Here is a 56,464-nt window from a genome sequence, read left to right as displayed (position 1 = left end):
CCCAGACCACCTGGCGCCGCGACAGGCCCTTGACCCGCGCTGTGATGATGTATTCCTGGGAGAGCTGCTCGAGCATGAAGCTGCGCGTCATGCGGCTGATATAGGCCACCGAGTTCAGCCCGAGGATAAGCCCCGGCAAGATGATGTGGCGCAGCGCACTGCTGAAGGCTTCCCAGTCACGCGCCAAGGCAGTGTCGATCAGCAGCAGGCCGGTCACGTCGGGGACCATGCCGTCATACGCAAGGTCGATGCGCCCTGCCCCGCCGGCCCAGCCAAGCCAGGCGTAGAACACCAGCAGGCCCATCATGCCCACCCAGAAAATCGGCGTGGAGTAGCCGAACAAGGTGATGACCCGCGCCACATGGTCGCCCAGCCGGCCCTGGTTGCTGGCGGCGACCACGCCCAGTGGCAGGCCGATGAGGATGCCGAACAGGATCGCCAGCGTGGCCAGCTCGATGGTCGCCGGGAACACCCGCTTGATGTCGTCCAGCACCGGGTGGCCGGTGAGCAGCGCATTGCCGAAATCGCCGTGCAGCAAATCGTTGAGGTACAGCCCGAACTGGGTCCAGATCGGTTTGTCCAGGCCCATGGCCTGGTAGACCTGCTCATAGGTGGAGCTGTCAGCATCCGGACCGACTACGGCCAGCACCGGGTCCAGCGGCATCACCCGACCAATGAAGAACGTCAGCGCCAACAGGCCAAGCAAGGTCACCAGCACCGTGCTGGCCCGTCGGGCAGTGGCAGACACGCGGGTGCCCAGCACAGAGGCAGTCGAAAGCAACATAACAGGCTCCTGAAAAAGCGTTCAGCAAACACCGAGGCGTCAGGGGCGCGCACGCCCCCGTCCCGCTCATCGCGACTTGTAGACGTCTTTGTAACGGGTGGTGGCCGCGCTGTGGGCCTGATAGTTCTGCACGTCGTGGTACAGCACCACGGTGTCGGTCATCTGTGAAACCGGCAGGATCGCGCCAACCTGGGTGTCGAGCGTGTTCTGGATCTGCTGGTACTGGGCCAGCTGCCGGGCCTTGTCGGGTTCGACTTCGGCCTGCTCGATCAGGCTGTTCAGCTCGGGGCTGTAGAACGAGGTGCGCCAGCCCTGGAAGTTGCTCAGCTTGGCTTCGTCACGGTTGTCCGGGTTGTACACCAGGGTGCGCAAGCTCGAATGCGGGTGGCGCTCGGCACCGCCACCACCACGGCCGACCAGGATGTCGAAGCTGCGTTCGCGCATGGCGCCGTAGATCTGGTTGCCGGTACCGGTGACGATGGTGGCCTGTATACCCGCCTGGGCCAGGGTGGCCTGCAGGCTGGAGGCAATGTTGATGAAGGGCGGCTCGGTGAGTACGCGGATGGTGGTCTTGAAGCCGTTGGGGTAACCGGCTTCGGCCAGCAGTTGTTTCGCCTCGGCCACGTTCAGGCGGTAGCCTGGGTCGTCCAGGCGTGCCGGCAGGCCCAGCGGCAGTGGCCGTTGATTGAGCTGGCCGTAATGCGGCATGACGGTCTGGTTGATGCCCTGGTAGTCAATCAGCGAGCGTACCGCCTTGCGCACGCGGGCGTCGTCGTAGGGCTTTTGCTTCACGCTCAGCGCCACGTAGTAGAGGGTGCCGCGCTGCACGGTCTCGGTGCGCACCTTGTCGGACTTCTCCAGCGCTTCGATGTCTGGGGCGGACATGCCTTTGGCCAGGTCCAGGTCACCGCGCTCCACCATCAGCCGCAGCGACTGCGATTCGGTCATGTTGCGCATGACGATGCGCTTGAGCTTGGCCGGGCCGCCCCAGTAACCGTCGAAACGGCTCATCAGGATCACATCGTTGGCGCGCCAGTCATTGAGGATGAACGGCCCGCTGCCGGCAGCATGCGTGGTCAGCCAGGCGGCGCCGAGGTCATCGCCCTTCTGGTGCTGTTGGACCACCTTGCGGTCGAGAATGAAGGCACTAGGCGATGTCGCCAGGGTGTTGAGCACCAGCAGCGGGTCGGTCGGCCGCGGCAGCTCGAGGACAAAGGTGTGCGCATCACTGGCACGCATGTACTGGGCGACATTGCCTGCCGTGAAACCGTAAGCCTTCCAGGTCGAGGCCAAGGCCAGGTTGAGCTTGAGGATGCGTTGCAGCGACCAGACGACGTCCTCGGCACTGAAGGCATTGCCGGACTGGAACGTGACGCCCTCGCGCAGCTTGAACGTGAGGGTCTTGCGGTCATCGCTGACCTGCCAGCTTTGCGCCAGCGCCGGCACCAGTTGGTCCGGTTGCTGCGCATCCTGCACCAGCAGCATGTCGTACAGGTTGGCGTTGACCTCGGAGACGTCCAGCCCGGTGGCACCGGCTGGGTCCAGGGACAACAGGTTGATCATGCTCATGCCGACGATCAACTGGTCGGCGGGTGTCTTGGCCAAAGCAGTGGGTGCCGAGGTCATTGCCAGCGATGCGGCAAGGACCCCTGCCCAGAATGTGGGAAGTACGCTCATGTGAGATTGCCTTTTTATAGTTATTGGACTCTCGGGCGGCGCGCACTGTCGCGCACCGCCATGCACGGGTCAGAAGCGCTGCAATGTATGGGTCTCGACGTAGTCGAAGTCGATCTCTTCACCCAGGCCAGGCAGGTCCGACAGGTGGACGAAACCGTCCTTGTCCATTGGGTCGACCAGGCGTTTGAGGTAGGCCGGCACCTCGTCATAGTCGAGGAACGGGTGCAACAGGCCGCGCTCGTACCAGGTGCAGTTCTTGATGGCCCCGACCACGGCCAGGTTGGCTGCGCCGTTGCCGTGGATTTCGCAATCCATGCCGAACGCTTCGGCCATGTGCGCCACTTTCAGGCACGGTGCAATACCGCCGACCCCGGCAACCCCGGCGCGCAGGATGTCACAAACATCATGCTTGACCCAGCTGGCCCGGCTCAGGTGCTTGCCGCCCAGGCTTTCCGGGCCCAGCACCGGGATGTCCAGCTGGCCGGCAAGCCAGGCATAGGATTCGGCAGAGTCTTCCATCATCGGTTCTTCGAACCAGGCGAAGTTGAGCTTTTCCAGGGCGCGGCCGATGGTCAGGGCGTCGGTACGGCTGTACCAGTGGTAGCCGTCGATCATCAGCGCGATGTCGGGGCCGACCGCTTCGCGCACGGCGGCGCAGGCCTTGATGTCCATGCTCACGCTGGGCGCGAAGGATACCGGCGGCATCCAGGTGTGCAGCTTGATGGCCTTGTAGCCACGCTTGACCAGCGTTTCGGCAAAACGCCCGTATTCCTCAGGGGTGGACAAACCGCCTTCGAGCTCGTCGCCACACATGGTCGAGCCATACGCAGGCACCTTGTCGCGGTAACCGCCAATCAGCTTGTGCACCGGCACGTTCAGCTTGCGCCCGGCCCAATCCCACAAGGCCTGCTCGACCAGTGCCAGGGCGCGATCGGTCAACTGGCTGGCGCTGCCGCGTTGCCAGTGCGCAAGGTCGTGCCAGATCTTCTCGCGATCAAAGGCATTGGCGCCTACCAGCACTTTGCGCACGAAGCCATCGAGCACGTACGGGCGGATCAGTTCAGGGGCACCCAGTGCATAGCCTTCGTTGCCGCATTCGGTGGTGATGCGCAGCAACGCCATCTTGGCCTGGGTCACGTCACCGGGGTGGGCATGGCCGGCACTGTCGACAGCGCGGCGCGTGGGGTAGGAAAAAACCTGGACGTTTACAGCAGTGATGATCATGGACGTCTGAGCCTTCTTATTGGATTTGTGGCGGGTGAGTCACGCTCTGGAGGCAATCCTACGTCATCATACAACTTTTGAAAAGCACCCCTTTAAAACTTTCAAATCCGGCCTGCACGAGCACCTATTTGTGTCTTTTGGGACGTGTATCGCATTTTAATGTTCGTATAAAACCCTCTAGAAAGCGTATCTCAGGCGCTTAAAAAGAAGTCATCCGACAACCAACCAAGAAATCGTAGACAACCCAAATGTTGTACGATAACTTTGCCGAATCTGATCGCGGCACCCTGCCCCCCACCGCATCCGATGGTGACCACCCGCTTCAAAACGACCTCAACAAAAACAAGAAAAGAAGATCGAATGAACACCACACTCCGCAATCTCATTGCTGTCAGCACACTCGGCCTGTCTTTCTATGCCTGCGCAGACTCGGCCAGCCTCAACTACCGCCACGGCTACACCGAAGACGACAGCATCCATTCCGACCGCATCAAGCTGAATTACCGGATGGAAACCGGCCTGGGGTTCGCCGCCGAGATCAAGTACAAGACCGCCGGCGACCGTGAGGACGTGGCCTACGACAACATGGTCAACAACGGCCATGAGTTCACCGTGGACTACAACTACAAGCTGAGCCCCAAGTCGACCCTTACCCCGGCGTTCCAGATGGACAGCTCCAAGGACGCCACCGCCTACAAGTTCGGCTTGAAGTACAGCTACAAGATCAGCGACACCTGGTACGTCGCCACCCGTGTGCGGCATGACGCGCGCAACCTCGACCGCGACCAGATCGATCATTCCAAGGCGGACCGAGCCAAGGACAACCAGAACACCACGCGCCTCGAAGGTTGGCTGGGCTACACCCCGAAAGGCCCGTGGGCCTTCGAGTACCAGTACATCCACTTCGATACCGACTACATCCGCTACGACAACAAGAAGAGCGACTACGAGCAGAACCTGATCATCAAGTACAAGCTCAACAAGCAGTGGGCGCCGTTCATGGAGGTGGGTGACATCAAAGTCAACGCCTATACCGATGACCGCCAGGCCCGCTGGCGTCTGGGCGTCCAGTACAACTTCATGTAATGCCGCGCTGCCGGGTGCCTGCCAGGTAGCCCGGCGTTATCGCTACCCCCAACGACCTTTAAAGCCAAGGTGCTGACCATGACCACACTCGCCTCGCCCACTTCGGGCAAACCCTTCAACCGCTTGCTGCTGACCGGCGCTGCCGGCGGGCTCGGGCAGATCCTGCGCGAAGCCTTGCAGGCCCACGCCACCGTCGTGCGCGCTTCCGATATCAGTGCGATGGCGCCAGCGGCTGGCGACCATGAAGAGGTGATCAGTTGCAACCTGGCGGACAAGGACGGGGTACTGGCGCTTGCCCAAGGCGTGGACGCCATCGTTCACCTGGGGGGCATTTCCACGGAGCGTGCGTTCGAAGACATTCTCGACGCCAATATTCGCGGCACCTTTCATGTCTATGAGGCCGCACGCAAGCACGGCATCAAGCGGGTTGTGTTCGCCAGCTCCAACCATGTGACTGGCTTCTACCCGCAGGACGAGACGGTGGATGCGCAGTCTGTGCGCCGCCCGGACTGCTACTACGGCTTGTCCAAGTCGTATGGCGAAGACCTGGCCACCTTCTACTTTCACCGCTACGGCATCGAAACCGTGAGCCTGCGCATCGGCTCGTCATTCCCCGAGCCACGCAACCTGCGCATGCTCTCGACGTGGCTGAGTTATGCGGACCTTGCGCACCTGGTAGAACGTGCGTTGCTCGCCGAAAACGTTGGCCACACCGTGGTGTATGGGGTTTCGGCAAACCGTGAGCTGTGGTGGGACAACCGCTTCGCCGCGCACCTGGGCTTCAACCCGCAGGACAGCTCGGAGCGCTTTCGCGAGAAGCTTGCGCAACAGCCCAAGCCTGCTGCTGACGATGCCAGTGCGCACCTGCAAGGTGGCGCGTTCACCGCCGCCGGCCCTTTCGGTGACTGAAGGCGCCAACGCCAGCGGGCTCAGGCCATCAGGATGCTCACCAGCATCTGCGTTGGTGTGCTCAGCTCCACGTCCTTGCGCGTAACCACTTCGTACGGCTCACTGCGTGACTTCAACTGCAACGGCAGGCGCACCAGCATGCCGTGGTCCACCGCGACCTTGGCGACATCCCACGGCATCACGGCCAGCAACCCAGGGTCTTGCAGCAGCATCGACAAGGTGGTGAAGGTAGAAGAGGTTTCAATCGGGTACTGCGGAAAGCTCAGGCCCGCTTCGCGAAATTCGCGCTCCAGGGTCAGGCGCATGGGCATGTTGACCGGGAACACCAGCCAGCGTGAGCCGGCCAACTGGCCCAGGCTCAACGACTCACTGCCGGCCAGGGCGTGCCCAGGGTTGGCCACCAGCACCAACTGTTCCTGGTGCTTGGGCCGGCTGTCGTACGCGGCTGGGCGCGGGCTGACGCTGGTCCGGCAGATCACCACGTCCAGGCGGCCTTGGTCGAGCAAGTTGAGCAGGCGGTCGCTGGTGTCCTCGACCACCGAGACCGACAGGTCTGGCTGACTGTCGCGCAGGCGCGCCAAGCCTTCCACCAGTATCGGTACCGCGCCCATGATGGTGCCAACCGACAAGCGCCCCCCATGGCCTTGCAGAATCCCCAGCATTTCTTCCCGCAGGTGAGCCAGGTCATTACTGATCAGTCGCGCATAGCGCAGCACGCACCGCCCCAGGTCATTGGCTTCGAGGCCCTTGCTGGTGCGCTCGAACAGCACCGCGCCAAGCGTTGATTCAATCTCGTTGAGGGCCTTGGTTGCACCGGGCTGGGTGATGGACATTGCCTCGGCCGCTTTATGGATGGAGCCCAGCTCGTCGAGGCTGATCAATAGCCGCAACTGGCGCAAGCGAAGGCGAGAGGCCATGGAACTCAAGGATGGCAGCATAGGGGATCACTTAAAGTTATCACGGGGTCAGCAGCTCTCATTAGGCAGCAACGCCGGGGAAAATTAAAGTGTCGGCATCCCCACAAGAACAACACAGGAGCCAGCATGCGCCTGATCCAATTTGAAACCACCCCAGGCCAACGTTACGTAGGCGTAGTTGAAGGCGACCTGATCCAGGTCGTGCGTGATACCCACTCCATGCGCGAACTGGCCTTGGCCGCGATCGGCAAGCAGCACAGCCTGGCCGCCGAAGTACACGAGCGTGGCCTGTACAGCACCGAACAACGCTACAGCCAGGCCTTGAGCGAATGCCGGGTATTGCCCCCGCTGGACCACGAAGACCCGGCCCATTGCCTGATCAGCGGCACCGGGCTGACCCACCTGGGCAGTGCCTCGACCCGCGACAAGATGCACCAGCAGAAAACCGACGATGCCGCCACGCTGACCGACACTGCGCGGATCTTCCAGTGGGGGATCGAGGGCGGGCGCCCTGCGCCAGGCACCGCGGGCGTGCAGCCGGAGTGGTTCTACAAGGGCGACGGCTCCATCGTCGTTCGGCCCGGCCAGGCGTTGCAGAGCCCGGCATTTGCCGAGGATGCCGGCGAAGAGCCTGAACTGGCCGGCCTGTATGTGATCGGCGATGACGGCCAGCCCTACCGCCTGGGCTTTGCCATCGGCAACGAGTTCTCCGACCATGTGATGGAACGGCGCAACTACCTTTACCTGGCTCACTCCAAGCTGCGTAGCTGCTCGTTCGGCCCCGAACTGCGGGTGGGTGAACTGCCCCGCCACCTGGACGGCATCAGCCGGATTCGTCGCGACGGCCAGGTGATCTGGGAAAAGGCCTTCCTCAGCGGTGAGGACAACATGTGCCACTCTCTGGACAACCTGGAGTATCACCACTTCAAGTACGCCCAGTTCCTGCGCCCGGGCGATGTGCACATTCATTTCTTCGGCACGGCGACCTTGTCGTTCGCCGACCAGATCAAGCCCGTCGAGGGCGATGTGTTCGAGATCAGCCTGCCCGATTTCGGCGCCCCGCTGTGCAATGGCATTGCCGTGACACCTTCGGCCATCTCACCTGGCGAGGTGAAGACGCTCTGAACCGATGGCGGCGCAGGGCCGCGCCGCCGCGGCATTTCATAACAATCACAAAAGTGAGATGAGCATGAAGAACACCCCTTACACCGCGGCCTCGGCCGCCGCCACGGCCAGCTCAGACACCGCCAGACCGACTACTGTGCGCTGGCGGATCTTCCTGATCCTGCTGTTGCTGGCAGCGATCAACTACATCGACCGGGCTTCGCTGTCGGTGGCCCTGCCGTTGATTTCTGCCGAGTTCGAACTTACGCCCGCGCTTGAAGGGTTGATCCTCAGCGCGTTCTTCTGGTCTTACGCGCTGATGCAGATCCCGGCCGGTGTGCTGCTCGACCGCTTCCAGGTGCGCAATATCATCGGTGTCGCCACCATCGGCTGGGGCGCGTTCCAGGCACTGGGCGGCTTTGCCCATAACTGGATCACTCTGCTGGTCACCCGCATCGGCCTCGGTGTGGCCGAATCGCCGATCATGCCGGCGGGTGCCAAGCTCAACGGGGCCTGGCTGACCCCCAACGAACGTGGCCGAGGGGCGACCCTGGTCGACGGCGGCGCGCCGCTGGGCACCGCGTTTGGCGCCATCATCATCGCGGGGCTGATCACCTGGTTCGACTCCTGGCGCATCGCCTTCATCATCGCCGGCGTCGGCACCGTGGCGGCAGGTATCTGGGCCTGGTGGTACATCCGCAACCACCCCAGCGAACACCCGCAGGTGAACGCTGCCGAGCTTGCCTACATCACCCAGGCCAACGATGCCGCGACCCAAGCCAACGGCAACCGCAAAGCGGTGCTCAAGGAACTGCTCAAGAGCCGCTCAGTGCTGTGCATGTTCGCCGGCTACGCCTGCTACAACAGCGTGTTCTACGGCTTGTTGACCTGGATGCCGAGCTACCTGCACCAAGCCCACAACCTCGATATCAAGGCCATGGGTGGCGCCACCTTCCTGATCTTCATGTGTGGTTTTATCGGTGAGCTGATCGGCGGCTGGATCTCGGACAAGTGGAAAGCCAACGGCGGCCAACCGAACACGGTGATGCGCAGCATGTTCGCAGGCTCGGCCGCCGTTGCCGCGCTGTGCATCCTGCTGGTGGCGTATACCCCGGATGCCGCGCGGGTCATCGCGCTGCTGTGCGTGGCGCTGTTTTTCATCCGCTGGTGCGGGATGTACTGGTGCCTGCCGGCCATTCTCGGGGGCAAGTCCAAAGCTGGCGTGCTGGGTGGCAGCATGAACTTCTGCGGCAACATGGTCGGCGTGCTGGTGCCGATCCTGATCGGCTTGATCGTGCAGTTCACCGGTTCCTACTTCCTGGCCCTGATCTTCTTCGTGGTCATGGCCTTCGGCCTGATGCTGTTCTCTGGCCTGATCGACTATCGCGAGCGCGGGCTGGCCTGAGCCCCGCACCCTATTTGAGGTGATTGTCATGCAACTCATTACAACAACAGGCAGCGAACACACTGCCAACGCCGTGATCCGACTCAACCCGCTCGATGACGTGCTGATTGCCCGCCAGGCACTGCCCGAAGGGCTGCTGCTGGACGAAGGCATCACCGTTTGCCAGGCCATCCCCGCCGGGCACAAGGTCGCTGCGCGCGACCTGGCTGTCGGCCAGCCTTTGCGCCGCTATGGCCAGATCATCGGCTTCGCCAGCCAGGCCATCGCAGCGGGCCAGCATGTGCACGTGCACAACCTCGCCATGGGCGACTTTGCCCGCGACTACGCCTTTGGCGTCGATGCCCGGGGTGTACAGGCGCCCAACGATGACACCTTCATGGGCATCGTGCGGGCCGATGGCCGGGTCGCCACGCGCAACTATGTGGGTATCCTTACCTCGGTGAACTGCTCGGCCACCGTGGCCCGGGCGATCGCCGACCACTTTCGCCGGGACATCCACCCCGAGGCGCTGGCGCCGTATCCGCAGGTCGATGGTGTGGTGGCGCTGACCCACGGGGTTGGCTGCGCCGTCGATCCCTCCGGCGAAGCCTTGGCCATGCTGCGCCGTACCTTGGGTGGCTATGCCGTGCACGCCAACTTTGCCTCGGTGCTGCTGATCGGCCTGGGCTGCGAAACCAACCAGATCCCCGACCTGCTCGCCGCGCAGGGGCTGGAAAGCAGCCACACCCTGCGCACCTTCACCATCCAGGGCAGCGGCGGTACCAGCAAGACCATCGCCAGCGGTATTGCCCAGGTCAAGGCGTTGCTCGCCGAAGCCAACCAGGTCGAGCGCCAGCCGGTCAGCGTGCGCCACCTCACGGTCGGCCTGCAATGCGGGGGCTCGGACGGCTATTCGGGGATTACCGCCAACCCCGCCCTGGGCAATGCCGTGGACCGGCTGGTGGCCGCAGGCGGCACCGCGATACTGTCGGAGACCCCGGAAATCTACGGCGCCGAGCATTTGTTGACACGTCGCGCGGTAAGCCAGCAGGTCGGTGAAAAACTGATCGCGCGCATCCAATGGTGGGAAGCCTATTGCCAACGCATGGGCGCCGAACTGAACAACAACCCCTCTGCCGGTAACAAGGCCGGCGGCCTGACCACCATCCTGGAGAAGTCACTGGGGGCGGTGGCCAAGGCTGGCTCCAGTGACCTGGTGGATGTCTACGAATACGCAGAACCGGTGCGCGCCCATGGCCTGGTGTTCATGGACACGCCCGGCTACGACCCGATCTCCGCCACCGGCCAGGTCGCTGGCGGGGCCAACCTGATCGCCTTCACCACCGGCCGCGGTTCGGCCTACGGCTGCGCGCCCTCCCCGTCGATCAAGCTGGCGACCAACACGCGCCTGTGGGAAACCCAGGAAGATGACATGGACGTCAATTGCGGCGGCATCGCCGACGGCAGCATGACCATCGAAGAACGCGGCCAGCACATCTACCAGATGATGCTGCGCATCGCCTCGGGTGAACGCAGCAAGAGTGAACAACACGGCTACGGGCAGAACGAGTTCGTGCCTTGGCAGATCGGCGCCATCACCTGACGGTTCGCTTCACGTACCCGTTTTAACGTTTATTGGAGCTTTCATGACCCAGATTCTTGGTCACAACTACATCGGCGGCCAGCGCTCGGCGCAAGGCAGCACCCGGCTTGTCAGCCTCGACGCCAGCACAGGGGAAGCATTACCGGGCGTTTTCTGCCAAGCCACCGAAGCGGAGGTGGATGCGGCTGCAACCGCTGCAGCCGCCGCCTTCCCGGCGTATCGCAACCTGCCTGCCGAACGACGCGCAGTGTTTCTGGATGCCATTGCCGACGAACTCGATGCGCTGGGTGACGATTTCATCGCCACGGTCTGCCGCGAAACCGCCCTGCCCGCTGGCCGTATCCAGGGCGAGCGGGCCCGCACCAGTGGCCAGATGCGCCTGTTCGCCAAGGTGCTGCGCCGGGGCGATTTCCATGGTGCACGTATCGATCGGGCCCTGCCGCAGCGCCAGCCACTGCCGCGCCCGGATCTGCGCCAGTACCGTATCGGGGTCGGCCCGGTGGCCGTGTTCGGGGCCAGCAACTTCCCCCTGGCATTCTCCACTGCTGGTGGCGATACCGCCTCGGCGCTGGCCGCAGGCTGCCCGGTGGTGTTCAAGGCGCACAGCGGCCACATGGCCAGCGCCGAAGCGGTTGCCGATGCCATCTTGCGGGCGGCGGTACGCAGCGCGATGCCTGCGGGCGTGTTCAACATGATCTACGGCGGCGGTGTCGGCGAGTGGCTGGTCAAGCACCCGGCCATCCAGGCCGTCGGTTTCACCGGCTCGCTCAAGGGCGGTAACGCGCTGGTGCGCATGGCCGCCGAACGGGCGCAGCCGATTCCGGTGTTCGCCGAGATGTCCAGCATCAACCCGGTAATCCTGCTGCCTGAAGCGCTGGCACAGCGAGGCGCCACACTGGCCCGCGAACTGGCGGCATCGGTGACCCTTGGCTGCGGCCAGTTCTGCACCAACCCCGGCCTGATCCTGGGGCTGCGCTCAGCCGCATTCAGCCAATTTGTCGCGCACCTGCAAGCGCACATGGCCGACCAGCCGGCGCAAACCATGCTCAACGCCGGCACCCTGGCCAGCTATCGCCAGGGTTTGCAGCACCTGCACGCTCACCCCGGCATCAGCCACCTGGCAGGCGCCGAGCAAGGCGAGCGCCAAGCGCAGCCGCAGCTGTTCCAGGCGGATGTCGGCATGCTGCTGAACGGCGACCCGCTGTTGCAGGAAGAAGTGTTCGGGCCTGCGACCCTGATCATCGAAGTCGAAGACCAGGCGCAACTCAAAGCGGCCGTGCAGGCCCTGCGCGGGCAACTGACCGCCACGCTGATGGGCGAAGCAACGGAGCTGCCGGGCTTCGGCTGGCTGAGCGAGCTGCTGCAGGAAAAGGTCGGCCGCGTGTTGCTCAATGGCTACCCGACAGGCGTCGAGGTGTGCGATGCGATGGTGCATGGTGGCCCGTACCCTGCCACCTCGGATGCGCGCGGCACGTCGGTGGGCTCGCTGGCCATCGACCGCTTCCTGCGGCCGGTGTGTTTTCAGAATTACCCGGATGAGCTGCTGCCGCCGGCGTTACAGAACGCCAACCCGCTGGGGATCTGGCGCTTGGTCGATGGCGAGGCTAGCAGTTCAGCCTGCTGAGGGCCGCCGTGCAGCCGCCCCGACGAACACCGGGGTGCCCTGAGGGGGCGGCTGCCTATACGGAAATTTTGAACTCCCTTCGCACCGCCCTCTCCCACCTGAAGAGCCCCCGCGATTCTTCAGGACCCCGCCATGGCCAAGCCTCTGCAGGAGTACCAGCGCAAACGCGACTTCAACGCCACGCCCGAGCCCAGCGGTAACCGTGGCCAAGGCAAGCAGCCCCATGCCCTGCAGTTCTGCATCCAGAAGCACGACGCCAGCCACCTGCACTACGATTTTCGTCTGGAGCTCGACGGCACCCTGAAAAGCTGGGCGATCCCCAAGGGCCCTTCGCTGGACCCGAAGGTGCGCCGGCTGGCCGTACACGTCGAAGATCACCCGCTGGACTACGCCGACTTCGAGGGCAATATCCCGGAAGGCCACTACGGCGCAGGCGACGTGATTGTCTGGGACCGGGGCATCTGGGAGCCCGAGGGTGACGCGCAGCAGGCCTATACCAAGGGCAAGCTGCGTTTTCGCTTGCAGGGCGAGAAACTCAATGGCGTATGGAACCTGTTTCGCACCCACCTTGGGGGCAAGAAAGAACAATGGATGCTGGTCAAGTCGCACGATGGCGAAGCCCGCAGCGAGGCCGAGTACAGCATCGTCGAGGCTCAGCCCGACAGCGTGCTCAGCGAGCGGACCCTGGTCCCCAGGGTGCGAAAAACGGCCGGCAAGGCGGCGCCCCGTACGCCACGCAAACGCAAGGCCAGCGCCCAGCTGGCCGCGCTACCCGATACGCTGCAACCGCAACTGGCCACGCTGGTCGACTCGCCACCGGCCGGCGATTGGTTGTACGAGGTGAAGTTCGACGGCTACCGGATTCTCGCGCGCATCGACGGTGATGACATACGCCTGTACACCCGCAACGGCCATGACTGGACTGCCAAGCTGCCGCATCAGCACGCCGCGCTGCGCAGCCTTGGCCTCGATTCGGCCTGGCTGGACGGCGAAATGGTGGTCAACGACGCCCATGGCGTGGCGGACTTCCAGGCCCTGCAGAACGCCTTCGATAGCGAAGACGATCAGCACATTCTCTATTACCTGTTCGACCTGCCCTTTCTGGGCGGCCAGGACCTGCGCCAATTACCGCTGCAAGAGCGGCGCAACACCCTGCAGCAGTTGCTGGACCAGGACGATTCGCAATGGCTGCGGTTTTCCGAAGGCTTCGATCAGCCAGTCGACTCACTGCTCGACAGCGCCTGCCGCATGAAGCTCGAAGGCCTGATTGGCAAACGCGCCGACAGCCCTTACATCGGCCGGCGCAGCGCCGACTGGATCAAACTCAAGTGCCAGCAACGCCAGGAATTCGTGATAGTCGGCTACACCGACCCCAAGGGCAGCCGCAGCGCCTTTGGCGCGTTGCTACTGGCCGTGCACGACGAGGGCGGCGCGTTGCGCTATGCCGGCAAGGTGGGCACCGGCTTCAGCGCGGCCACCCTGGGCAGCATTCATGCGCGGCTCAAGCCTTTGCAAACGGCCAAACCACCCTTGAGCCAACCACCGACCGGTGCAGAAGCGCGGGGTGTGCATTGGCTCAAGCCGACCCTGCTGGCCGAAGTGGCCTACGCCCAGATGACCCGCGACGGTGTGGTGCGCCACGCGGTGTTCCATGGGCTGCGGGATGACAAACCTGCCACCGCCATCGATCTGGAGCACGCCATGCCTGGCAAGTCCGTCGCCAAGCCCAAGGCTCAGCGCAAACCCGAGGCGCTGGGCGAACTGCGCCTGACCCACCCTGAGCGCATCATCGACGCCACCCGCGCAACCACCAAGCGCCAGGTGGCCGAGTACTACGCGCAGGTCAGCGAGTGGATTCTGCCGCAACTGAAAAACCGCCCCGTGGCGCTGGTACGTGCCCCCGATGGCCTGGCGGGTGAGCTGTTCTTTCAGAAAAACGCCGACCAGTTGCACATCCCCAATGTGGTCAGCTACGACAAGAAAGCGGCCGGCCAGGCCGCCATGGTCATCAACCGCGCCGACACCCTGCTGGGCGCGGTGCAAATGAACATGCTCGAACTGCATACCTGGAACGCCACCGACAAGGATTTCGACAAGCCGGACCGCTTCATCCTCGACCTGGACCCGGACCCTGCGCTGCCGTGGAAGGCGATGCTGGAGGCCACGCAACTGACTCTGACCCTGCTCGACGAGCTTGGCCTGAAGGTGTTCCTTAAGACCAGCGGCGGCAAGGGTATCCACCTCGTCGTGCCACTGACCCGCAAAGCGGGCTGGGACGAGGTGAAGGATTTCAGCCATGCCATCGTCGATTACCTGGCCAATCTGTTCCCCGATCGGCTCAGCGCCGTGTCGGGGCCGAAGAACAGGGTCGGGCGTATCTTCATTGACTATCTGCGCAATGGCCAAGGCGCTACCACCGCCTGCGCCTACTCGTTGCGGGCGCGAGAAGGCCTGCCGGTGTCCGTGCCCATCTGGCGCGAAGAGTTGGCGCAACTCAAGGGCGCCAACCAATGGCACATCGGCAACCTGCACGAACGCCTGGCCGAAGTGGACGACCCATGGGCCGACATGGGCAAGACCCGTCAATCGATCACCGCGCGCATGCGCAAACAGCTAGGGCTGGGCTGATGAGCATCATTCAGGACTTTGATCTGAACAACCTTGACCGCCTGTTGCGCGCCTTTACCGAACGGCCGCAGGCGCTCAACCTCGATACCCAGCTGCCAGCGCTGATCCAGGCGTTGCAGGCTGACCACCTTGACCTGCTGCCCTTGCCGGGCCAAGGCAACACCTTGCGGCGGTGGCAGAGCCTGGCACGCATCGCTGGCTGTGACATGGCCCTGGCCAAACTCTACGAGGGCCATACCGATGCCTTGGCGATCCTTGCCGAATGCGGCGCCGCGCACCATGCCCAGGAGGGTATCTGGGGCGTGTGGGCTGCCGAACCGCCGAATGCCCGCGCACGTATCGTCGAACGCCAGGGCGAGCAGGTGCGCCTGGCTGGCCGCAAGGCTTGGTGTTCAGGTGCCTTGCAGATCGACCGCGCGCTCATCACTGCCTGGGGTGATGACGAACAACCGCAGCTGGTAGCGATAGAGCTGTCGCACCCCAGCCAAGGCTTGAACATCGAGCACTGGCAAGCTGTGGGCATGGCCACCACGGCAAGCGTCGAGGTCGAGTTCAGCCATACACCCGGCATCGCCATCGGCAAGCCGGGGCAGTATCTGTCGCGCCCGGGCTTCTGGCACGGCGGGGCTGGCATTGCGGCCTGCTGGTACGGCGCCGCCGAGGCACTGGCCGATTACCTGCGCGCACACTGTCGCAACCCACGCCCGGACCCGCATGCCGACGCCCACCTGGGCGCGGTCGACGCGGCCTTGCTTGGCGCCAGGGCAGCGCTGCGCGAGTGTGCAGCCTGGATCGACCGCGAGCCAAGCGCGGATGCCAGCTTCGAGGTGCGGCGCACCCGCGCGCAGGTCGAACAGGCCGTTGAGCAGGTGATCCATCACGTGGGGCGGGCACTGGGTGCCTCGCCGTTCTGCCGCAGCAGCCACTTTGCCCGGTTGAGCGCCGATTTGCCGGTCTTTATGCGCCAGAGCCACGCCGAGCGTGACCTGGCGGCCCTCGGACAGCAGCTGGCGAACGTGCCAGCAGGAGCTTGGCAGTTATGAATTTGATCGCGTCCAGCAACGGCACCCCCTGGGCTGACTGGCAGCATGCCGCGCACCTGGCCAGGGCCACCTGGATCGACCCCGGGCAACTGTGCCCGCCGGGGCGTCGCCTGGTACTGATCGCCCCCCACCCGGATGATGAAATTCTCATGGCGGGCGGCTTGCTGGCGGGCTTTCACGGGCGCGAAGAAGACTTGGTGCTGATTTCGGCCACCGATGGCGAGGGCAGCCACCCAGGCTCCAGGCACTGGACCGAGCACCGCTTGCGCAGGCAACGGCCGCTGGAGAGCCGCCACGCCCTGCAACAGCTCGACCTGGACCTTAACCGCCTGGACTGGCGCAGGCTGCACCTGAAGGATGGTGCGCTGCCGCGCGACGAGGCCTATCTGGTCAACCACCTGAGCCAGCTGCTCAAGCCCGACGACCTGCTCATGGCCACCTGGCGCAACGATGGCCATTGTGATCACGAAGCGGTTGGCAGGGCCGCCGCGCAATCGGCACTGGCGCGCAAGGTGCAACTGGTGGAGGTGCCGGTATGGGCCTGGCACTGGGCGCAACCGGACGACCCTCGCCTGCCCTGGCCGCGGGCTCATCGCGTGCAGCTCGATGAAGCCCGCCTGGCCCGCAAGCGCAAGGCACTGGCTGCGCACGCCAGCCAGCTGGAGCCGGATGACGGCCAACCGCCCGTGCTGCCCGCCGCTTTGCAGGACTGCCTGCTACAGCCATTCGAACTGGTGTTCTTGTAAGGGAATCGACATGAGCCTCGACGCGCAATACTTCGCCGACCTCTACGCCAGCAGTGAAGACCCCTGGGCCTTCCGCACCCGCTGGTACGAAAAGCGCAAACGTGAGCTGGTCATGGCCAGCCTGCCTCGCCAATGCTACCAGCGTGTATTTGAACCGGCCTGTGCCAACGGCGAACTCAGCGCCTTGCTGGCCGAGCGTTGTGCCGACCTGCTGTGCCAGGACCTGGACCCGACCGCGGTGGGCCTGGCCCGTGAACGCCTCGCGAACGTGAGCCACGCCGCGGTTGAATTAGGCAAGTTACCAGGTGACTGGCCCGGGGGGCGCTTCGATCTCATTGTGTTGAGTGAACTGGGTTACTACCTCGACCCGACAGACTGGCTGCAGGTTATCGAGCAGTCGGTCGCCAGCCTGAGCTACGACGGCGGCTTGCTGGCCTGTCACTGGAAACACCCGATCGCGGGCTGCCCGCAGGATGGCCGCGAGGTGCACCGGATGCTGGGCAAGCATCTACCGCTGTATCCGGTGTATCGCCACGAGGAAGCGGACTTTCTACTCGAATACTGGTCATGCCAGCCCAGCGTGGTGGACGTTGACGAGACCTGCCCATGATCGCCGTAGTGATCCCCGCGCACAACGAGGCGCGACGCCTGGGGCGGTGCCTCAAGGCGGTCAAGGTCGCTGCCGCGCAGGCCGAGCAAGCGGGCTACCAGGTCAGCATCCTGGTGGTGTTGGACCGCTGCAGTGACGGTAGCGCGGCGGTGGCCAGGCGTCATGGCGTGCAGACGCTGGACGTTCACGCCGGCAACGTTGGCATGGCACGCAGGGCTGGGGCCGCCAAGGTGATCGAACAAGGCGCCAGCTGGCTGGCCTGTACCGATGCCGACAGCCAGGTGCCGCCGCACTGGCTGCTGTCGCAACTGGCGTTTGGGGCAGATCTGGTCTGTGGAACGGTGCATGTGGAATGCTGGCAGCCTTGGCAGAAGGCTGCCTTGCGTCGGCTGTACCTGAGCCGCTACGAGGCGCGTGAAGGGCATCGGCATATTCACGGTGCCAACCTTGGGGTCAGCGCGCAGGCTTATCTGCAGATTGGGGGCTTCCAGCCGTTGCCAGCGCATGAGGATGTACAGTTGGTGCGCGACCTGGAAGCGCAAGGGGCGCAGATTTCGTGGACGGCACGGCATAGTGTGGCCACCAGCAGCCGGCGGGACAGCCGGGCGCGGGAGGGGTTTGGGGATTATTTGGCGAGCCTTGAGGTGACGGTGTCGTGATTGGGGTCCTGGGGCTGCTTTGCAGCCCTTTCGCGACGCAAGGCCGCTCCTACACCGATCGCGTTCTTTTGGACTGCCCCCAAAATCTCAGCCATGATTCAAGAAGCCTTGCGCGTACGCTTGGCAGGTTTCTTCTCGGGCTCGGGCTTTTTCTTCCCCGCCGCCGCCCCCTTGCCGCCCAAGCTGCGTTTGAGCAGTTCGGTAAGGTCGATAATATCGGCACCTTTCTCTGCAGGACCGCCCTCGCCCTTCTCCACCACGCTGATCTTGCCCTTGCTGGCTTTCTCTTCCACCAGGTCCATGATGGTCTGGCGAAACGCATCCTGATACTCATCCGGCTGCCATGAGCCGCTCATGTCCTCGACCAGCCGCTTGGCCATGTCCAGTTCACGTTTGTCCACTTTGGTATCGGTCACGCTCTTGTCCAGCTCCAGCGTCTCCAACCCGCGCACTTCCTCGGGCCAGCGCAGGGTGATCATCACCAGGGCATCATCCAGCGGGCGCAGCAGCGTCAAGTGCTGACGGGTATGCAACACCACCGTGGCCAACGCCACCTTGCCGGTGCTGGCCAGTGTTTCGCGCAGCAACGCATAGACCTTGCCGCCGCGGCGGTCGGGGCTCAGGTAATACGGGGTATCGAAATGCTGCAGGGGAATTTCGCCGGCATCGACGAACGAGAAGATATCGATGGTCTGAGTCACTTCAGGCCGGGCCGTGCGGATCTCTTCCTCGCTGATCACCACATAACGGCCTTTCTCGTACTCCACACCTTTGACGATGTTGTCCTTGTCGATCTCTTTGCCGGTGACCTTGTTGATCCGCTTGTAACCGACCGGCTCCATGCTGCGTTTGTCCAGCCAGTCGAAATCGACCCGCTCGGTGCGCACCGCAGTATTCAGCGAGACGGGGATGTGCACCAGCCCGAAACTGATCGCGCCCTTCCAGATTGCCCTTGCCATGGTTAAGTCACCTCCCTCCAGCCCTGCGTCTATCGGAGCCTCTACTTGAAGTGACTGCGGCGCGCTGGGAAGGTTTAGTCAGGCTGCCCTGCGGCGGGCAGCGACTCGGTGCTTAGCTGAACAGCACGCGCTTGAAGGCCTCGGCGGCCAGGTGCACTTGCACCGACCAATCGTCTGCGGCTTCGCTGCCGGCATCGTCGGAAATGTACTTGAGGCAGACGAATGGAATGCCTTCGCTGCGGGCGATCAGTGCCAGTACGTAAGCCTCCATGTCGACCACATCGTAAGGTGCCTTGCCGTGGCTGGTCTCGAAATTGTCACCTGTGCCGCAGGTTTCAAGGGCAAGCCCTGGGATTGGCTCGCCGTGTTCGAGCAGAACGGGGATGTCCGACAGTGGCGTCTCGTAGCGGGCGAAGCCCAGCGGCGTGACATCCATGTCGCGCTGGACGAAACGGGTGCAGCACACCACTTCACCCTTGCCATGGCCCTGGCTGCCGGCCGAACCCAGGTTGACGATCAGCTTGGGCTTGCGCTGGGCGATGGCCTTGGTCAGCGCGATGGCAGCATTGACCTTGCCGATGCCAGTGAACACAGTGTTCACCTCGGCAAACACAGTGCCAGCCTCGGCCTCGAGGGCGAAGACGAACAGCGTGTCATCCAGGGAAATGTCGGGGAATTGCTTGATCAGCATCATGGCGCAGGGGTTCCGGGTGGCTGCAAAGGGCGCGGCCATTTTCGGACAACCCTGGCGAATTGCAAGCCCCGGCTACCGTTGCGTATGCCCTTGCCTGATCACCTGCTCGACCACGGCCTGTAGCGCTTCGGTAGCGTTCTTCCCGGCGGCGCACGCCTGCCCCAGGCATTCAAGCTGTCGGTCGGCACTGGTGCCCTCACGCAGGATACGCCGGGCATGCTCGAAGGCGCGTTCGGCGTCCACGGTGTCGACGGGGAACTGCCCCTGCAACTGCGCCAGCCAGCCTTCGGCCGTGACCGGCTGTTGCTGCTGGGTACCAATGAACTGGCCTTGGCGGCCGTAGCGCAGGGCGCGCCAGTAATTCTCCTGCGCGAACCAGCGCAACTCCCGGTTGAGGGGTGCGCGCGCTTGCCTTGGCTGCACGCTGTGCTCCACCAAGTGGCGAAACACCCCGGCGATGCTCAGAGCGTCCTCAAGGCAGGGGCAGCCATCACAGATACGCAGCTCGACGGTGGGGAAACGTCGCGACGGTCGGATGGCCCACCAGAAGTCACCGTCAGCAGCTAACGAGCCGGTGCGCTGAAGCAAGGCCCGGTAGCGCTCATAGGCAGACCAGTCGGCCAGCGGCTCGGGCAACCCCATGTGCGGCCACTCGCCACAAATGACCCGCCGATAGCTCATGTAGCCGGTACCCTGGCCCAGCCACAAGGGCGAGGATGTACTGAGAACCAGCAGCAGCGGCAACCAGTGCACCAGCCGATTGATCAATTGCATGCGGTCGCAGTCCGCCGGCACCCCCACGTGAACATGCAAGCCATTGAGCAGGCTGCGCCGCGCCACGTGCTGGTAGTCGTCGAACAACTGGCGGTAGTGCACGCACGGCGCAGGCTTGTGCCGCAGCCAGGCTGCATTCGGGTGGCTGCCCGCGCCATACAGGCCCATGCCTTGTGCCGCCAGCACCTCGCTCAATCGCTGCCGGGCATGCAAGAAGAACTCGCGCGCCTCGAACAGGTTGGCGAACACGGGAGAGGCGACTTCTATCTGGCTGCGGAACATCTCCTGGGCAAAATGCTGCCCCAGTACTTCACGACACTGCCTGACCAGGCTCGAGGCAGGCATCGCCGGCACCTTGCCGGTAGCCAGGTCCACCAGCAGGTATTCCTCCTCGATGCCAAACGTACAAGGCAGGGCCATGCTTCAACCGTTACGGGTGACGGTAAGCGCAACGGCGGCAATGCGCTCGACGTGTTCATAGCCGGGTTCGTCAAGCTGTTCGCCAAACACGTCGGGGTCGATCTCCTGGTATACCCAGGAGAATTGCGGGCCCGCCAGGCGCAAGCGAACAGCCTCGAGCAGCGCGTCCCGGCCTTCGACAATCGCCACCCCGGTGTAGAGCAACAAGGTGCCCCTCATGCTCAGGCGTTCCCGGGCCTGTTCGACGATGCGCAGTGACAGCTCGGCGCCCAGCGCCCCGCCACCGTGGCGGTAGGTGCGCGCGTTGAGGTCGAGCATGTAGGGCGGATTGGCCACGATCAGGTCGAAGGTGCCGGTAACGCCGTAAAGCAAATCACTCGGCTCCACGGACACATTGCTGATGCCCGCCAAGGCCGCGTTGATGGCGGTATAGCGCAACGCCAGCGGGTTGATGTCCAGCGCGCTGACCTGTGCATGGGGGGCGGCGCGGGCGATGAGCAATGCCCCCACGCCACTGCCGCAGCCAATATCGACCGCGTGTTCCACGCGATCCGGGCAGCGTTGCAGATGGTCATGAATAACCTGGGCAAAGCGGTAGCTGTCGGGGCCGAAGAACACCGCGTCACTGGCGTGTGTGGGGTACGCCGAATGCACCAGCAGCAGGTCGTCCAGGCTCGACCAACGCACCTTGCTGGCCAGCAGTTCACCGCGCTGCTCCAGCACCTGCGCATGCTGCAACGCTTGCAATTCGTCGGCCGAAAGCAACGAAGGCGCAAACGGCCGGCTCCAGCCGAACACGTCGCGCAAGTTGCTGGCCTGCCGGGCGCTATCACGGGCGTTGTTGCGTGCATGGGTGGCGGGGGTTACACAGGTGAAGCGGTAACCGTCCGCACGCAAGCGCTTGCCTAGCTGCAGCAGTGCCAGGTCTGCCTGGGCTTGCTCTGGGTCTAACATCATCACTGACATCCTTCTTGAACCAGGCCAGTGGCATTGACGAAGGCCTGAGTGGCCAACAACCCCTCCGGCGACGCGTGACGGTTACCGGCCATGCGCTGCACCAGGGCCTCCACAGTCTCTGCGCGCTGGCTGACCATGGGCCCGTCATCGGCCGACACGTTGATGTCCCAGCTACCCGGCATGACGCGCCGGATAGGCGCCTGCCAGTCGCCAGCGATCCAGTCGTGCCACAACTGCTTCTCGTAAGCGGTGAATACGCCGAACATGGCCGCAGCAGGTCCGTCGATCAGTTGCCACCAGCGGCTGTTTACCGGGTTTTCCCCGCGCCGGATCCACCCCTGGGCCTGCAGCGCATCGACGAAGGCCGGCATGGCGCCGGGCTCGGCCAGCCATTGATTGATGGTGCGTTTTTGCAAACGGCAGTGATCGGCGTGCATGAACTGGCCGTATTGGCGCTTGCGCTCCAGCGCTGCGAACAGCTGGGCCTGCAGGTCGAACTCGGCGACCAATGCGCTCGCTGGGGTGCCCAGGTCGTTCAACCGGTAGCCGCGCCGCACCCGTTGGTAGAAGTGCTGTGCGTCCTGTGCCGGGCACAGTTGCCGTAACGCCTGGATGGACAGCTGGGCATGGCCGCTGGCGGCGTTGTCGATGGTGACATGCAGCTGAAAGTAATGGCCGTCGATGCCCAGCTCCGCCAGTTCATAGGTGGTAATCAGCAAATGCAGCGGCGGTTGCTCGTAACCCAGGTTGTACCCCAGCACCTCCGGCAGGAATGCGTCACCGTGCTGCCCAAGGGCCAGTTGCACGGCACCTTGCAAGTAGCGCTGGTCATCCAGTTGCGGCAGTTCCAGGCAGCCTAGGCGGCTCAGCAGCCGCTGGTAGATCAGCACATGGTTGCAACGCGGGTCGCCATTACCCAGCTCTTCCAGGTAGGTGCGGATCAGCCCGTGGTAACGGGGGTCGCGCCAGTGCTGCAACGTGCCGTGCAGCCAGGCACCGTCCACCGCCTTGGTGGGTGCAACCTGCTGCAGAAACCACAGGGCATGGGCGCGGTTGCTGAAGAAGTGGCGTGGCGCACCTTGGCGGCGTTGCTGCAGGTAGTCGGCATAGGCCTTGGCGACTTCGCCGGCATGATGATCGCTCCAGGCAGGGAGCTGTGCGGGGGTGTCAGGCAAATCGTCCGGCCAGTGTTCTACGCGCGCGATTTGTTCACTCAACCAAGCGGCGCTTGTGGCGTCCGGGCCTTCCAGGAGGTTCTGGTAGCGGTGTTGCAGGCTCAGGTGTGCTGCGCGAGCCCCTGCATCAGCAGCGGCCTTGCGGGTAATGACCGTCATGCCGAGTTCCTCTGAACTTATTGGGCCGGTTTTTGCCCCGGCATAGGCTCGGGGTCAGGCGCAGGCTGCGGCGCTGGCAGATCATCCGGTTTTTGCATTTGCAACGATGGCTTACTGGGGTCGGCGTCTTTGCCGGGGTGATTGTTGTCTCGGTCGAAACAACCACCCATCAGGGTCATGGCGCCCACCAGGGCGACCCAATGAGTCAATCGCATGGGAAGTCCTCCGTTGTGTTCAATTGCAGTGCCAGGTCGCCCCGGCACTGCGAATTCCTCAATTACGAACGGCCGCCTTTACGGCTGGTGTCGTGGGGCATGTTGCCCCCCGAAGACTGGCCACCTTTACGCCCCGCTTCAGAGGCCTTCTCGCGGTCGTTGGCGAAGTTGCCCGGGTTCTTGCTGCCGCCTTGGCTGCCTTCCTTGCCCTGGGTGCCGGTGCGGCTGTTCTCTTTGTTAGCCATGGTCGTGAAACCTCATATGACTTCAGGAAGCACGGCACTGTGCCGTACATAGGTTCGGAGTTCGGCGATATGGAGGGATTCGTTTTATTGCGACAGGTTCGGACCGGTGGCATTAAATAAGCGGCAGCTGCATATTTGGTGCACCAAGGGACGTCTGGCTCACTCGGTATCCGTTGTATCGAGCCGCGCCTGCCGCCGCCCCAGCCAGCCGCCGGTCGCCGCCCACCCCAGGGCTATCGCGGCCCCCATCAGCATCGCCAGTTGCGGATGCTCGGCCATCACGTCCAGTGCCCGCTTGACCCAACCGCTCAGGGCGTCACCGCCGCGGTAGACCACCGTGTCGATGAAGTTCTTGGCCTTGTACTTGTCCTCTGCCGACAGGACCGTGAACAGCATCTCGCGCCCAGGCCGCACCAGCGCATACTCACCGGCCCGGCGCACCACCATCACCACGACGAAGGCGGCGAACACCGGCGCCAGTGCCAGCCAGACAAAACCTGCAGCCATTACCAACGGCACCGCCACCAGCAGCACCCCCACGCCCATCCTTCGGGCCAGGCGTCCGGTCAGGAACACCTGGGTGAGGATCGCCAAGGCCTGGACCACGGTGTCGATCAGGCCGAACACCTGGGTTTGCCGTGTGCGGTCGGTGAAGGTCTCGCTGACGATGCGCGCCTGTTCGAAGTACAGGAACGTGCTGACGCTGGCCAGCAGTATCACGAACAGCGCGATACCTAGCAGATAGGAAGAGCGCAGTACCGCCGTGGCGCCGGCGAACGGGTTGCCACCCAAGGGTTTCGACGACGAGCGCTGCAGGTGCGCCGGCAGTGGATGACGGGCCCGCCAGTGCTGCAAGTACAGCGTTGCGCCAGTGCTGCCGAGCAAGAACAGGCCCGCCAGTACCAGCAGGCCGGCATGCCCCAGCGGCCCCACCAGCACGGTGCCCAGGATCGGCCCACTGAGCCCGCCCAGGCTGGCACCGGCCGCCAGCAGACCGAACAGGCGTTTGCCTTGCTCGGTGGAAAACAGGTCGGCAAGCACGCTCCAGGCCAGCGAGATGGTCAGCAGGTTGAACACCGACAGCCAGATGTAGAACGCCCGTGCCGTCCACAGACCGTCTGGATCACGGGCAAAGAGCACAGCGAAGAGCAGCAGGTTGCTGGTGAAAAAGCCATAGGTCCACGGCAGGATATGCCGCCGCCGCACTTTCGACGCCAGCCAGCCAAACAGCGGCAGGCACGCCAGGGTGGCAACGAAGGTGCCGGTAAACAGCCACTGCAGGTTGTCCACGCCACCGGCCACGCCCATGGTCTCGCGCACCGGGCGCAGCATGAAGTAACCGGTGAACAGCAGGTAGAACAACGACAGCCCGGCAAGCACTGCGGGCCCTTCACCTGGTTGAAGGTTCAAGCCGTTGCCCAGGCGCCGCCGCCAGCCTTGCATGGCGTCAGGCAAACTGCTCTATCAGCGCCTGTTGCTGCGCCTGGCTGAGCAGCGGCGTGTGCCCGGCCTTGAGCTGATCGAGCTGGCGATCCGGGCGGCTGGTGGCGGGTATGACCGTAGTTACTGCCGGGTGGCTGATGGCGAACTTGAGAAACAGCTGCGCCCAACTGCCGATGCCTGCCTCTGCAGCCCAGCCAGGCAAGGGCTGGCCCTTGACCTTGGCGAACAGGCGGCCATCGTCGAACGCCCGGTTGATCAGCACTGCAACGCCCTTGTCCTGGCACAGCGGCAGCAGTTCGCGCGCGGCATGTGGCGCACTGACCGAATAGTTGATCTGGATGAAATCCAAGGGCTCGCTGCGCACGATCCTGGCGACTTCATCCTGGCCGCTGTTCAGGTAGTGGGTGATGCCGACGTAGCGGGTCTTGCCCTGCTGCTTGAGTTCACGGGCATAGGGCAGCTGGGTCTGCCAATCGCGCAGGTTGTGGATCTGCAGCAGTTCGACCTTGTCGGTGCGCAGGCTGCGAAGGCTGCCGGCCCACTGCGCTTGCGCATCGGCGAGGCTGTCAGCGGCGATCTTGGTGGCAAGGAAGCACTGCCGGCGCCAACCGCCTTCTTCCAGTAATTGGCCAAGGATACTGTCGGCGCCGCCATAGTTGGGCGAGGTGTCGATGACCCTGCCGCCACCCTGGAAGAAGGCCTTGAGCACCGTGGCCAGCTGTTGGTATTCGGCAGTGCCGGCTTCGACCTCGAAACTGCCAGAGGTACCGGCACCAATCACCGGCAGGGCTTCACCGGTGGACGGGATCTTGCGGGTCATTAGCCCGCTGGGTGCGGCAGCGTGCAACCAGGGGCTTGCGGCCAGCAGCCCCAAAGCTGCGCTGGCGCGCAGGACATCACGACGTGCGTACATGGAAAAGCTCCCGTCATGAATCGGAAACTTTCAAGGCTAGCCGCTCTACCCTGCGCCGGCGAGTGATTCTGTATCTGGATGTTTAGCGATCAGGCCTGCAGCAGCAGGCGCAGGTCCAGGCCGGTATCACCCAGAGGTGGGCACCAGTAGTAGCCGCCGGTCAGTGGCCGGCTGAAACGGTAGAGGCCATCGATGATGCCGTCTTCCAGGCCGCTCATGCGCCGCAGTTGCACTTCGAAGGCATCGAAACTGTGGCCCAGGGCAACGAAGGCAAGGCCTGCGCCTCGCGCGTCGGCCCAGGCGACCGAACGACGGACCATGAACGCTTCAGGTTCGAAGCTTTCCTGGGCGGTACGCTTGACGTGTGCGGATGCCGGGGCGTCGTCGAGTTCTTCGTTATCTGCCAGGCGGCGGCCGATGATGTTGTCCTGGTCTGCCTGGGGCAGCGACTTGAAATACGTCAGGTCATGCTTCCACAACTGGAACGCGGCAAAGCTGGAACCCCTGAGGCCGGGCTGGCCAGCGTCGACGATGGCTGCTTGCACAGCCTCTTCGTCCACCGGGTTTTCGGTGCCGTCTTCATAGCCGGTCAGGTCGTGCCCGCCCCGGTGCAGGAAGCCGTCGATGCAGTCTGCCAGGTGCAGTGCCGGTGTCAGCGCCTGCTCCAGGGCCTGGGCGCGCAGCAGCAAGTCACCCCGCTCGTTACCCCGCAGCCACAGCCACAGGGCGTGCTGGGTGCTTGGGTTCTCGACCGCAGCATCCAGCTGCGGGAAGGCCCGCAAGCCCGGGACTTCGCGGCCCAGGGCCTTGGCCAGGGGTGCGCCGACGCCAAGGATCAGCTGTTCGCCATCGACCTGCGGCAGCAAGGCGTCGAGTGCAGCGGGCAACGCTTCGGGGGAGTGCAGCGTGAAGAACAGGTGGCGGGCATGGGCCGGCACCGGCGTGGCAAGCAGACCTTGCTGAAACGGCATGACAGGCTAATCCTTGGTAAAAGCGCGCATGCTACTGCGCCGGCACGCCCTTCGCAACGCGGCATGCAGACGCTGCAGGCGACCAGTTCGGTAACAAAAGGTTACCAAGAGATGGCGCTTTGCAATTAGCTATCAATACAGCGCGGCCTACACTTCTCGGAATCCTTCGTACGACGCCTTGACCCGAGAGCCCTCCATGACTGCCTCGCCCCTGCTTACCGCCTTCCTGCCCTTGGCATTGGGCATCATCATGCTCGGCCTTGGGCTGTCACTGACCCTGGCCGATTTTGCCAGGGTGGTGAAATACCCCAAGCCGGTGGTAATTGGCCTGGCCTGCCAGATTCTGTTGTTGCCACTGGTGTGCTTCCTGATCGCTAACGGCTTTGGCCTGGAGTCTGCCCTGGCGGTGGGGCTGATGCTGCTGGCCGCCTCGCCGGGGGGCACCACGGCCAACCTGTTCAGCCATCTGGCCCACGGTGATGTGGCGTTGAACATCACCCTGACGGCGGTCAACTCGTTGATCGCGATCCTTACCATGCCGCTGCTGGTGAACCTGTCACTGGGCTGGTTCATGGCGTCGGACCAGGCCATCCCCTTGCAGTTCGCCAAGGTCATGCAGGTGTTCGCGATTGTGCTGCTGCCGGTGGCGTTGGGCATGTTGATCCGTCGTTTTGCACCGGGCTTCGCTGCACGCATGGAAAAGCCCATGAAGCTGGTGGCGGCGCTGTTTCTGGCCTTCACCATCGTGCTGGCCTTGGCCAAGGATTGGCAGACCGTGCTGGCGTACGCCCCGGTAGTCGGCTTGGCCGCCCTGCTGTTCAACCTGCTGAGCCTGTCGGTGGGCTACTGGGTGCCGCGGCTGCTGAACATTCCCAAGCGCCAAGCCATCGCCATCGGCATGGAAATCGGCATCCACAACGGCACCCTGGCGATCGCCTTGGCGTTGAGCCCTTCGCTGCTGAACAACCCGACCATGGCGGTGCCGGCGGCGCTTTACAGCCTGATCATGTTCTTTACCGCAGCCGGCTTTGGCTGGTGGGTAAGCCGTGGGCACGGCGCAACCACGGCAGAGGCCAAAGGCGAGCCGGTCAACTGAGGTCAGGGCCGGACGCGACGGCTGTGCAATTGGCGCTTCAGCACCTTGAGCGGGGGGGCGTAGAAGAAGCCGAACGACACAGTGCCCTTGCGGCCCTTGATCGCATGGTGCAGACGATGGGCGCGATGCAGCCGCTTGAGGTAGCGATTGACCGGCCGCGGTTTCTGCGGCCAGTGGCGATGGAACACGCCATCGTGGGCCAGCACATACAGCACGCCGTACCCTGCCACTCCCCCGCCCACCCATTGCAGCGGTGCATACCCGCCTTTGCCCAGCGCCACCAGCCCGGCGGCGATCAGCCCCAGCGCCACCAGGTAGAGGTCGTTGGTCTCGAGCATGCCCAGGTGCGGCTCGTGGTGCGAGCGATGCAGCCACCAGCCCCAGCCATGCATGATGTACTTGTGAGCCAGCGTGCCAACGCCCTCCATGGCCACCAGTGTGCCGAACAGCACGGCGAGATTGAACAGCATGTAAGGGCCCGGGCAGTATCAAGGGAAGGCGCAAGGGTAACGACTGCCGGCTTTTTTTTCCATGAAGCCGTGACGGGCTGTAGGCACTTTCTGGATGAAGCCGTTGTCATGTTTTTGCCCTTGACCTCGTCTACCTCGCGGCGTAAGGTCCGCGACGCAATTTCGCATCCCTGAACAGGAGTCCTGCATTGGACAGTAGCCCCAGTCGCTTGCGACAGGCCCACTTGGCGAGCTAGTCCGGCAGTGTCCTGCCACTGTCTCGCCGTCATGGTGTGATGGTGGTTTTCTCCAGCCTTCCTGGCTGAAGCCTTCCTCTTTCCCCTACCCTTTGTGGCCCTGCGCATTTTCTGGTTATTCAACCACGCCAACACGTGATGGCGTTCATGCGGGCCTGTGCCCGTGGAAGAGGTTTGCTATGGATTGGAAAGTCTTTCTGCTGCGCGTCAGCGTCGCCCTGCTGCTGGGCGCACTCATCGGCGCCGAGCGTCAACTGCGTCAACGCCTGACCGGCCTGCGCACCAATGCACTGGTCAGTACCGGTGCCTGTCTGTTCGTGCTGATGACCCAGGCAGTGCCGGGCATGGCCGCCAACGATGCCTCGCGCGTTGCTGCCTATGTGGTGTCGGGCATCGGCTTTCTGGGCGGCGGCGTGATCATGCGCGACGGCTTCAACGTGCGCGGCCTGAACACCGCCGCCACCCTCTGGTGCACGGCCGCCGTTGGCGTACTGTGCAGCCTTGGCCTGCTGCTGGAGGCCACCCTGGGCAGCCTGGCGGTGTTGTGCGCCAACATCCTGCTGCGTGATATCGCCCAGCGCCTGGACCGCCAGGACATCGTGCCGGCCACTGAAGTGGAACAACGCTTCGAGGTGCGCGTGGTGTGCCGCGCCGAGGACGAAATCCAGGTGCGCAGCCTGATGCTGCACAGCCTGGGCGACCCTGAGCTGCGCCTGCAGTCGCTGCACAGTGAGGACCTGCCCAACCCGGCGCGTCTTGAAGTACGCGCCGAGCTGCTTGGCAACCCGCAGGCGCCGGCGCAACTGGAGCGGCTGGTCAGCCGGGTAAGCCTGGAAAAGGGTGTAAGCTCGGTGCGCTGGCAGCTGCAGCCGCAGGTGGCGGCGGCAGACTGACGCCCACCCACCCGACGGCTTGCAGGACCGACTTGTGCTTATACGCCCTACCCTTACCCGTGACATCCCCAGGCTTGCCGAGGTCGAGCGATCAGCCGCTCAGGCTTTCGCCAGCCTGCCGGCGCTGGCCTGGCTGGCTGCAGGTGATGTGCTGGACATCACCACCCATCAGGCCTGCGTCGACGGCGGTGCAAGCTGGCTGGCCGAGGCTGACACCGGACAGATTCTGGGTTTTGCGTGCGCAGGGTATGAGCAACAGGCATTGCACATTCATGAGATCTCCGTGCGCCGTGAGGCGCAAGGGCAAGGTATCGGGCGCAAGCTGCTCGATCAGTTGGTCACGGTGGCCCGCGCATCAGGCGCCCGGGAACTGACCTTGACCACCTTTGCCGACGTGCCCTGGAATGCGCCGTTCTACAGACGCTATGGCTTCGAAACCCTTGACGAAGGCCTGCTGTGCGCGCGGCTGCGGCAGATTCTGGCCAGCGAAGCTGCCCACGGGCTCAAGGGCCGCTGCGCGATGCGCCTGCGTATCGACTGAGCTGCGCACCCTTGCTGTCATGTCAGTTCAGGGGTCTACACCTGCCGCCACGCTATCCGCCAGGCAGTAACGGTCCCGGCCCTGCCGCTTGGCCTGATACAACGCCCCGTCCGCCGCCGCCATCAGGCGTTCGGCGGTGATCGTGTCGCGGGCCAGGTCGCCGATCGCAATCCCAGCGCTGAACGACACGCGCCCCAATGGGCTGCCGCCATGCTCGATCACATGCCGGCGCAGCAACTGCTGCAGCGCCTGAACGACCAATTCGGCGCCCGGCCCATCAGTGTCGGGCATCAGCAGCGTGAACTCCTCGCCGCCGTAGCGCACCGCCAAGTCCGCCGGGCGCCTCAATGCCTGTTGCAACAGCTCGGCGAAACGCTGCAGGCACTGATCCCCGGCAAGGTGCCCATAACGGTCGTTGTAAGCCTTGAAGTAGTCCAGGTCGAGCATCACCAGCGCCACCGAGTGCCCCTGCCGGCGTGCCCGCCGTAGCTCCGGTGCGAGCACCGCATCCAGCCGCCGACGATTGCCAAGCCCGGTCAGGCTGTCGGTCAGCGCCAGTGAGCGCAAAGTCTGGTGCGCCTGGTGCAGCGCACGCTCGATGACAATGCGCTCGCGCAGCTGGCGCAAGACAACCCCGCCAAACGCCGCCAACCCCACCAACAGCAGCAGCAAGGCAGCCACCGACTTGATCGCATCGTGCCGCCACGGTGCCACGATGGACTCCCGGGAAAGCCCGGCTTCGACCACCAGCGGGTAACTCGACAGGGCCCGGTAGGCATACAGCCGTGGCGTGCCATCCACTACCGCCACCGCCTCGGCCACCCCTTCGCTGGCATAGGGCAAGTGGTTGCGAAAGATATCGCTGTTGGCCAGTGTCCGCCCCACCATCCTGGAAACGAACGGCCGCCGAACCAGAATGGTGCCGTCGCGCTTGGCCAGTACCAGCGCGCCACGCTCGTCGATCTTGAAATCGCCGTAGTAGCGCACGAACCAGTCCACCTTGATGGTGCCCAGCAATACCCCGGCAAAACGCCCATCGCCATACTCCAGGCGCCGGGAGATGGGGATGATCAGGTCGCCCGTCGAGCGGCTGCGCACCACCGAGCCGATGCGTACCTGGTGATCGGCATGGGTGCGGTGATAAACGAAATAGTCGCGGTCGGCATTGTTGGCATTGGGCGGTATGGCCGCCTGGTCGGTGACCAGCCAGTTGCCATCGGGGCCATACACGAACAGCCCATGCAACTGCGGCATCAGCGCCTTTTGCTGGGCCAGCAAGGCATGCAGCCGCGGGCGGTCCATATGCTCGAAGCCGTCACCTTCCAGGCGTTCGGCCAAGGATGCGGTCACTACATCCACCTGGCGTATGGCGTCTTCGGCATGTTGGGCCGTGGCGCGGGCGAGGTTGGTCACCATGTTCTCGGCGTTGCTGTAGGCATGGCGGTAGTCGCGCCAGATGCGCCAGCCCTCCACCACCACGAAAGCCAACATCACCACTACCATGAACGCCAGGACCAGGCGGAACAGCCCCACGGCACGGCCCTCGCTGGTTACCGCGAGGTGCCCTTCATCATCCTGTTGCCTGGCTGCGCACATTCTATTCCCTTGCGATCCCGCGTTCGCCGCTTATCACTATAGTTCAGCGCCGCTTGCGTGACGCCAGTTCGATCCACACCGGGGCATGGTCGCTGGCCTTGGGTTCGTTGCGCACCCAGGCATCTACCCCGGCGGCCTTGAGGTAAGGCGCAAGTTCCGGGTTGAGCAGCAGATGGTCGATACGCAACCCGGCATTACGCTGCCAGTGGTTACGAAAGTAGTCCCAGAAGGTATAGACCCGCTCGTCCGGGTGCAAATGGCGTAGCGCATCGGTCCAGCCCTGGCTTAGCAAGCGCTGGTAGCAGTCTCGGGACTCAGGCTGCAGCAGCGCGTCCTTGAGCCAGGAGCGCGGGTTATAGATGTCGAAATCGGTGGGCACGACGTTGAAGTCTCCCGCCAGCAACACCGGGTGCTCACTCGCGCGCAAGCGGGCTGCATGTTCGATCAGGCATTCGAACCAGCGCAGCTTGTAGTCGAACTTTGGCCCGGGTTGCGGGTTGCCGTTGGGCAGGTACAGGCAGCCGATGACCAGCCCTTGCACGGCGGCCTCCAGGTAGCGGCTCTGCTCATCCACCTCCATGCCTGGGAGGCCGCGGCGCACTTCCAGCGGCTCGCTGTCACGGGCGAGAATGGCAACGCCGTTCCACGAAGGTTGCCCCTGATACAAACAGCCGTAACCCACGGCTTCGAGCGCGTCGCGGGGGAACTGCTGATCGGGCGCTTTCAGCTCCTGCAGGCAGGCGATGTCAGGCTTTTCTCGCTCCAGCCAGGCAATCAAAGCCGGTAGCCGACTGCGAATACCGTTGATATTGAAGGTGGCGATCTTCAGCGCTTTCATGCGTCCGGGTCTTCCACATGCGCCCGCACCGCATCTGCGAGCGCGTTGATGTGCGCCTGGTCGGCCATCGCCTTGAGTTGCAACCAGTCATCCCAGTCGATGGCGCCATCGTCGCGCAGGGCTTCGGCCGTGCGCACCAGCTCATGATGGTAGGCGTCCGGCGACTCGCGCCGGTAACTGACATCGTCATACTGGGCGTACCAGGCCTCAAGCTCGGGGATGCTGCGGTCAATGCTCATGTGCGTGGCTCCTCGCTGCCTGCTTTGAATGTGTGAGCCCTGCCCTCGCTCAACGTTCAACCTTGCTGGCGAGGTGAGCGCCAGTCGGGAAAAACTTTAAACCTTTAGCGCCTGCGCATGCTCAACCGTACGCGACACTGAAGTCGCGCCAACGGTTAAGGAGTGAAGCATGAGCAGTCTGTTCATCAAGCGCGTGGGGCTATCCATGGCGCTGGGCCTGGCGTCGGTGCATGCAATGGCAGCGAGTTCCGATGATTTCGTCGACGCGGCGACCGAAGCGGGCATCGCCGAAGTGGTAACGGGCAACCTGGCCAAGGAGAAAAGCCAGAATGCCGACATCAAAGCGTTCGCCCAGCAGATGGTCACCGACCATACCCAGGCCAACCAGAAACTCGGCGACATTGCCCGCAAGCTGGACATTTCGGTGCCCGATGAGGCGGCACTGACCGACAAGGTCAAGAAGGTGATCCTGGAATGGCGTGAAGAATCCTTCGACAAGTCCTACATCAACAACCAGGTCGACGCCCATGAAAAGGCCGTCGAACTGTTCAAGAAAGAAGCCGCATCGTCCGACAAGGCTGAGCTGAAGGCATTCGCCAGCGACACACTGCCTAAACTCGAACAGCACCTGGAGCATGCCAAGGCGCTTCAGGCCAAACACGGCAAGTGAGGCCAGACATGACTAATGATGCATTGCGCGCTGAAGTGTTGACCCGTCTGCTGCACGCCCACCCTGAGGGGCTGGGCAAGGAAGTGCTGGACAACTACCGGGGTGAAAAAGTGGTAGCCGGCATGCTCAAGACGCTTCAGGACGACGGATTGATTCACGACGGCAGCGTCGCTGTCGATGGCAACCACCAGGTCAGCCTGCACTACCCGATCAAGCTGTCCTCTTCGGGCGTGGAAGCCGCTAAGCAATCGCAAGGCTAACCACGGTGAATGCGGGGCCGCTCGGCGGCCCCGTAGCTCACTGGTCTTTCTCGACGTCCCGGGGCGCGATGGCCGGGCCTTGCGGGTCTACCTGGGGGTCTTCCAGGTCTGGCGAGTCGGGGTCAAAACCCAAGTCTTCCTTTTTATCCGCGTGATCGGACGAGTGAGGCCCCTTCTCCGGGGTTTGCTTTGGTCCTGGCGTATGCATGGCACTGTCTCCTGTGAAGGTCTACGGAAGAAAGCACCCGCCCGAGGAAGTTTGATTTATCTAAGGGCTTATTTGGCTTGGGTGTGTTCACTCAATTGCGTGTGGCAGGTCTTCAGCGCCTCATCGCGCTCCAGTAGCTCAGCCTCCAGATGCTGCACCTGGCGCACCTGTTCGGCGTGCTGCTCGCGCTTGGCGTCAAGCAACTGCGTTTGCACGTCCAGTTGCCGGCGCATCTCCTCACTGGCGCCTTGGGCCTGGGCCAGGATCGTGCGCAAGCCCTGGATCTGCGCGTCACGCTGCTCCAGCAGTTCGTCACGCGCCTTGCGGTCGTTGCTGGCCTGCCGGTGTTCGCCCAACAAGCGCTCGTTATCGCGGTGCAGTCTGGTCAGTTCATCCTGCTTGACGATCATGCCCTGCTGCAGTTGGCGTATTTCTACTTGCAGTTGCTGCAGCTGCGCCTCGTGGCGGCGTTGCTCCTGCTCGCGCTGCTCACGGCTAGCGCTGCGGTAATGCTCCAGCGCATCGCGGGCGTGGCGATGCTTGTCTTCCAGTGAGCGCACCTGCTCTTCCTTGTCGCCCAGGCGCACCTGCAACTCGCCCAATGCCTGGTTGAGGCTGGCGCTGCGCAGTTGTTCTGCCTGCAAAGTGCTCTGGGTCGAAAGCAGTTTTTCCGACTCGGCGGCCAGTGCAGCGGCCTGTATCTGCTGTTGCTGGTGGCCCGCAGCCAGGGCCTGCTGGGCCAGCTGCAACTGCCCTTCAAGCTGCTCGCGCTGCTGGGTGAAAACAGCTTCGGCCTCTTCGATGCGCGCGTCCGCTTCTTCCTGCAGTTGGCTGGCCAACTGCCCGACAAAGCGCCCAAGCGTCTCGCTCAACCCTGCGGGCCCTGCCTTAGCCACGGCCTGCTGCTCGTTGAGCTCTTTCAGGTAGCGGTGAATGGTGCTTTTCGAGCCCGTATTCCCCAGCTCGATGCGTACTGCATCGATGCTGGGGTTCTCGCCACGGGCGATCAGAGCCTGACGCGCCTGCTGCACCACCACCTTGTTGATACCGCCCCGGGCCATGCTTGCTCCTACGATTTTGTACCATGGTACGTAACATGTAATTACATGCCAATTTTGACTGCGCGGCGAGGGTATTTCAAGTACTAAATCACATGGAATAATCACGGCTTATCGCATGTGAGGCGCTGGAAATGACAATTTCGAGTGGGAAACGCGTACGGCAGTCGTCGAGTAGCGTCACGCAGAATGCAAAACGCCCCGCCAGGCCAAAGCCTGCGGGGCGTTCGATTGAAGCCTGTAGCGGGGTCAGGCCAAGCGTTCGACCTGCGAAGGCGTACGCCGCATCAGCACCTTGCCATTGCGCACCGACACCAGCGCGTACCCTTGGCTGCGGACCATCTCGTAATCATCCGGCGCCGACAGCAACAGCAGGTTCGCTGGCCGCCCGACCTCGATGCCATAGCGATCCCCCAGGTTGAGCGTACGTGCACTGTTGTCGGTGATCAGGTCCAGGCAGCGTTGCAAGTCTTCATAGCCGAGCATGTGGCAGATGTGCAGCCCGGCCTCGAGGATGCGCAGGATGTTGCCATTGCCCAGCGGGTACCACGGGTCAACGATGGAGTCCTGGCCAAAACACACGTTCATGCCCGCCCGGTCGATTTCCGCCACGCGCGTTACCCCGCGGCGCTTGGGGTAGCTGTCGAAGCGCCCTTGCAGGTGAATGCTCTCGGTCGGGCACGACACAAAGTTGATGCCCGACATCTTGAGCAAACGGAACAGCTTGTAGCAGTAGGCGTTGTCGTAAGAGCCCATCGCCACGGTGTGGCTGGCCGTGACCCGGGCGCCCATGCCCCGCACGCGGGCCTCCTCGGCCAGCACTTCGAGGAAGCGCGACTGCGGGTCGTCGGTTTCGTCGCAGTGCACATCCACCAGGCAGCCGGTGCGCTCGGCCAGGTCCATCAGGAATTTGACCGACGACACGCCCTGGTCGCGGGTGTTCTCGAAATGCGGAATACCACCGACCACATCGGCGCCGATGGCAACTGCTTCGGTCATCAGCGCCCGGCCGTTGGCGTACGACTCGATGCCTTCCTGGGGGAAGGCGACGATTTGCAGGTCGACCAGGTGGCGCACCTCTTCACGCACCTCGACCATGGCCTTGAGCGCGGTGAGCTTGGGGTCGGTGACGTCGACATGGGTGCGTACGTGCTGAATGCCGTGGTCGACCAACATGCCGATGGTCTTGGTGGCGCGGGTCTTGATGTCTTCGTGGGTGGTGATTTCCTTGCGTTCGGCCCAGCGCTCGATGCCTTCGAACAAGGTGCCACTCATGTTCCACTTCGGCTGGCCGGCAGTGAGGGTGGCGTCGAGGTGGATGTGCGGCTCGACGAAGGGGGCTACCACCAGGTTCTGCCCGGCATCCAGGTCATCGCTGGCCCCTGGTGCCACCGTACCGCTCTGGGGCTGGATACTGGCGATGCGGTCGCCGTTCAGTTCGATGCGAAACAAGCCAGCCTTGCCCCGCAGGCGTGCATTGATGATGTTCATGGCGTTACTCCTTGCCTTGGGCTTCGGTCATGCGCCAAACCAGCATGGCCACCGAAGCGTTCATACGAAAAAGCGGATCGTCCAGGGACTGGCCACTCAGTTGTTCGATGCGTTGAATGCGTTGGTTGATGGTATTACGGTGCAGCCCCAAGCGCTGGGCGGCCTTCAGCCCATTGCCATTCTCCTTGAGCAGGGCGTCGAGGGTATGCACCAGGGTATTGGGATGCTTGCGGCCCGGCGCGATCAACGGCCCAAGTGTCTGGGCGACGAAATCGTCGATCAACGAGCGATCGACGATACCTTGCAGCAGGCGCAGTACACCCAGTTCGCTGAAGTCGCAAAAGCCGTTGGCCGGGCGCAGGTTTTGCGCCACCTCCAAGGCCTGACGCGCCTCGTTGAGTGCATGGCGGTAGTGGGCACACTCCTCGGCACGGCTCGACAGGCCCATGTACAGGCCCAACTCCCCGGCCACAGCGACCAATTGCCGGTACAGCGCGGCCAGCGTGGCTGGCAGGCCGGCAGCGTCCGGCAGCAACAGCACGAAAAGGTCACCCGGCAAGTGCGCGGTCACGGTGCCCGGCCTACCACGGCTCCACGCTTCCAACTGGTCTTCCAGGGCCTGGCGAACGCCTTGCCACACCCGCTCCCCCTGGGCCAGCCCATGGCGCTCGAACAAGCCATCGACGCCCGACAAGCGCAGCGCCAGCAGACGCCGCGGCTCGTCCAGCGCCAGTGCCAGGTGGGCCGCGCGTTGCCGGGCGATCGCCAGGCTTGGATAGTCACCGGTCAACAGCTGGCCCAGGATATCGTTGCGCGAACGCCGCACCTGGGTCATTTGTACCAGCGCCGTCCCGATCAGGTGGGTGACCACCACCATCTTCAGCGCATAAGGCTGCTCGATCAACGGCAAGCCCAGTTGCTCGGCACGCGTGAGCACGTTGGCCGGGATACCCTGGATGTACGTACCACCGGTAAGGATAACCAGGCCCGCGATGCCCACGGCCTCGCCGTCCTCCACCAGGCTCAGCAGGTTGGCCTCGCCACGCGGGTGGTTGATGCCCGTAACGAACACCAGCTCGCCGCCCATCACCCACTCGGCGATGCCTTCGTTCTCGGCTACATAAGGCCAGCGCACCCGCCGCTGCAGGTTGCGCGCGCCAGCGCGCACGGTCATCTCCTGCAGGCCGGGCAGGTGCAGAATTTCATCCAGTGCCAGACTCACGGCTCGACACCCGCCTCGCCTACCACCCGGCGCCGCCCGCTCAGTTCAAGCATGACGATGTAACACAGCGCCGAAGCAGCAATGCCCACCAGCGGCGCGACCCAGGGCGAGGCATACGCCAATACCGCACCTACGGCATAAGCAAAAAGCCCCACCCGGTTGTAACGCGGCAGGGCCGTTGCGCCCAGCGCCGGATACTGGCCGCGGTGGCGGTACCAGAAGTCGGCCATGATTACACCGCCCACCGGCGGAATCACCGAGCCCAGCAGCACCAGGAACGGGATCAGCATTTCGTACATGCCGCCGATGGCCAGCATGATCCCCACCCCGGCCGCGACCAGTGTCGCGGTGCGCCGGCGCTCGCTGCGCAGCAGGTGGCAGGCCGCTGCCGACACGTTGTAGAGGGTCGGGCCCTGAATCGTCCACAGGTTCAGGCACAACATCACCACCGCCGCGAATGACAGGCCTTGCAGCATCATCACCTCGACGATGTCGGCCTGCTGATACACCATCGCGCACCAGGCCCCGGCGACCACCATCAGGCCATTGCCCAGCAGAAACGCAACGATGCTGGCCACCACTGCCACCCGCCCGCTGCGCGCCAGGCGCGTCCAGTTGGTGGCTTGGGTGGCGCCACTGGCGAAGGTGCCGAATACCATGGTCACGGCCGCCGAGAAAGTCATGGTTTCGTGCGGCACCACCGCGGCCAGGCCGGCAAACCCACCGGCATCGCGGGTGGCGATGTACATCGACACCAGCAGCAGCGCGAACATCAATGGCACCGAAACCCGTGATAGCACGTCCAGCCCTTTGAAACCGATGATGGCCGTGATACTGAAGCCCAAGCCGAACAGCACCATCAAGGGCACGGCAAAGCCCCCTGCCAGTCCCAACAGCTTGACCAGCACGATTGCCACCGTGGCCGTGCCCCAGGCGTACCAGCCGAGCTCAGCGAAACCCAGCAGAAAATCCGAAAGCCGGCTGCCCGCCTCACCAAAGCAGAAGCGGCCCATCAGCACGGTGTTGAGGCCGCTGCGTGACGCGATGAACGCCAGGGTGGCGGCATACAAAGCCAATAACGTGTTGCCGACCGTGGCCACCCACAGCATGTCGGCAAAGTTGAAGGCCATGCCCAGCTTGCCACCGGCGAACATCGTACCGGTGAAGAATGTGAAGCTGAACAACACCATGGCAATGGGCAACAGGCCCTTGCGGGAAGCGCGCGGGGCTTCGCAAAGCGGGAATTCGGTAGGTGAGCTCATTGCACGGGGCTCCGGGTGGTAGTTGGAGCAGGTAGAGCAATATGCGGGCCGCTTTCACAGCAGGTGGCAACCCTCGAAATGGGTGGCGAACGGCACAGCATAAGATGTGCACTGTGCCTATTAAAGCAGGGCGCATCCGAACAGGGTGTGTGCTTGATGCCTTGATTTGATGCAGCTACGCACCAAAGGTGAACAATACTGGGTAGTTTTTACCCAGCCCGGCGGCGTTGCCCAGGCGGCTTCATACAGCCTAGTAAAATCAGTTACTTAGGTTTTTTTTGATTACAATGCGTGCCCGTCTCTGAAATCTGCTTTCCCCCATGAAAAAACTGCTCTACGCCGTATCCCTGTTGCTCGCCGTCAACCTCCCCGCCTTCGCCAACCCGCCTTCGACCTTCACCGAAGCCAAGGTCGTCGCCAAACAGAAGATCTACCTGGACCAGGCAAGCAGCGCCATGGGTGACCTGTATTGCGGTTGCAAATGGACCTGGGTGGGCAAGTCGGGTGGGCGCATCGACGCCGCCTCCTGCGGATACGAGACCCGCAAGCAGCAAAACCGCGCCGAGCGTACCGAGTGGGAACACATCGTGCCCGCCTATACCTTCGGTAATCAGCGCCAGTGCTGGAAGAACGGCGGTCGCGAGCATTGTGTCGATGACGACCCGGTCTTCCGCGCCATGGAAGCCGACCTGTTCAACCTGTACCCGGCCGTGGGCGAGGTCAACGGTGACCGCAGCAACTTCAACTACGGCATGGTTGCCGGCAACGCCGGCCAATATGGCCAATGCCCGACCAAGGTCGATTTCGTACAGCGTGCTGCCGAACCCCGTGACGAAGTCAAAGGCCTGGTTGCCCGCACTACGTTCTACATGTTCGACCGCTACAAGCTGAGCATGTCGCGCCAGCAGCAACAACTGCTGATGGCCTGGGACAAGCAGCACCCCGTCTCGGCCTGGGAGCAGGAGCGCAACCGGCGCATCGCCGCCATCATGGGGCACGCCAACCCGTTCGTGACCGGCGAGCGCAAATGGACAGCCGACTACAAGCCCGTTGGCAGCGGCGTTGTGCAAGCCCTGCCGGCCAAGCCCGGGAAGGACGCGGCCAAGCCCAGCCTGGCCAGCAGCGCAGCGACCGGCGCAGTGCTCGGCAACCGCAACAGCCATGTCTATCACCTGGCCAATGGTTGCCCGGGTTACACCCAGGTGGCCTCGAAGAACCAAGTGATGTTCGGCTCCGAAGGCGAGGCGCAGGCTGCGGGCTATCGCAAGGCTGGCAACTGCCGGTAACGGCCGCGCCCTGTCGGGTCAGCGCCTGGGCGTTTCGTTCACCAGGTTCGCCGGGCGTTCACCGGCCAGCGCGCTGAGCAGGTTGTCTACGGCGCAGCGCGCCATGGCCTCGCGGGTATCATGCGTCGCCGAGCCGATATGCGGGGTCGCCACCACGTTGTCCAGTAGCAATAGGGGCGAATCGTTCGGCAAGGGTTCCTGAACGAACACGTCCAAGCCCGCGCCACGGATACGCTTTTCACGCAAGGCCGCGATCAGCGCGGCTTCGTCCACCACCCGCCCCCGTGCAATGTTCACCAGAAACGCCTGCGGCTTCATCAGTGCCAACTCGCGGGTGCCGATCAGGCCCTCGGTGCTGGTACTCAGCGGTACGGTCAGGCACACGAAATCCGCCTGTTGCAACAGATCGTCCAGGCTGCAATGGCGCGCGTCGTAAAGCGCCTCCACCTCTGGCTTGGGGCGTGGGCTGTGGTAGAGCACGCGCATCCCGAAGCCGGCCGCACCGCGCCGCGCCAGCGCTTGGCCAATGCGCCCCATGCCGACGATGCCTAAGGTCTTGCCATGCACGTCGCTGCCAAAATGCGCCGGCCCGAGGCTGGCCTGCCACTGGCCGTCACGCACCCAGCCCGCCAGCTCCACCACCCGACGCGCACTGGCCAGGATCAGGGCAAAGCCAGTATCGGCGGTGGTTTCGGTGAGTACGTCTGGGGTGTTGGTCAGCATGATGCCGCGCCGGGTCAGGTCGGCAATGTCGTAGTTGTCGACCCCCACCGACACACTGGCGATCACCTTCAATTGCGGGGCCAGGTCGAGCAGGTTGCTGTCCAGGCGCAGGCTCGCGCCCAGCAGCCCCTGAGCGCCGGGTAAGGCATCACGCAGGCGGGCCAGGCCGTCCGGCCGCGTGGTATCCACCCAGGTCACTTCAACCTGTTGTTGCAGGCGCGCCATGAGGTCGTCGGACAGGCGTTTGTACAGCACGATTCGCTTTTTCATACCAGGGTTTCCTGTTGGCTCATTGCCAGGTGGGAGCCGCCCCGTTTGGCACGGCCAGGCGTTTGGGTTGTTTTCAGCGCTGCCGTGAGCGCGACGGCGGTCAGCAACGCGCCGCACATAAACAGATAAGAGGCGCCCGGCCCGCCGGTGGCGCCATTGAGGTAACCCACCAGCCAAGAGCCGCCGAAGGAACCCAGCGCGCCCATGCTGTTGATCAGCGCCATGGCGCCACCGGCAACGTTGCTGGGGAGGATTTCCGGGACAATAGCGAAGAACGGGCCATAGGGCGCGTACATGCAGGCCCCGGCGATCACCAGCAGTGCGTAGGACCACCAGAAGTGCTCGCTGCCCAAGGCATACGAGCCATAGAAGGCCAGCGCCGCGATCAGCAAGGGTGGCCAGACGAAACGCTTGCGCTTCTGCAAGCGGTCCGAAGCCCAGGACACCCCGACCATGGCCAGCACCGCTGCCAGATACGGCACCGACGACAGCCAGCCCGCCTGCACGATGTCGACGTTCGCCGCCTGCTTCAGAATCGAGGGCAGCCAGAGCACGAAGCCATAAACCCCGATGCTCCAGCAGAAGTACTGCATCGACAGGATGATCACCTGCGGCGAACGGAACGCCTCGCGGTAGTTTTTCACAGGTTTTATGCCCTGCTGTTCCGCTGCCAGGGCTTGCTCCAGGCTGGCCTTTTCCTGCGCGCTCAACCAGTTGACCTGGGCTGGCCGGTCATCCACCAGGCGCCACCAGAAGAACGCCCAGATCACCGCCGGCAGGCCTTCGATGATGAACATCCAGCGCCAGTCGTAGTGTTTGATGAGGTAGCCCGACACCACCGACATCCACAGGATGGTCACCGGGTTGCCGAGCATCAGGAAGGTGTTGGCCCGCGAGCGTTCGGCGCGGGTGAACCAGTGGCAGAGGTACACCAGCATCGCCGGCATTACTGCGGCTTCCACCACCCCGAGCAGGAAGCGGATGCCGATCAGCATGTACACATTGCTGATCATGCCCGTCAGGGTAGCCAGGCCGCCCCAGAGGATCAGGCTGACGAAGATCAGCTTCTTCACGCTGCGTTTTTCGGCGTAGATGGCGCCGGGTACCTGGAAGAAGAAGTAACCGAGGAAGAACAGCGCCCCCAGCAGCGACGACAGCACCGGGGTGATCTTCAGGTCGTCGGCCATGCCGGAAGCGGCGGCGAACCCATAGTTTGCGCGGTCGAGGTACGCCAGGCTGTAGGTGACGAACACGATCGGGATGATGTACCACCAGCGGCGGCGCGCGAGACTTGTCGTTTGCATGATGTGTGCTCCTGAGCTTTTTGTTTTTGTTGCAACAGGTACCAAGGGTTCGGGATCAGGCCGTCAGGCGCGCCTGCGCAGGTCGTGCTCCTCCAGTTCGCGGCGCAGCGGCAAGCCTTCCATATCGCCGCGCGACTGCACGGCGCGGCTGCCACACCAGTTGCCGCGTGCCACCGCCTGCGGCAGTTCGCGGCCTTCGAGCAAGGCACTGAGTACACCGACGGCAAAGGCGTCACCGGCGCCGACGGTGTCCACCACCTTGGCCACCGGCACCGCAGCCACCTGGCCCTCGCATCTGCCGGTGCGAAAATAGGCGCCCTCATCACCCAGTTTGATCACCACCAGCTCCACCCCTTTGTCGAGGTAGAACGCGGCGATGTCCGCCGGGGTGTGCTGGCCAGTCAGCAGGCGCCCCTCCTCCAGGCCGGGCAGCACCCAGTCGGCCTTGACAGCCAGGGCGTTGATCTCGCGGACCATGCACGTGCGGTCTGGCCACAGCGAGGGGCGCAGGTTGGGGTCGAACGAAATGCTGCGCCCGGCCGCGCGCATGGCGTCCACCAGCGCGTGGGACAACGCCCTGCACCCGGTCGAAAGCGCCAAGGGGATGCCGGTGGCGTGCAGATGCCGGGCCTGCAGCCAATGCGGGCGGACCTGGTTCGGCGATAGCAGGCTGGCAGCGGAGTGGCCGCGGAAGTACTCCACGGCGGGGTCGCTGCCATCCTCGCAGCGGGCCTTGAGCTGAAAGCCGGTGGGGTGTTTGCAGTCGACTTCGACATCAGTGCAGTCCAGCCCTTCGCGGCGCAGGCTGTCGAGAACGAAGCGGCCCAGCGAGTCGTTGCCGACGCGGCTCAACCAGCGGACCTTGAAGCCGAGGCGCGACAGGCCGATGGCCACGTTGCTGTCGGCCCCAGCGATACGCTTGCCGAACTGCCCGACCTGCGCCAGGTCGCCGGTCTGCTCGGCCACGAACATGGCCATGGTCTCGCCAAAGCACAGCACGTCATGCTCATGCATGGCTCACCTCCTCGCCCAGTTTGGACAGGGCGGCGACCTGAGCACGGGTCAATGTCAGCAAATCGTCGCTGACCAAGGGGTATTCCACCGCACGCACCACACCGGGCGTGAACTCGCCCAGCAAGGCCTCCCAGGCCTGCAGGTCTTCAACGTGCGGGGGCACTGCGGCCAGCCGGCCGTCAGGCTTGCGTTCGACCGCCTTGCAGTGCACATAACGCACCCAGCGCCCAAGCGTGCGGGCCGCTTGCTGCGCCGATTGCGCTTGCCATTGCCAGTTACCGATGTCGAAGGTCATGCCCAGCGCCAGGCCAAGGTCGTCGGCGCGCTGGAAGAACCGGCGCATCGGCTCGATGCGCCCGCCCTGCTCGGTCTGGTCGTTTTCGACCAACAACACAGGGCCGTCGTGAGGTATCAGCGTTGCCAACGCCCCCACATCGCAGCGGTCGTTGTAGTGCCCCAGGGACACCTTCAACGCGACCGCGCCTAGTGCGCGCGCCAACGCCAGTTTCTGTGTCAGCCGGGCATCGGGCAGGCCTTGCTCGGTCCACAGTTCAAGGGGTGTCGAGTAAAGGCATTCGAGCTTTGACGCGGCGATGGCGTTGGCCAGCGCGGCGGTGTCCGGCGCACTGTCGAACAGCTCTTCGCGAAATTCGACACGGGCAACGCCTGCGGCGGCGAGCAAGCCCAGAAAGTGCGCCTGACCGCGCTGGCGTACCAAGGTGGCGCCGTAGCTGGAAAGACTGATGGAAACGGGGTTCGAGCGCATTGTTATTGTCCTTATGAAACCGGTTTCATTTTTCGACACGGCCTAACCGCCACGTGCCTGTGGTTCATTCGCGTGAGTGTGTTGAGCCTCGGATGATCAGGTCGGCTTTGAAGTCGATACGTCGGGGTGCCGCGCTTTCGCCGCGCAGACGGTCGAGCAGGCAGTTGAAGGCGGCCACGCCGATTCGCTCGGTGGGCTGGGCCAATGCGGTGATGCCGCTACCGACCAAGGGGTACCAGTCCAGTTCGTCGAGGGCGATCAGGCCGACGTCCTCGAACAAGCTGCAACCCGAGTCGTGCAGGGCGCGGGTAACGGCCAGCGTGGCCACGCCGTTGCAGGTGAAGATGGCCTGCGGGCCATGGCCGCTGGCCGCAAGAAACGAAGCCAGGCCGGCTCCCAGGCCTGGGGTGACTTCCAGCACCTGGTGGCGCATCCCTGAACGCCGGCTGATGGACGCACCGAACGCCTGCACCCGCTCAACACGCGAGCTGGTGCCGTCGAGGGGTTCGGTGACTGCCAGAATGTCGCGGTAGCCCTGCGCCTGCAGGTGGTCCAGGGCTTGTTCGACGGCATCGGCATTGTCCAGGCCGACCAGGTCGACCTTGAGCTCCGGCAATTGGCGGTCGACGAGGACCATGGGGATTTCGCGCTGCAGGTTGAGCAGTTCGCCGGGATGATGGCCGAGGGTGTTCACGATCAACCCCTCGACGTTGTAAGACTGCAGGGCCACCAGGTGATGGCGCTCCTGCTCGTCGTCGCGGTTGGTGTTGCACACCACCAGGCTGTAGCCGTGCTGGCGGCAGGCGGTTTCGACGCCATGCATCACCGCCACCGAATAAGGGTTGAGGATGTCCGCCACCAACATGCCGATCAGCCGGGTCTGCCCGCGCTTCAGGCCCCTGGCCATCTGGTTGGGGCGATAGCCGAGGCGCTCGATGACCTCTGCCAGGCGCTTGGCGGTGGCCTCGGCCAGCAACTGGCGATCACCCCCGATGTAGCGCGAGACGGTGGCTTTGGATACGCCGGCGACACGGGCTACTTCGCTGATGGTCACCCGCTCACGGGTATTGGCAAGCATGTCGGTCATCGGTGTCCCTTGTGATTATTGTCGGTGACGGTATGAAACCGGTTTCAATACATCAAAACCGGCGCATTTAGTCATCTACCGTTCGTCGGGATTTACCTTGACCAAAGCGTAAGGGGCGCAGAGCGCCCCCTGAGGGTTAATGGGTTGTCACCTGCCCAAGGTCATCCCCCGACGTATGCTTCATGTCATCGGTCCGCAACTTGGCGACCTCGCCCGCCTTCACCGCCCCACCTTGGTTCCCCCAGCTGGTGCGTATGAAACTGACCACATCCGCCACTTCCTGGTCACTCAACCGCCAACCGAACGCCGGCATGGTCAAGTTCGACGGGGCCGTGTGTGTGGCAGGCACCGTGCCGCCGGCCAGTACCACATGGATCAGCGAGGTCGCATCGGCCGTCTGCACCACCGGGTTGCCGGCCAATGCCGGGAATACCCGGGTATAGCCGTGGCCATCGGTACGGTGGCAGGCCGCGCAGTTATCGATGTACACCGACGCGCCGGGCTTGCTGTCATCGCCGTTCCAAAGCGCTTGTGCGACCTGCTTGTCATACACATGCGGCTTGTCGTCAGGATTGCTCGCGGGCAACGTCTTGAGGTAACGGGCAATGGCGGTGAGGTCTGCGTCGCTCATGTACTGCATGCTGTGCTCGACCACATCGCTCATGCCGCCGAACACGGCGCTGCGCTCGCTTCGGCCAGTCTTGAGGAACTGCACCAGTTGCGCTTCGCTCCAGCTGCCCAGGCCATCCTTGTGGTCGCCGCGAAGGCTCTTGGCGATCCAGCCCTCAAGCGGGGCGCTACCTGCCAGAAACTGCTCGCCATCCTGCGGGCTCAGCGCCTTTTCCTGCATAGTCAAGGCGCGCGGGGTATGGCAGGCACCGCAGTGGCCAAGCCCCTCGACCAGGTAGGCGCCGCGATTGACCACCGGGTCGGCAGCCGCCGAGGCCTGCCAGGCTTTCACTTCTGGGGCGAACAACCCGCGCCAGATCGCCAACGGCCAACGCATGCTCAACGGCCATGGAATATCCGTCGCCTTATTGGGCTGGGCAACCGGCTCGACGCCTTGCATGAAGTAGGCATACAGCGCACGCATGTCTTCATCGTTGACGCGCGCATACGAGGGGTACGGCATGGCGGGGTACAAGGTGCTGCCGTCCTTGCCGACGCCATGGCGCACGGCCTGGTCGAAGTCTTCAAAACTGTAATGGCCGATACCGCTGGCGTCAGGCGTGATATTGGTCGAGTACACTGTGCCGATGGGTGTTTCCATGGGCAGCCCGCCTGCGAACGGCTTGCCGCCTTTGGCCGTGTGGCAGGCCACGCAGTCACCTGCGCGCGCCAGGTATTCGCCCTGCTTGATCAGCGTACTGTCGGCCTGAGCCATCAGGCTTGCAGCGCACAGGGCCGTTGCGATCAACATTGTCTTCATGCTCATCGCTCCTCAAGCCTGAACCAGTGGGCCAGGGTTTTTCAGGTACTGCTCGCGGATCGCGCGGGCAGACCAATACGTCAGGGCCGCCACCAGCCCGGTCGGGTTGTAACCCAACCCCTGCGGGAACGCAGACGCCCCCGGGACGAAGACGTTGGGCACGTCCCAGCTCTGCAGGTAACGGTTCAGTGCGCTGGTCTTGGGGTCGGTGCCCATGATCGCGCCGCCGTTGAGGTGAGTGGTCTGGTAGCTGGCGGTGTTGAAGTGTTCCTTGACCTTTTTGCCCAGCACGGCAATGGACTTGGGGTTCATCGCCTGGGCGACCTTGCTGAGTTTGTCGACCATGAACTGGTTCATCTTGATGTCGTTTTCCTGCCAGTCGAAGGTCATGCGCAGCAACGGTTGGCCGAAGGCATCGCGGTAGGTTGGGTCCAGGTCCAGGTAGTTGCCCCGGTACGACTGGTGCGCGCCATGTGCGTCCATTGACACCTGGTGGGTGTAGTAGTCGGCGGTGGCCTTTTTCCAGGCGCTGCCCCAGGCGGGCGTGCCGGGCGGGTTGGCGATGCCGGCGATCGGGCGGCTGCCGGCCTGGTTCACCCACATGGGCGAGCCGCCGACGAAACCATATGGCCCGTGGTCGAAGTTATCTGCGTTGAAGTCATCGATCGCAATGCCGTTGCCACCGGCGCCGATGAAGTTGTTGGTGTAGGTGTCCTTGTCGAAGAACGCCTTGACCGTGCCCATGTTCTGGTAGGCGAAGTTGCGCCCGACCACGCCTTCGTTCTTGACCGGGTCGTACGGTTTGCCGATGCCCGATAGCAGCATCAGGCGCACGTTGTTGAACTGGAAGGCCGCGAGGATGACCAGGTCCGCCGGCTGCTCCACTTCCCGCCCTTGCGCGTCGATGTAGGTCACGCCGGTGGCGTTGCGCTTGCTGTCGTCCAGGTTCACCCGCAACACATGGGCGTTGGCGCGCAGCTCGAAATTCGGTACCTGGCGCAGCGCCGGCAGGATGTTCACGTTGGGCGAGGCCTTGGAGTACATGTAGCAGACGTAGCCACTGCAGAAACCGCAGAAATTGCACGGCCCCATCTGCGCCCCGTAGGGGTTGGTGTAGGGCCCGGAGGTATTGGCCGAAGGCAGGTTGTACGGTTTGTAGCCCAGGCTGGTCGCGGCCTTTTCAAACAGTTTTGCCGACACCACGTTCTTCTGTGCGGGCAGCGGGAACGGGCTGGAGCGATCAGCGGCATAGGGGTTGCCGCCCTTCCCCGCGCCGACCACCGTACCGTTGACGGTCCAGGCCTGGCCCGAGGTGCCGAAGACCTTCTCGGCAAAGTCGAAGTACGGCTCAAGCTCCTGATACGTGACGCCGAAGTCCTGAATGGTCATGTCTTCGGGGATGAACGCCTTGCCGTAGCGTTCTTCGTAGTGGCTGCGCATGCGCAGCTCGATCGGGTCTACCCGAAAATGCACACCAGACCAGTGCAGGCCCGCGCCGCCTACGCCCTTGCCTGGCAAGAACGCGCCCAGCTGGCGGTTGGGCAACGCGACATCGTTGACGCTGTGGCGGATGGTGACGGTCTCTTTCGACACATCGACGAACAGCTTCTTGCGCACGCTGTAGGTGAGTTCATCGATCACCTGCGGGTAGCTGCCCTCGGGGTAGGTATCCTGCATCGGGCCACGTTCCAGGGCAACGACCTGCAGCCCTGCTTCGGTAAGCTCCTTGGCCATGATCGCGCCGGCCCAGCCGAAACCGACGATCACAGCATCAACTTTCTTCAACACATTCGCCATGGTTCAGGCCCTCTCGCCGCGGATGGACACAGCCGGGAACGGATACGGCTCATTGCGCTCGACCCAGTCCATGAAGTCGGCCCGAGCACCGGGGAAACCGATCTGGGTCCAGCCCACCATGCCTTTGTTGCCGCCGTGAACCGGGTCGCAGAAGAACCCTTCGCGGGTGTTCTGCACCAGCAAGCTGAAAAACAGCTTGGCCGGAAGCGCGTCGAAAACCAGCTCACCGGCTTCCACCTTGGCGAGAATACGGTCCCGGGTAGCGCTATCTTGCGCAGCAAAAACGTGTCCGGAGTTGGCTTTGCACCAGTCATCCACGGCGGCGATGCCCAGGCGATAGATCTGTTGCGGGCTGAGTTGCAACTGATAACCCAACTCTGGGGCGGCGTCGGCATTGAACGGCCCCTGCATGTACCACTGCGCGCCGGTTGCATACGGGGTATTCATCTGGCGGTCGATGAATTCGGCGGCGCCGGCCTCAAGCGCGCCAGGGCCAAGCTCATCGGCGGGGATGATACGGGCAACAGCGGCTTGCAGAAACGCCCACTCCTCGGCGGTAAAAAAGGTCGGCTGGTAGTGCCCCGCCGGCGGCGTGGCAGGCACTTTGGGTGCGTGCTGCGGGGCCGCAAGCAACTGGCTGGCACCCACGCCCAGCCCCGTGCTGGCCACGGTCACGACGGGTATCAAGGTCAAGGTCTTGCGCAGGAAGTCCCTGCGTGGGTTATCGGGGGCATGCTCAGGCATTACGAATCCTCATCGGCTTGGGGGCGGCCTCGATACGAACCGTCTGATGTTCAATGTGGGGGGGATCTTGATAGGCCATCAAGAAGACAGCCGAATAATCTAACGCGTTCAGAAATGTTTTGAAACCGGTTTCATGCTTGACTTTCTGGCCACAGCTAAAGCCCAGCTGCGGGAATCCGTGGCTCGCCAAGGTTTTTCACACCCGGCACTTTAAAGCACCCACCGCCTTCTCTAGCCGCAACCAATAGTTTCCTAGCAAAGTAGAAAACGAAACTTCCTACAACTGTTTAGGACGCTCAATACTCTCCAGTGAACTGATTCCTCGTTAGTGTTCAGGCTCCAGCTAAATGCTTACGTCTGATCGCGCGGGTGGCCCATGCCCTTTGCAGACGCTGCCTGACTTTCGAGGGAATCCGCATGCCCAGCCAGTCCGACTTTTACTTCACCTTCCAGCCGCTGGCTGGTCAGAGTGAATTCGAAGTGGTTTCGTTCGAACTCAACGAAGCGATAAGTACACCCTACCAGCTGAACCTGGAGCTGATCAGCTTCGACGATGAAGTCGATTTCGGCCAACTGCTCGACAAACCTGTGCTGTTTACCATTTGGCGTGGGAAGCGCGCGCTGCGCTACGTGCACGGCCTGGTCAGCACCTTCAGCCAAGGCGACACAGGTTTTTGCCGCACACGTTATCGCGCCTTGGTCGAACCCATGCTGGCGCGCGCCGGGCTGCGCTCCAACTGGCGCATCTTCCAGCAGAAGACCGTGCCGCAAATACTTGAAATCATGCTTAAGCGCCAAGGCATCCTTCATTTCCAGCTGAACAGCAGCGGCGAGCATCAAGTACGCGAGTTCTGCGTGCAAGCCGGTGAAACCGATCTCGCTTTCATCGCCCGCCTGGCTGCCGAAGAAGGGTTCGTCTACCGCTTCGAGCACACGCCGAAGCAACACATGCTGCTCTTCACCGACCGCTTGCTGTGGCTGGGGCAGATCAGCCGTGGTGTCATCCAGCGCGACGACGATGAAGGCTTCGATGACGACGACATCGACCCCAACCAGGTGCTGTACCGCTCCAACCGGGGTGGGGACCAGGCCATGCCTTGCCTGCACCGGTTGCGCTACAGCGAGCAGGTGCGTACTGCGCGCCAGGTGCAACGGGATTACACCTTCACCAACCCGGCCTACCGGCAGGAGCATCGCGCAGAAGCCAGTGACCTGAAACATCAATCTACAGCGTACGAGTACTTCGACTACCCCGGCCGCTACAAGCGTGACGCTGTCGGCGTGCCCTTCACGGCCACCCGGATCACCGCTCTGCGCCATGATGCCCGCATTGCCGAAGTGGAAGGCGATGATGTGCGCCTGCAACCGGGGCTGAGTTTCACCCTGATCGAGCACCCTCGGGACGACTTGAACGTGCACTGGCGTGTGATCAACGTGCACCATGAAGGTACCCAGTTTACCAGCCTGCAGGAGGAAGCCGCGGGCGCCCAGCAAGGTACTCTTTACTCGCAGGCCGCAGTGCTGGTGCCGGGCAGAGCCGAGTGGCGCCCGGCGCCGCTGGCCAAGCCGCGCATCGACGGCCCGCATATGGCAACCGTCGTCGGCCCGCCTGGCGAGGAGATCTATTGCGATTCGTGGGGCCGGGTCAAGGTCAGCTTCCCCTGGGACCGGGAGAGCGAGAACAATGAATTCAGCTCCTGCTGGGTGCGGGTTTCGCAAGGCTGGGCCGGTGGTAGCTGGGGCTCGATGGCCATCCCGCGTATCGGCCAGGACGTGATCATCCAGTATGTCAACGCCGACCCGGACCAGCCGATGATCACCGGCCGTACCTACTGCGGGAATCAGCTTCCGCCCTACGACCTGCCCGAACACAAGACGCGCATGACCATCAAGAGCCAGACCCACAAGGGCGGTGGTTACAACGAGCTGCGCTTCGAAGACGAACTGGGCCGACAAGAAGTGTTCATCCACGCAGAACGGGACCAGAACAACGTTGTAAAGCACAACGAAACCACGCAGGTCGGCAACGATCGCGCCGAACGCGTGGAGCAAGACGAAACGATTTCGATTGGCCGGGACCGCCGGGAAGATGTCGCCCAAGACGAGTCACTCAGCATTGGCCAGAACCGCGTACACGAAATTGGTAATGACGACAGCCTGTCAATCGGCCGAACCCATACCATCGTCACAGGGCAGGACCGGATCGAAAAAGTTGGCAATCACCGCCAGGACTTCACCAAAGCCAACCACACGGTAGAGATCGGTGGCCACCTCGAACAAGTGGTGGCAGGTCATAACCTATTGCAAACCGGGGAAGCCATCCGGCACACCACCAAGGTGTACGACATACAGGTCAGCGAGAGCCTCACAATCAGAAGCCCGGGCGGGCTGCTGCGGATCGATGGGGCCGGTGTGACGTTGGATGGCGTGGCACTCGCGTTCAGAGGGCCGGTCAGCCAGCAGGCAGTGGGCAGCCAACGTACAACGTCGACCGCCGGCATACCGGAGCCCGGCGAGCCCATTTGCCTCAGCTGCATGCTGAAAGCGATCGCGGACGGCCACAACATGATCCGCATGGGGGGCACCCACTGATGCCGAGCCCTTTCGTCAGAGCACTGGTCGAGGTACTGAGAACCTCCGATCGGTATCGCCTGAGCGCCATTGTCGAAATGGCCGATCTTTCACCTCAAACTCGTGAAGAGCTGACCGAGTATTACTCGGGGCGCTGCTGGCCACTGTTGCAGCAAGCTCAATTCAGCAACTTGCGAGCAGTAGGGCCCTGGCTATTCGGTTCGCGCCCTGGTTCTGATGTCTCAGCCCAATACGACTTTCAATGGCAGCTCGAACAAGGCGCAGTGGGTGCGGTATGCGGCTGGATAGTCAGCGCGTTGCCACCTGGCCTGCTCGCCCGACACTTGAGCCAGGCCAACATCGTCACCGGTGCAGATGGCCACGCGTACCTTATGCGCTACCACACCGCTGCAGCCCTTGGCGTGCTGGCTGCACACCGCCAGTTGCCTGGGGTCAGCGAGTGGTTGGCGCCTATCTATCACTGGTGGGCACCCGTGGCGGACCCGCACAAAACACTGTGGTTGAAGATAGCCGGCGGCAACCAAGCGCCACCTGCACAGATCACGCCCATCACGCTGGACGATAACTGCTGGGCTGCATTGGCGGGAGACCCACTGAGCTACCAACTTGCCGAGATACTGAAGGGCGAGCAGTCCTGCCCCACCTTGGCCGCTGCTTGCCACGGCACACGGGTTGGCCTGATCCAGCACTACCTCGATCGGGCACGTGAGCAAGGCCTGGACCGTGAGGAGGACCTCATCACCTATGTACTGATGACGGCGCGCGACGGTGAACATCTGAGCACATCACCGGCCTGGCAGGACGCAATCGCTGCGACACGCGAGCAGCGGACCGCCCTTATCGACAACGTGCAGCAATACCTGCGCACCAAGGCCTGAGGCCCCCCCATGGACTCGCTCACCCAAACGCTCGAACTGTGCAGACGTGTTACAGCCGGCTACCGCCCAGCACTACGTAACAGCCCTGTCGCCGATTGCACACGCCGTTTCGAACTGCTGCCCCTGCGCTATGCCGCTGTCGGCGGCAACTCGGCACAGCGCGCCCGCTTGCCCAAGTTGCCAGGCTACCTCAGCCCCTTTCAGGATGTGGGTGAACTGACCCACTCCAGCTATGCCATCCGCCCGCTGCGCGAAGGCTTTCTCTACCTGCTGATCAAACGCTACAGCGCGCCGGCCTACGAATGGCACAGCCAGTACCGTGTAGCGCCCAATGGCTCACTGCTGTACATCAACGCAGACGCCCCTTGGGAGCCTGCCCCCAGCACAGGCAACCTGGACGAAATCCTGAGCGCCTTCGGTTGGACCATCACCCTCTACGACCTGGACGACATCCAGGAACTGCGCCCGTTGTTCAGCCCCTCCCCACTCACGCCGCGCATGCTCGACAACTACCGCGTGCTGGAAGACGAATATCGCAACAGCCTGCCCTCCATCGATATCGCCCGCTTCATCCAGCCTTCGGATGCACCGCCTCAGCCAAACGTACTCAAGCACGATCAACTGGGCTGGGTGGCTGACTTCAAGGCGCAAGACGATGCACAGCTGCAGGCGCTGCTAGACCTGCAGCCATTCAACAACGACCAGATCGTATCGCCGCATGCCTCACGGCAAGCCCTGGCGCCGCTTATGAATCAAACCAAACCCCGTGGCGCCGCCATCGTGATCGAAGACGCCATCGGCATCACTCAGGAGCTCAATGCCTGGCGCAACGCAGCCGTCGACGAGGTGAAGACGACATGGCTGCAGCGCACCGTGGAACCTGGCGTGGACAACGAGCGCAAATTGCTGGTCGCGCAGTCGTTCCTGGAGATCGAGAAGCTGTACCCACAGATGGTGGCTGAGCAGATCGTCAAGCGTCAGGTCATGGCTGAGACCATCCGAAACCAGCCAGCCACGCCCGTGGAGTTCTATGCGTTTTCCGAACGCGCAAGGCAACAGGCCGATGCGCATGACGAACAGATGAAACCTCATCTCGCGCAGTTCGAGCGCGAAGTCCGCGCCAAGGTCCAGGCCCGTCAGGATGCTGGCGAATTCAGCAAGAAGTTCGACGAGAAATACGGCCATCTGGTCGACCGCCAGGCCATGCACGATCAGCTCGAAGGCTTCGAGCAGGCGATGCAGCAGGCCCAGCAGGCTGCACAGGACCGCGCCAAGGACCATGCCCACTGGGTGACTAGCGAGCGTTTGCTACAAACGCTGGACCGCTACGACAACGCCGACCTGATCAATGGCTTGGCCTTTGCCGAACAGACCGGCCAGTGCGTGATCGGCATGGAGCTCAGCGAACTGGGCACGGCCATCCTTGACCACTGGTGGCGCAGCGATGTGGCGGACCGCTGCAACCTGGCGATGCGCGGCATCACCTATAACCAGGACGACATCCGGGAAGCGCTAGCAGCGTTGCAGGAAGCGGCCAAGGCCGAACCGCCGGCAGAGACATCGTTCGTGTTGCGTGAAGCGCTCGCCCGCCAAGCGCACATCGCGGCGAATGCGTTCGGGCGTATCAATACGCTGTATGAAGAGCTACAGAGCAGGAACAGCACTGCCAGCATCGGTTTGTATGCCTGGTACGTCGCGCTGGGACGGCAGGTGCTGCGTACCGGGTCACCAAACAGCATGGACCGCGCCCTGCACCATGGCCTGCGCCTGACATTGTTTGCCTCGGTGCATGAAGCGACTGTCGACATTCGCCTTGGCGACGCTGCTCGCAGTGGGCAACCACTGAATGCACAGCGCAGCGGTGCTCAGGTTGCACGTTATCTGGATCAGGCCTGGGCTGAAGGACTGATGCAGGCCAACAGCAGTGATTTCTACAAAGTGCGTGTCTCCGGGCTGGTTTGCCTACTGGAAGGAATGCTGATGGCATTCAAGGCACGAGAGCTGCCCGACAGTGATGCGCGGGTGAAGACCGAGCTTCTGGCAGCGGCCATGACCACGGCTGCGGCCGGGTTTGAAGTTGGCGCTAGTTATGTGGATCAAGTGGTGGTGAGGTATGGCGCGAATAGCGTGACCGGGAGAGGCGCTGCGGCGACGTTGGGGAGATTGAAGCTTTGGGGGGCTGGGTTGGCTGGGATAGGAGGCTTCGTGTTGGCTTGGTGGGATTTTGCGGATGCTAATAAGCATTTCCGTGAAGCGCAGGGTAAAGCGTCAAGCGTTCAATCCCAAAAACTGGGTTACGCATACCGTACCCGAGGAGCCGCAACCATAGTACTGGCGTTGGCAGAAGCTGGAACAGCTATAGCATTAGCAAAACCCTTCTTCGACTATTTGTCCCTGAATAACCAGAACAAGACTCTACGGATTATTGGGCGCTCATTAGGGGGTGTTGCTTCACGACTAGGCACGCAGGCTGCACGCCTACTCCTGGCACGATTAGTTTTAGGCACTTTCTGGCTGGGCTTGATCCTGACTGTATTAATCTACATATTTGAAGACGACGCATTGGAAAAGTGGTGCAAGCGGAGCAGCTACCGCTTAGAGAAAAACACCAAATCATATGATGAGCAGGAAGAGCTAGCAGCGTTGTACTCAGCATTCAGCGAGGCCCTGTAATGTATATAATTGAATGGGGCTTGTGGCAAATGGCCATAGAGTCGGACGTCGCACGCAAGAAATTTGATGCCGAAAGAAGTGCGTCGGATAAACGTGCGGATAGGGATTTTTATGAGGGCGACTTCGAGAAAGAAACACACTTTCGGTCTGTCAGCGAAGCGCCAAAAGTGCGGGGGCCAGTCTTTACGCTCAACGATACCTATATGGAAATGCGTTGCGGGGGCTCAGAAGAAAAACGCGGACTAATTACATTGATGACCTTAGGGGGTTTGATTCCGATATTGTATACCGGGGTCACGATGACGCTTAGCTCAATTCATCTAAATATATTCTCACCTTACGACACCTCACCCCTAGACATTATACTTGCTTTACTTATGAGCCTGATGGATGGCGCAATCATTTACTTCTACATAAGGTACGGCTTGCAATTTACACGCCTGGAAATGTTGACCAGCCGCCACTTACTTATTCGCTTCAATCGGAAAACTCAGCAAGTTCATCTTCATCGACCGCCTTCATGTGGGGGCATCGTAACATTTCCTTGGAGAACAACCGGAAGCACAGGTCTTGATCCAGAAGACGACTCGCTCAGCGTGGGAATGAGACTTGGCCTGATCTGGCACCCCATCCATACCGGCCTTCCCCACATGGAAATGGCCCTACTCGGCAAACAAGGCCAAGGCGGCAGTGAACTCCGTGATGAATGGGAATTCATCCGCCGCTACATGGAAGAAGGCCCGCACGCCGTCCCCCGCCCCCGCCTGAGCACCCAGCTACCTTCGCCCATTCAGGCATTCAGCGCCCAGTTCGAAGGCCTTGGCCGTTTCTTCCGCAATAGCAGTTGGCTGTTCAAACTTGCAATGCTCATGGTCTGGCCCGCTTTCGTCATCATCGG

General features: G+C 63.0%; 51 protein-coding genes and 1 pseudogene (1 of these 52 cut by a window edge). 21 read left to right on the top strand and 31 right to left on the bottom strand.

Annotated features, from left to right (window positions below):
* From CKW22_RS17020 to CKW22_RS17010, 3 genes are all read right to left on the bottom strand, one after another.
* A protein-coding gene (locus CKW22_RS17020) for an ABC transporter permease (RefSeq protein ID WP_033697928.1) crosses the window boundary here: on the bottom strand, nucleotides 1-784 show its 5' portion. The gene continues 254 nt to the left of window position 1, outside the view; 784 of the gene's 1,038 nt are visible here — the first part of the coding sequence; the start codon lies at nucleotides 782-784; its stop codon lies beyond the left edge, outside the window.
* A 66-nt stretch (nucleotides 785-850) separates the two neighbouring features.
* Complete coding sequence (locus tag CKW22_RS17015) at nucleotides 851-2,410, bottom strand: ABC transporter substrate-binding protein (RefSeq protein WP_227697305.1); 1,560 nt, start codon at nucleotides 2,408-2,410, stop codon at nucleotides 851-853.
* Nucleotides 2,411-2,530: 120 nt separating this feature from the next.
* Nucleotides 2,531-3,685: a mandelate racemase family protein gene (locus CKW22_RS17010; protein ID WP_033697930.1), complete on the bottom strand. Its 1,155-nt coding sequence runs from the start codon at nucleotides 3,683-3,685 to the stop codon at nucleotides 2,531-2,533.
* A 360-nt stretch (nucleotides 3,686-4,045) separates the two neighbouring features.
* Between CKW22_RS17010 and CKW22_RS17005 the strand changes: the two genes are divergently transcribed.
* Both CKW22_RS17005 and CKW22_RS17000 read left to right on the top strand, forming a co-directional pair.
* A complete protein-coding gene (locus tag CKW22_RS17005; RefSeq protein WP_033697931.1) occupies nucleotides 4,046-4,771 on the top strand; it encodes an oligogalacturonate-specific porin KdgM family protein in 726 nt (241 codons plus the stop codon).
* Between the two features lie 78 nt (nucleotides 4,772-4,849).
* Nucleotides 4,850-5,680: an NAD(P)-dependent oxidoreductase gene (locus CKW22_RS17000; RefSeq protein ID WP_095064466.1), complete on the top strand. Its 831-nt coding sequence runs from the start codon at nucleotides 4,850-4,852 to the stop codon at nucleotides 5,678-5,680.
* A gap of 20 nt (nucleotides 5,681-5,700) precedes the next feature.
* On the opposite strand, the gene CKW22_RS16995 is transcribed toward CKW22_RS17000, so the two are convergent.
* Nucleotides 5,701-6,618, bottom strand: a complete 918-nt coding sequence (locus tag CKW22_RS16995) for a LysR family transcriptional regulator (protein ID WP_033697933.1) — start codon at nucleotides 6,616-6,618, stop codon at nucleotides 5,701-5,703.
* Between the two features lie 105 nt (nucleotides 6,619-6,723).
* On the opposite strand from CKW22_RS16995, the gene araD1 reads away from it, so the two are divergent.
* The 9 genes from araD1 (at nucleotide 6,724) to CKW22_RS16950 (ending at nucleotide 17,998) form a co-directional block, all read left to right on the top strand.
* On the top strand, nucleotides 6,724-7,722 hold the full coding sequence (araD1, locus tag CKW22_RS16990; protein ID WP_047583195.1) for an AraD1 family protein: 999 nt from the start codon (nucleotides 6,724-6,726) through the stop codon (nucleotides 7,720-7,722).
* Between the two features lie 64 nt (nucleotides 7,723-7,786).
* Nucleotides 7,787-9,106: an MFS transporter gene (locus tag CKW22_RS16985; protein ID WP_177447951.1), complete on the top strand. Its 1,320-nt coding sequence runs from the start codon at nucleotides 7,787-7,789 to the stop codon at nucleotides 9,104-9,106.
* Nucleotides 9,107-9,134: 28 nt separating this feature from the next.
* Nucleotides 9,135-10,688 (top strand): UxaA family hydrolase, encoded by a 1,554-nt coding sequence (locus tag CKW22_RS16980; RefSeq protein ID WP_033697935.1) that lies wholly within the window; start codon nucleotides 9,135-9,137, stop codon nucleotides 10,686-10,688.
* A 43-nt stretch (nucleotides 10,689-10,731) separates the two neighbouring features.
* Nucleotides 10,732-12,312, top strand: coding sequence for an aldehyde dehydrogenase (NADP(+)) (locus tag CKW22_RS16975; RefSeq protein ID WP_095064465.1), 1,581 nt, complete (start codon nucleotides 10,732-10,734; stop codon nucleotides 12,310-12,312).
* A gap of 132 nt (nucleotides 12,313-12,444) precedes the next feature.
* The gene (gene ligD / locus CKW22_RS16970; protein WP_095064464.1) at nucleotides 12,445-14,940 is read left to right on the top strand and encodes a DNA ligase D; all 2,496 of its coding nucleotides are present in this window, start codon (nucleotides 12,445-12,447) and stop codon (nucleotides 14,938-14,940) included.
* Nucleotides 14,940-15,983, top strand: a complete 1,044-nt coding sequence (locus tag CKW22_RS16965) for an acyl-CoA dehydrogenase family protein (protein WP_095064463.1) — start codon at nucleotides 14,940-14,942, stop codon at nucleotides 15,981-15,983. The genes ligD and CKW22_RS16965 overlap by 1 nt, the downstream gene beginning before the upstream one ends.
* Nucleotides 15,980-16,729, top strand: a complete 750-nt coding sequence (locus CKW22_RS16960) for a PIG-L deacetylase family protein (protein ID WP_033697939.1) — start codon at nucleotides 15,980-15,982, stop codon at nucleotides 16,727-16,729. Before CKW22_RS16965 ends, CKW22_RS16960 begins: the two co-directional genes overlap by 4 nt.
* 10 nt (nucleotides 16,730-16,739) lie before the next feature.
* The gene (locus tag CKW22_RS16955; RefSeq protein ID WP_095064462.1) at nucleotides 16,740-17,339 is read left to right on the top strand and encodes a bifunctional 2-polyprenyl-6-hydroxyphenol methylase/3-demethylubiquinol 3-O-methyltransferase UbiG; all 600 of its coding nucleotides are present in this window, start codon (nucleotides 16,740-16,742) and stop codon (nucleotides 17,337-17,339) included.
* On the top strand, nucleotides 17,336-17,998 hold the full coding sequence (locus CKW22_RS16950) for a glycosyltransferase family 2 protein (RefSeq protein ID WP_095064461.1): 663 nt from the start codon (nucleotides 17,336-17,338) through the stop codon (nucleotides 17,996-17,998). The genes CKW22_RS16955 and CKW22_RS16950 overlap by 4 nt, the downstream gene beginning before the upstream one ends.
* Nucleotides 17,999-18,096: 98 nt before the next feature.
* Here the strand turns inward: CKW22_RS16950 and CKW22_RS16945 are convergent, their stop codons facing one another.
* The 10 genes and pseudogenes from CKW22_RS16945 to CKW22_RS16900 all read right to left on the bottom strand — a co-directional run bounded on the left by CKW22_RS16945 (nucleotide 18,097) and on the right by CKW22_RS16900 (nucleotide 26,923).
* A complete protein-coding gene (locus tag CKW22_RS16945; RefSeq protein WP_095064460.1) occupies nucleotides 18,097-18,957 on the bottom strand; it encodes a Ku protein in 861 nt (286 codons plus the stop codon).
* 112 nt (nucleotides 18,958-19,069) lie between these two features.
* Nucleotides 19,070-19,651, bottom strand: a complete 582-nt coding sequence (locus CKW22_RS16940) for a nucleosidase (RefSeq protein ID WP_033697944.1) — start codon at nucleotides 19,649-19,651, stop codon at nucleotides 19,070-19,072.
* Between the two features lie 72 nt (nucleotides 19,652-19,723).
* Nucleotides 19,724-20,845: a carboxylate-amine ligase gene (locus CKW22_RS16935; protein WP_095064459.1), complete on the bottom strand. Its 1,122-nt coding sequence runs from the start codon at nucleotides 20,843-20,845 to the stop codon at nucleotides 19,724-19,726.
* A 3-nt stretch (nucleotides 20,846-20,848) separates the two neighbouring features.
* Nucleotides 20,849-21,802, bottom strand: a complete 954-nt coding sequence (locus CKW22_RS16930) for a class I SAM-dependent methyltransferase (protein ID WP_033697946.1) — start codon at nucleotides 21,800-21,802, stop codon at nucleotides 20,849-20,851.
* Complete coding sequence (locus tag CKW22_RS16925) at nucleotides 21,802-23,136, bottom strand: iron-containing redox enzyme family protein (RefSeq protein ID WP_095064458.1); 1,335 nt, start codon at nucleotides 23,134-23,136, stop codon at nucleotides 21,802-21,804. The genes CKW22_RS16930 and CKW22_RS16925 overlap by 1 nt, the downstream gene beginning before the upstream one ends.
* 17 nt (nucleotides 23,137-23,153) lie before the next feature.
* Nucleotides 23,154-23,351: a hypothetical protein gene (locus tag CKW22_RS27675; RefSeq protein ID WP_033697948.1), complete on the bottom strand. Its 198-nt coding sequence runs from the start codon at nucleotides 23,349-23,351 to the stop codon at nucleotides 23,154-23,156.
* Nucleotides 23,352-23,413: 62 nt separating this feature from the next.
* Nucleotides 23,414-23,533: pseudogene (locus tag CKW22_RS16915) on the bottom strand (general stress protein); the annotation flags it as partial.
* A gap of 222 nt (nucleotides 23,534-23,755) precedes the next feature.
* Entirely contained in the window at nucleotides 23,756-25,039 is a 1,284-nt protein-coding gene (locus CKW22_RS16910) for an NTP/NDP exchange transporter (RefSeq protein WP_033697950.1), read from the bottom strand.
* Between the two features lie 4 nt (nucleotides 25,040-25,043).
* Nucleotides 25,044-25,952: an aldo/keto reductase gene (locus tag CKW22_RS16905; RefSeq protein WP_033697951.1), complete on the bottom strand. Its 909-nt coding sequence runs from the start codon at nucleotides 25,950-25,952 to the stop codon at nucleotides 25,044-25,046.
* Nucleotides 25,953-26,041: 89 nt separating this feature from the next.
* Nucleotides 26,042-26,923: a Dyp-type peroxidase gene (locus CKW22_RS16900; protein WP_095064457.1), complete on the bottom strand. Its 882-nt coding sequence runs from the start codon at nucleotides 26,921-26,923 to the stop codon at nucleotides 26,042-26,044.
* A gap of 196 nt (nucleotides 26,924-27,119) precedes the next feature.
* Between CKW22_RS16900 and CKW22_RS16895 the strand changes: the two genes are divergently transcribed.
* Entirely contained in the window at nucleotides 27,120-28,019 is a 900-nt protein-coding gene (locus CKW22_RS16895; RefSeq protein ID WP_033697954.1) for a bile acid:sodium symporter family protein, read from the top strand.
* Nucleotides 28,020-28,021: 2 nt separating this feature from the next.
* On the opposite strand, the gene CKW22_RS16890 is transcribed toward CKW22_RS16895, so the two are convergent.
* Entirely contained in the window at nucleotides 28,022-28,489 is a 468-nt protein-coding gene (locus tag CKW22_RS16890; protein ID WP_033697955.1) for a sterol desaturase family protein, read from the bottom strand.
* A 415-nt stretch (nucleotides 28,490-28,904) separates the two neighbouring features.
* Here CKW22_RS16890 and CKW22_RS16885 point away from each other — a divergent pair, with 415 nt between their 5' ends.
* Both CKW22_RS16885 and CKW22_RS16880 read left to right on the top strand, forming a co-directional pair.
* Nucleotides 28,905-29,618: an MgtC/SapB family protein gene (locus CKW22_RS16885; RefSeq protein ID WP_033697956.1), complete on the top strand. Its 714-nt coding sequence runs from the start codon at nucleotides 28,905-28,907 to the stop codon at nucleotides 29,616-29,618.
* Nucleotides 29,619-29,652: 34 nt separating this feature from the next.
* Nucleotides 29,653-30,159, top strand: a complete 507-nt coding sequence (locus tag CKW22_RS16880; RefSeq protein ID WP_095064456.1) for a GNAT family N-acetyltransferase — start codon at nucleotides 29,653-29,655, stop codon at nucleotides 30,157-30,159.
* A 27-nt stretch (nucleotides 30,160-30,186) separates the two neighbouring features.
* Here the strand turns inward: CKW22_RS16880 and CKW22_RS16875 are convergent, their stop codons facing one another.
* Genes CKW22_RS16875 through CKW22_RS16865 form a run of 3 tightly spaced genes read right to left on the bottom strand, consistent with a single transcriptional unit; the run spans nucleotide 30,187 to nucleotide 32,832 of the window.
* Nucleotides 30,187-31,755 (bottom strand): sensor domain-containing diguanylate cyclase, encoded by a 1,569-nt coding sequence (locus tag CKW22_RS16875; RefSeq protein WP_095064455.1) that lies wholly within the window; start codon nucleotides 31,753-31,755, stop codon nucleotides 30,187-30,189.
* A 43-nt stretch (nucleotides 31,756-31,798) separates the two neighbouring features.
* Nucleotides 31,799-32,593 carry an exodeoxyribonuclease III gene (gene xth, locus CKW22_RS16870; RefSeq protein WP_033697959.1) on the bottom strand — a complete coding sequence of 265 codons (795 nt, stop codon included), beginning with the start codon at nucleotides 32,591-32,593 and terminating at the stop codon, nucleotides 31,799-31,801.
* Entirely contained in the window at nucleotides 32,590-32,832 is a 243-nt protein-coding gene (locus CKW22_RS16865; protein WP_033697960.1) for a hypothetical protein, read from the bottom strand. The genes xth and CKW22_RS16865 overlap by 4 nt, the downstream gene beginning before the upstream one ends.
* A gap of 169 nt (nucleotides 32,833-33,001) precedes the next feature.
* On the opposite strand from CKW22_RS16865, the gene CKW22_RS16860 reads away from it, so the two are divergent.
* Nucleotides 33,002-33,502 (top strand): DUF4142 domain-containing protein, encoded by a 501-nt coding sequence (locus CKW22_RS16860; protein ID WP_095064454.1) that lies wholly within the window; start codon nucleotides 33,002-33,004, stop codon nucleotides 33,500-33,502.
* 8 nt (nucleotides 33,503-33,510) lie between these two features.
* Complete coding sequence (locus CKW22_RS16855; protein ID WP_033697963.1) at nucleotides 33,511-33,762, top strand: hypothetical protein; 252 nt, start codon at nucleotides 33,511-33,513, stop codon at nucleotides 33,760-33,762.
* A gap of 37 nt (nucleotides 33,763-33,799) precedes the next feature.
* Here the strand turns inward: CKW22_RS16855 and CKW22_RS27590 are convergent, their stop codons facing one another.
* From CKW22_RS27590 to codB, 5 genes are all read right to left on the bottom strand, one after another.
* Nucleotides 33,800-33,970 (bottom strand): DUF6021 family protein, encoded by a 171-nt coding sequence (locus CKW22_RS27590; RefSeq protein ID WP_167334456.1) that lies wholly within the window; start codon nucleotides 33,968-33,970, stop codon nucleotides 33,800-33,802.
* 68 nt (nucleotides 33,971-34,038) lie between these two features.
* Nucleotides 34,039-35,031 carry a DNA-binding protein gene (locus CKW22_RS16850; RefSeq protein WP_095064453.1) on the bottom strand — a complete coding sequence of 331 codons (993 nt, stop codon included), beginning with the start codon at nucleotides 35,029-35,031 and terminating at the stop codon, nucleotides 34,039-34,041.
* 246 nt (nucleotides 35,032-35,277) lie between these two features.
* Nucleotides 35,278-36,519, bottom strand: a complete 1,242-nt coding sequence (codA, locus tag CKW22_RS16845) for a cytosine deaminase (protein ID WP_033697965.1) — start codon at nucleotides 36,517-36,519, stop codon at nucleotides 35,278-35,280.
* 4 nt (nucleotides 36,520-36,523) lie between these two features.
* A complete protein-coding gene (locus tag CKW22_RS16840; protein ID WP_047583208.1) occupies nucleotides 36,524-37,741 on the bottom strand; it encodes a PucR family transcriptional regulator in 1,218 nt (405 codons plus the stop codon).
* Nucleotides 37,738-39,003: a cytosine permease gene (gene codB / locus CKW22_RS16835; protein WP_095064452.1), complete on the bottom strand. Its 1,266-nt coding sequence runs from the start codon at nucleotides 39,001-39,003 to the stop codon at nucleotides 37,738-37,740. Before codB ends, CKW22_RS16840 begins: the two co-directional genes overlap by 4 nt.
* 320 nt (nucleotides 39,004-39,323) lie before the next feature.
* Between codB and CKW22_RS16830 the strand changes: the two genes are divergently transcribed.
* Entirely contained in the window at nucleotides 39,324-40,289 is a 966-nt protein-coding gene (locus CKW22_RS16830) for an endonuclease (RefSeq protein ID WP_095064451.1), read from the top strand.
* Nucleotides 40,290-40,307: 18 nt separating this feature from the next.
* On the opposite strand, the gene CKW22_RS16825 is transcribed toward CKW22_RS16830, so the two are convergent.
* From CKW22_RS16825 to CKW22_RS16790, 8 genes are all read right to left on the bottom strand, one after another.
* Nucleotides 40,308-41,282: a D-glycerate dehydrogenase gene (locus CKW22_RS16825; RefSeq protein WP_095064450.1), complete on the bottom strand. Its 975-nt coding sequence runs from the start codon at nucleotides 41,280-41,282 to the stop codon at nucleotides 40,308-40,310.
* Nucleotides 41,279-42,586: an MFS transporter gene (locus tag CKW22_RS16820; RefSeq protein WP_033697970.1), complete on the bottom strand. Its 1,308-nt coding sequence runs from the start codon at nucleotides 42,584-42,586 to the stop codon at nucleotides 41,279-41,281. The genes CKW22_RS16825 and CKW22_RS16820 overlap by 4 nt, the downstream gene beginning before the upstream one ends.
* A gap of 63 nt (nucleotides 42,587-42,649) precedes the next feature.
* Nucleotides 42,650-43,600 carry a sugar kinase gene (locus CKW22_RS16815; RefSeq protein ID WP_033697971.1) on the bottom strand — a complete coding sequence of 317 codons (951 nt, stop codon included), beginning with the start codon at nucleotides 43,598-43,600 and terminating at the stop codon, nucleotides 42,650-42,652.
* Nucleotides 43,593-44,366 carry an AP endonuclease gene (locus CKW22_RS16810; protein ID WP_095064449.1) on the bottom strand — a complete coding sequence of 258 codons (774 nt, stop codon included), beginning with the start codon at nucleotides 44,364-44,366 and terminating at the stop codon, nucleotides 43,593-43,595. The genes CKW22_RS16815 and CKW22_RS16810 overlap by 8 nt, the downstream gene beginning before the upstream one ends.
* Nucleotides 44,367-44,430: 64 nt before the next feature.
* Nucleotides 44,431-45,453 (bottom strand): LacI family DNA-binding transcriptional regulator, encoded by a 1,023-nt coding sequence (locus CKW22_RS16805; RefSeq protein WP_033697973.1) that lies wholly within the window; start codon nucleotides 45,451-45,453, stop codon nucleotides 44,431-44,433.
* A gap of 136 nt (nucleotides 45,454-45,589) precedes the next feature.
* The gene (locus tag CKW22_RS16800; RefSeq protein ID WP_371856431.1) at nucleotides 45,590-46,873 is read right to left on the bottom strand and encodes a c-type cytochrome; all 1,284 of its coding nucleotides are present in this window, start codon (nucleotides 46,871-46,873) and stop codon (nucleotides 45,590-45,592) included.
* Nucleotides 46,874-46,894: 21 nt separating this feature from the next.
* On the bottom strand, nucleotides 46,895-48,679 hold the full coding sequence (locus CKW22_RS16795; protein WP_033697975.1) for a GMC family oxidoreductase: 1,785 nt from the start codon (nucleotides 48,677-48,679) through the stop codon (nucleotides 46,895-46,897).
* Nucleotides 48,680-48,682: 3 nt separating this feature from the next.
* Nucleotides 48,683-49,423: a gluconate 2-dehydrogenase subunit 3 family protein gene (locus CKW22_RS16790; RefSeq protein ID WP_033697976.1), complete on the bottom strand. Its 741-nt coding sequence runs from the start codon at nucleotides 49,421-49,423 to the stop codon at nucleotides 48,683-48,685.
* 417 nt (nucleotides 49,424-49,840) lie between these two features.
* Here CKW22_RS16790 and CKW22_RS16785 point away from each other — a divergent pair, with 417 nt between their 5' ends.
* The 4 genes from CKW22_RS16785 to CKW22_RS16770 form a co-directional block, all read left to right on the top strand.
* On the top strand, nucleotides 49,841-52,015 hold the full coding sequence (locus CKW22_RS16785; RefSeq protein ID WP_095064447.1) for a type VI secretion system Vgr family protein: 2,175 nt from the start codon (nucleotides 49,841-49,843) through the stop codon (nucleotides 52,013-52,015).
* Nucleotides 52,015-52,893, top strand: a complete 879-nt coding sequence (locus CKW22_RS16780) for a DUF4123 domain-containing protein (protein ID WP_095064446.1) — start codon at nucleotides 52,015-52,017, stop codon at nucleotides 52,891-52,893. The genes CKW22_RS16785 and CKW22_RS16780 overlap by 1 nt, the downstream gene beginning before the upstream one ends.
* Before the next feature lie 9 nt (nucleotides 52,894-52,902).
* The gene (locus CKW22_RS16775) at nucleotides 52,903-55,566 is read left to right on the top strand and encodes a T6SS effector BTH_I2691 family protein (protein WP_095064445.1); all 2,664 of its coding nucleotides are present in this window, start codon (nucleotides 52,903-52,905) and stop codon (nucleotides 55,564-55,566) included.
* A partial coding sequence (locus CKW22_RS16770; protein WP_095064486.1) for a DUF6708 domain-containing protein occupies nucleotides 55,566-56,464 on the top strand: 899 nt, incomplete at its 3' end. The genes CKW22_RS16775 and CKW22_RS16770, both read left to right, overlap by 1 nt.

This window comes from Pseudomonas sp. Irchel s3f19, from assembly GCF_900187555.1.
Lineage (GTDB): Bacteria > Pseudomonadota > Gammaproteobacteria > Pseudomonadales > Pseudomonadaceae > Aquipseudomonas > Aquipseudomonas capeferrum.
The sequence above is the reverse complement of the archived record's forward strand: the minus strand, read 5'-3'. Positions and strand labels throughout refer to the sequence as shown.

Coding starts and splice junctions, on each gene's coding strand:
- CKW22_RS16965 (WP_095064463.1), top strand. CDS start 14,940: ATGAGCATCATTCAGGACTTTGATCTGAACAACCTTGACCGCCTGTTG.
- CKW22_RS16790 (WP_033697976.1), bottom strand. CDS start 49,423: ATGCCTGAGCATGCCCCCGATAACCCACGCAGGGACTTCCTGCGCAAG.
- CKW22_RS16810 (WP_095064449.1), bottom strand. CDS start 44,366: ATGCGCTCGAACCCCGTTTCCATCAGTCTTTCCAGCTACGGCGCCACC.
- CKW22_RS16860 (WP_095064454.1), top strand. CDS start 33,002: ATGAGCAGTCTGTTCATCAAGCGCGTGGGGCTATCCATGGCGCTGGGC.
- CKW22_RS17005 (WP_033697931.1), top strand. CDS start 4,046: ATGAACACCACACTCCGCAATCTCATTGCTGTCAGCACACTCGGCCTG.
- CKW22_RS16945 (WP_095064460.1), bottom strand. CDS start 18,957: ATGGCAAGGGCAATCTGGAAGGGCGCGATCAGTTTCGGGCTGGTGCAC.
- CKW22_RS16890 (WP_033697955.1), bottom strand. CDS start 28,489: ATGCTGTTCAATCTCGCCGTGCTGTTCGGCACACTGGTGGCCATGGAG.
- CKW22_RS16825 (WP_095064450.1), bottom strand. CDS start 41,282: ATGAAAAAGCGAATCGTGCTGTACAAACGCCTGTCCGACGACCTCATG.
- CKW22_RS16925 (WP_095064458.1), bottom strand. CDS start 23,136: ATGACGGTCATTACCCGCAAGGCCGCTGCTGATGCAGGGGCTCGCGCA.
- CKW22_RS16930 (WP_033697946.1), bottom strand. CDS start 21,802: ATGATGTTAGACCCAGAGCAAGCCCAGGCAGACCTGGCACTGCTGCAG.
- CKW22_RS16940 (WP_033697944.1), bottom strand. CDS start 19,651: ATGATGCTGATCAAGCAATTCCCCGACATTTCCCTGGATGACACGCTG.
- CKW22_RS16935 (WP_095064459.1), bottom strand. CDS start 20,845: ATGGCCCTGCCTTGTACGTTTGGCATCGAGGAGGAATACCTGCTGGTG.
- CKW22_RS16805 (WP_033697973.1), bottom strand. CDS start 45,453: ATGACCGACATGCTTGCCAATACCCGTGAGCGGGTGACCATCAGCGAA.
- CKW22_RS16975 (WP_095064465.1), top strand. CDS start 10,732: ATGACCCAGATTCTTGGTCACAACTACATCGGCGGCCAGCGCTCGGCG.
- CKW22_RS16850 (WP_095064453.1), bottom strand. CDS start 35,031: ATGGCCCGGGGCGGTATCAACAAGGTGGTGGTGCAGCAGGCGCGTCAG.
- CKW22_RS16960 (WP_033697939.1), top strand. CDS start 15,980: ATGAATTTGATCGCGTCCAGCAACGGCACCCCCTGGGCTGACTGGCAG.
- codA (WP_033697965.1), bottom strand. CDS start 36,519: ATGAACATCATCAATGCACGCCTGCGGGGCAAGGCTGGCTTGTTTCGC.
- CKW22_RS27675 (WP_033697948.1), bottom strand. CDS start 23,351: ATGCGATTGACTCATTGGGTCGCCCTGGTGGGCGCCATGACCCTGATG.
- CKW22_RS17000 (WP_095064466.1), top strand. CDS start 4,850: ATGACCACACTCGCCTCGCCCACTTCGGGCAAACCCTTCAACCGCTTG.
- CKW22_RS16950 (WP_095064461.1), top strand. CDS start 17,336: ATGATCGCCGTAGTGATCCCCGCGCACAACGAGGCGCGACGCCTGGGG.
- CKW22_RS16820 (WP_033697970.1), bottom strand. CDS start 42,586: ATGCAAACGACAAGTCTCGCGCGCCGCCGCTGGTGGTACATCATCCCG.
- CKW22_RS16875 (WP_095064455.1), bottom strand. CDS start 31,755: ATGTGCGCAGCCAGGCAACAGGATGATGAAGGGCACCTCGCGGTAACC.
- CKW22_RS16815 (WP_033697971.1), bottom strand. CDS start 43,600: ATGCATGAGCATGACGTGCTGTGCTTTGGCGAGACCATGGCCATGTTC.
- CKW22_RS16980 (WP_033697935.1), top strand. CDS start 9,135: ATGCAACTCATTACAACAACAGGCAGCGAACACACTGCCAACGCCGTG.
- CKW22_RS16855 (WP_033697963.1), top strand. CDS start 33,511: ATGACTAATGATGCATTGCGCGCTGAAGTGTTGACCCGTCTGCTGCAC.
- CKW22_RS27590 (WP_167334456.1), bottom strand. CDS start 33,970: ATGCATACGCCAGGACCAAAGCAAACCCCGGAGAAGGGGCCTCACTCG.
- CKW22_RS16780 (WP_095064446.1), top strand. CDS start 52,015: ATGCCGAGCCCTTTCGTCAGAGCACTGGTCGAGGTACTGAGAACCTCC.
- CKW22_RS16775 (WP_095064445.1), top strand. CDS start 52,903: ATGGACTCGCTCACCCAAACGCTCGAACTGTGCAGACGTGTTACAGCC.
- CKW22_RS16795 (WP_033697975.1), bottom strand. CDS start 48,679: ATGGCGAATGTGTTGAAGAAAGTTGATGCTGTGATCGTCGGTTTCGGC.
- CKW22_RS16800 (WP_371856431.1), bottom strand. CDS start 46,873: ATGTTGATCGCAACGGCCCTGTGCGCTGCAAGCCTGATGGCTCAGGCC.
- CKW22_RS16830 (WP_095064451.1), top strand. CDS start 39,324: ATGAAAAAACTGCTCTACGCCGTATCCCTGTTGCTCGCCGTCAACCTC.
- codB (WP_095064452.1), bottom strand. CDS start 39,003: ATGAGCTCACCTACCGAATTCCCGCTTTGCGAAGCCCCGCGCGCTTCC.
- araD1 (WP_047583195.1), top strand. CDS start 6,724: ATGCGCCTGATCCAATTTGAAACCACCCCAGGCCAACGTTACGTAGGC.
- CKW22_RS16865 (WP_033697960.1), bottom strand. CDS start 32,832: ATGAGCATTGACCGCAGCATCCCCGAGCTTGAGGCCTGGTACGCCCAG.
- CKW22_RS16895 (WP_033697954.1), top strand. CDS start 27,120: ATGACTGCCTCGCCCCTGCTTACCGCCTTCCTGCCCTTGGCATTGGGC.
- CKW22_RS16910 (WP_033697950.1), bottom strand. CDS start 25,039: ATGCAAGGCTGGCGGCGGCGCCTGGGCAACGGCTTGAACCTTCAACCA.
- CKW22_RS16885 (WP_033697956.1), top strand. CDS start 28,905: ATGGATTGGAAAGTCTTTCTGCTGCGCGTCAGCGTCGCCCTGCTGCTG.
- CKW22_RS16995 (WP_033697933.1), bottom strand. CDS start 6,618: ATGCTGCCATCCTTGAGTTCCATGGCCTCTCGCCTTCGCTTGCGCCAG.
- CKW22_RS16785 (WP_095064447.1), top strand. CDS start 49,841: ATGCCCAGCCAGTCCGACTTTTACTTCACCTTCCAGCCGCTGGCTGGT.
- CKW22_RS17015 (WP_227697305.1), bottom strand. CDS start 2,410: ATGACCTCGGCACCCACTGCTTTGGCCAAGACACCCGCCGACCAGTTG.
- ligD (WP_095064464.1), top strand. CDS start 12,445: ATGGCCAAGCCTCTGCAGGAGTACCAGCGCAAACGCGACTTCAACGCC.
- CKW22_RS16955 (WP_095064462.1), top strand. CDS start 16,740: ATGAGCCTCGACGCGCAATACTTCGCCGACCTCTACGCCAGCAGTGAA.
- CKW22_RS16905 (WP_033697951.1), bottom strand. CDS start 25,952: ATGTACGCACGTCGTGATGTCCTGCGCGCCAGCGCAGCTTTGGGGCTG.
- xth (WP_033697959.1), bottom strand. CDS start 32,593: ATGAAAGCGCTGAAGATCGCCACCTTCAATATCAACGGTATTCGCAGT.
- CKW22_RS16985 (WP_177447951.1), top strand. CDS start 7,787: ATGAAGAACACCCCTTACACCGCGGCCTCGGCCGCCGCCACGGCCAGC.
- CKW22_RS17010 (WP_033697930.1), bottom strand. CDS start 3,685: ATGATCATCACTGCTGTAAACGTCCAGGTTTTTTCCTACCCCACGCGC.
- CKW22_RS16900 (WP_095064457.1), bottom strand. CDS start 26,923: ATGCCGTTTCAGCAAGGTCTGCTTGCCACGCCGGTGCCGGCCCATGCC.